Origin of the sequence: Massilia sp. LC238 (assembly GCF_000735635.1) — a bacterium.
GTDB lineage: Bacteria > Pseudomonadota > Gammaproteobacteria > Burkholderiales > Burkholderiaceae_D > Telluria > Telluria varians.
Genome location: NZ_JNNN01000075.1, coordinates 1 through 57072 on the forward strand (window position 1 = coordinate 1; position 57072 = coordinate 57072).

The window sequence follows — 57072 nt, forward strand, 5'->3', positions numbered from 1 at the left end:
GGCGATTGCGGTGGGCGGCATGGTGCGCTGGCTGGCGGACCGCCGCAACAACCGGCTGCCGCAGTACGAAAAGCTGAATGCGGAAGAACGCCAGGCCGCGGGCGACCGCAGTTCGGGCACGCTGCTGGCCTCGGGCTATATCGCGGGCGGCGCGCTGGCCGGCATCATCATCGCCATCACCGCCGGCGTGCTGACCGACTTCGACAGCAGCATGGCGAAGTGGGCGGAAGCCTCGAACCCGTTCTTCGCGGGACCGAACGCCAACCTGCTGACCTTGATCCCATATGGCTTGATCATCGCGCTGCTGTACTGGGTGGCGCGGGAAAAAGCGAAGCGCTAAAGCAAACGGCCCGGAAGATTCCGGGCCGTTGTTTTTGTAGGGTGGGCAATGCGTAATTCAGCCCCCCGGCCTGAATTACCTTGCCCACGCGTTCAAGCAGCTTGAATTCAGACGAACGCCAAGTCATGATGGCGGATGACATCATCCAGCCAGTCCTTCGTATGGCCGAAGCGGTAGCCAAGCGCCTTGGCACGCGAGGTGTCGAGTGCCAGAGGCGTGGCGAAATCGAAGGGCGAGAGCACGCCCGGCGCTGCCGCCGCCACCTGCGCGGCGCGCGGCGTCTCATCTAACACCGCAGCCACGCGCGCATGCAGGTCGAAGCTCGAGAGCGCCCCGTCGCAGGCGGCGTTGACGGGGCCGCGGAAGTCCTGCATGCCGGTCCACAGCAGGAAGTCGGCCGCTTCCTGGGCTTCCATGAATGAGACCTTGGCGGCCGCGTTCGCATAAGGCATGGTGGCGCGCAGGCGCACCAGGTCGACGTAGTGCGCCAGCCGGCCGGTGAAATCCTCGGGGCCGCCGAGCACGTGGGCCAGGCGCACGGTCGCGAGCGGCAGGCTGCCGTCGCGCTCCAGGTAGGCTTCGGCCTGGATCTTGCCCGAGACGTAGCATTCGATCGCGCGCGCCGGGTCGTGCCAGGGATAGGCGGTGTCGATGCGCTGCGCCAGCACGGGCAGGTCGGTCTCGACGAAGGCCGCATCGCGCGGCGCCAGTTCGCGGTAGGCGTCGATGGTCGAGGTCATGACGTAGCGCCCCACCTTGCCCGCGAAGACGCGCACCGAGATGGCGGCGTCCAGCGGTGAATAGCACATCTGGTCGAAGACGATGTCGAAGGACAGGTCGCGGAACGCGTTGCGCATCGCATGTTCGTTGCGCCGGTCGACGCGGATGCGCGTGATGCGGTCGCCGAAGGGGTCCGGCGCATAGCCGCGGGTGGCAATGGTCACGCTGTGCCCCAGGCGCAGCAGGCGCTGCACCAGGAGTTTGCCGAAATAACGGGTACCGCCGATCACCAATATATTCTTTGGCATGACTTTTCCTTGTAGGATCGCGTATATTTTCTGCAAAGCAGCAAAAACCATCAAACGAGAAAAAGTACTGACATTGAATAAGAAAAACTTATGCATGGAGGCGGCATGAAGCCCCTGCGCAGCCTGTCCGGCCTGATCGATTTCGACGCCGCAGCGCGCTGGGGCAGCTTCAAGCTGGCTGCGCGCGAACTGCACAAGACCCCGGCGGCGGTCAGTTTACAGGTCAAGCAGCTCGAGGAGAACATTGGATTTCCCCTGTTCGTGCGGCATCCGCGCCACATCGCGCTGACCGAAAAGGGGCAGGAGCTGGCGATTGCCACGGGACGCATGCTGGCCGACCTGCGCGCCAAGGTGGCGGCGCTGCAGCGCGGCGACGAGGAGGCGGTGCTGCGGATCTCGACCACGCACTCGTTCGCGATCAAGTGGCTGGTGCCGGGCATGCACCGCTTCACCAAGCAGTATCCGGAACTCGACATCCGGATCGACTCGAACGACGCGCCGGTGGACCTGCAGGCCGACAGCACCGACGTGGCGATCCGCTACGGGCCGGTGGTCGAGGGCGATCCGTCGGTGCTGTTCCGCGAGCGCCTGGTGCCGGTCTACAGCCCCGAACTGCTGGCGCCTGGCCAGGACGCCTTGCTGCTGGCCGACCTGCCGCAGCACCACCTCCTGGTGGTGCAATCGCCCGAGGCCTGGCTGCAGCTGCTCAACGAGAACCGGGCGCTCAAGGGCAAGTACGACTTTTCGCGCGTGTACACGCACTGGGGCGTGCTGGTGCAGGCGGCGGTGGCAGGGCAGGGCGTGGCGCTGGTGCCGTACGGGATCGCCTTCGAGGACATCCAGTCCGGCGCGCTGCGCCAGATTCCCTGCAGGAGCGCACGCTTCGAGAGCGGCTACCGCTTCCTGGTCAATCCGCACAAGGAGCACATGCTCAAGGTGCAGCGCTTCAGGGAGTGGATGGTGGCGGAGATGCGCGAGATGGAGGCGACCCTGGACCGGCGCTGAGAAGGGCGCCGCCAACGAAAAACGGCAGCCCGCGGGCTGCCGTTTTCACGTTCTGCGTATCGAGGCTTACTTCACGCCGTGCATCAGTTTCTGGATGAGCGGGGCCAGCAGGAACAGCAGCACGCCGCCGCCCAGCAGGATCCAGAAGCCGAAGGTGTAGCCGTCCAGTGCCGACGCCACCGACATGCCGGTCTCGCCCGAGACGTGCGAGGCGAAGATGCCCGACAGGTTGTTGCCGATACCGGTCGACAGGAACCAGCCGCCCATGCCCAGGCCCACCAGGCGCGTCGGGGCCAGCTTGGTGACCATCGACAGGCCGATCGGCGACAGGCACAGCTCACCGATCGACTGGATCGCGTAGACCATGAACAGGGTCCAGAACGGGATCTTGCCCTGGTCGTCGATCAGCTGGGTCAGTGCGTACATCAGCAGGCCAAAGGCCAGCGCATTGAAGATGATGCCCAGGCCGAATTTGCGCGGGATCGACGGGTTCACGTTGCGCTTGCCCATCGCGACCCAGATCGCGGCGATGATCGGTGCGCACACGATGATGGCGACCGAGTTCACCGACTGGAACCACGCCACCGGGAAGACCCAGTCGCCGAAGTTGCGGTTCACGATCTGGTCGGCCAGGAAGGTGAACGAGCTGCCGGCCTGCTCGAAGAAGCACCAGAACAGGATGTTGAAGAAGAAGATGATCATCATGGCGATGGTCTTGTCGCGCGAGACCTTGCCTTCGCGGACGCCCTCGACGATCAGCATCAGGGCCAGTGCGATGAACAGCACCGACAGCACGATCTGCAGGTTCTCGGCGCCGGCCTGCAGCAGTAGGTACACGCCCGGGATCACCACGATCGAGCCAAGCACCACGGCGATCAGGCGCTTCGGGCTGGCCAGCTCGCCGGTAGGTGCGCCGATGCCCTTGAGCTGCTTGCGGCCCATGTAGAACCAGAACAGCGAGATCAGCATGCCGATGCCGGAAGCGATGAACACGATCTTGTAGGCCGGGGTGTCGCCGGTGTTGAAGACGTTTTGCGCCAGTTGCTGGGTCAGGATCGGCGAGAGGAAGGCGCCGGCGTTGATGCCCATATAGAAGATGGTGAAGCCCGAATCGCGGCGGGTGTCGTTCAGCGTGTACAGCTGGCCGACCATGGCCGAGATGTTCGGCTTGAACATGCCGTTGCCGACGATGATGGTGGCCAGGCCGAGCTTGAAGACGTCCGGGTTCGGCACGGCGATCATGAACAGGCCGGCCGCCATGAAGATCGCGCCGACCAGGATCGAACGCTGGTAGCCGATCACGCGGTCGGCGATGTAGCCGCCGAACACGGCGCCTGCGTACACCAGCGCGAGGTAGGAACCGTAGGTCAGGTTGGCGTCGGCCTGGCCGACGGCGTTGCCGTCGTAGAACTGGGCGACGATATAGAGCACCAGGGCCCAACGAATGCCGTAGAACGCGAAGCGTTCCCAGAATTCGGTCATGAAGAGCATCCACAACGGAGCTGGATGGCCCATGATCTGCTTGAATTCTGGGATCGGTCCCTTGGCTGAAGTAGCTGCACCGCTCATGCGGTTCCTCCCGAAATAGTTATATGTAACGACGATTTTTTTGGTGGAATATCTGGTTGCCGGAAATTCCAGTAGGCACGCATTTTAGTGTAAATCCCTCATCGCAAGCGAACTTTTTCGGCTTGTGGTAAACACGCTCCCCCGCAGTGCGCGCCACGTCATGGAATGCCCTCAATCGGGGCGCAAAGTGTTGCACTTTGGCGTATATTGGCAAACAGGCCAATCCGTATTACCGATGAAAGGGAAAACAAAACCATGACCCAAGATGTTGTCGATGTTCTCATCTCTCCGGAAGGCCGCCTCGAAGTCCTGTCGAAAGCTGAAGTGGCCAAGCTGCTCGACACCAGCAAGAGCGGTTTGTATGACATATTCAGAAATTGCGCACTGGCCGTACTCAATACCGGCAGCTCGATCGACGACGGCAAGGAGCTGCTCGAACGCTACCGCGATTTCGAAATCAGCATTCTCCAGCGCGAGCGCGGCATCAAGCTCGACATCCGCAGTGCGCCCGCGCACGCCTTTGTCGACGGCAAGATGATCCGCGGTATCCACGAGCACCTGTTCTCGGTGCTGCGCGATATCGTCTACGTCCATTTCGATATCACCTCCAACCCCAAATTCGACCTGAACCGCCCGGAAGGCATTACCGACGCGGTATTCCACATCCTGCGCAATGCCAATGTGCTGCAGCCGCAGCGCAGTCCGAACCTGGTGGTGTGCTGGGGCGGACACTCGATCAACCGCGTCGAGTACACCTATACGAAAGAGGTCGGCTATGCGCTCGGCCTGCGCGAGCTGGATATCTGCACCGGCTGCGGTCCGGGGGCCATGAAAGGCCCGATGAAGGGCGCCGCCATCGGCCACTCGAAGCAGCGCATCCGCAGCGGGCGTTACCTCGGCATTTCCGAGCCGGGTATCATCGCGGCCGAATCGCCGAACCCGATCGTCAGCGACCTGGTCATCATGCCGGACATCGAGAAGCGCCTCGAGGCTTTCGTGCGCACCGGCCACGGCATCATCGTGTTCCCGGGCGGCGCCGGTACGGCCGAGGAAATCCTGTATATCCTGGGTATCCTGCTGCATCCGGAAAACGCGGAAGTGCCGTTCCCGCTGATCTTTACCGGCCCGGCGACGGCGGGCGCGTATTTCGAGCAGATCGACCATTTCATCGGGCTGACGCTCGGCGAAGCGGCGCAAAAGCGCTACAAAATCATCATCGACGATCCCGACGCGGTGGCCAAGGAAATGTACGCCGGCATCCAGGCGGTGCGCGAATTCCGCAAGGCGCACAGCGACGCGTATTACTTCAACTGGCGCCTCAAGATCGATCCGGAATTCCAGAAGCCGTTCCGTCCGACCCACGAGAACATGCGCAACCTGAAGCTGCACCGCGCCCAGGAATCGCACCTGCTGGCGGCGAACTTGCGCCGGGCGTTTTCGGGCATCGTTGCCGGCAACGTGAAGGAAGAGGGCATCCGCGCGATCGAACAGCACGGCAAGTACGAGATCCAGGGCGAGAGCGCGATCATGGAGCCGATGGATGCGCTGCTGGCATCGTTCGTGGAGCATAGCCGGATGAAACTGCCGGGCAAGGCGTATACGCCTTGCTATACGATCGTGCAGTAAAAGCCAGACTGGCGTCCTTCTTGCCGCTAGCCTCGAGACCGTCGCTCCGGCGAAGGCCGGAGCCCAATTTCGTGCTGCTGCCACTGACTTTAAACGTAGCAGGTGCGCGAGCAAAATTGGATTCCGGCCTACGCCGGAAGTCATAGGCGCCAGTGGCGCGTATGACGGTTTTAGGGCTAGGTGTACGAGTCAGGTAAGCTAGGTGCGAACCACAAACAAAAGGCGGCCGTGCGAGAGCACGGCCGCCTTTTTCATTCCGTCGAGCCGCAGTGCGGCTCAATCACTCAGTCTTCCTTGCGCAGGTGCGGGAACAGCAGCACGTCGCGGATGTTCGGCGAGTCGGTGATCAGCATCATCAGGCGGTCGATGCCGATGCCGCAGCCGCCGGCCGGTGGCATGCCATATTCCAGCGCGCGGATGTAGTCGGCGTCGTAGAACATCGCCTCGTCGTCGCCCGCATCCTTGGCGGCCACCTGCGACAGGAAGCGCGCGGCCTGGTCTTCCGGATCGTTCAGCTCCGAGAAGCCGTTGGCGATCTCGCGGCCCACCATGAACAGCTCGAAGCGCTCGGTGATGCCTTCACGGCTGTCCGAGGCGCGCGCCAGCGGCGACACTTCGACCGGGTAGTCGATGATGAAGGTCGGCTCCCACAGCAGGGCTTCGGTGGTCTCTTCGAACAGCGCCAGCTGCAGCGCGCCCAGGCCGGAGGTGGCGAAAGGCTTGACGCCGAACTTCAAGAGTTCTTGCTTCAGGAAGTCCATCGAGTTCAGCTGCTCCTGGGTATAGCCCGGTGCGTACTTGTCGATCGCTTCCACGATGGTCAGGCGCTGGAAGGGCTTGGACAGGTCCAGCTCGCGGCCGCCGTAGGTCAGCACCGCGCTGCCGTTCGAATCGATCGCGGCCTGGCGGATCACCTGCTCGGTGAAGTCCATGATCCACTTGTAGTCGGTGTAGGCCGCATAGAATTCCATCATCGTGAATTCCGGGTTGTGACGGACCGACACGCCTTCGTTGCGGAAGTTGCGGTTGATCTCGAACACGCGGTCGAAGCCGCCCACCACCAGGCGCTTCAGGTAGAGCTCCGGCGCGATGCGCAGGTACATTTCCATGTCGAGCGCGTTGTGGTGGGTGATGAAAGGCTTGGCCGCGGCGCCGCCCGGGATCGGGTGCAGCATCGGGGTCTCGACTTCCATGAAGCCGTTCTTTTCCATGAAGCGGCGCATCGAGGACATGGCGGCGGTACGCGCCTTGAAGGTGCGGCGCGTCTCTTCGTTCATGATCAGGTCGACGTAGCGCTGGCGGTACTTGGTCTCCTGGTCGGCCAGGCCGTGGAACTTGTCCGGCAGCGGGCGCAGGGCCTTGGAGATCAGGCGCAGCTTGGTGACCTTGATGGTCAGCTCCTCGACCTTGGTCTTGAACAAGGTGCCTTCCACGCCCAGGATGTCGCCCAGGTCGTAGCTGCGCAGGGCTTCCATGGCTTCCTCACCGGCGGAATCCACCGTGATGTAGATCTGGATGCGGCCGCTGGCCGACGGGCCCGAGCTGTCCTGCAGGGTTGCGAACGCGGCCTTCTTGCCGGCTTCGCGGCGCAGCATCATGCGGCCGGCCAGCACGACGTTCACCGGCTCGGCTTCCAGCTCTTCGCGGGTCTTGCCATTATAGGTCTCGACCAGGTCGGCGGCCTTGTCCTGCGGGACGAAGTCGTTCGGGAAGGGATTGCCCTGCTGGCGCAGCGCGGCCAGCTTGGCGCGGCGCTCGGCGATGATCTTGTTTTCGTCGTGCGCCACGACAGGCGACTGGTCTTGGTTTTCCGTAGTCATGATTGGATAGGTCGTTCTTATTGGGTTGTCAGGCGAACAGCAGTTCGGCCTTCAATTCGGTGAAGTCGCGCACGATGGCGATGACGTTGTCGAAGCCGGCGAAGCTGGAGGCGGGCAGGGTGGTCGTCAGGACGATGCAGCGCATGCCCGCGCGGCGCGCCGCTTCCACGCCCAGCGGCGCGTCTTCGAACACGATGCAGTGTTCGGGCGCCACGCCGCACAGCTCGGCCGCTTTCAGGAACACGTCCGGATGCGGCTTGCCGCGCGCAACGTCAGTCGCGCCGACGATCGCGTCGAAGTGGCGGCGCAAATCCAGGCCGTCGAGGGTGAACTCGACGTTGGCTGGCGGCGCGGCGGTGCCGACGGCCAGCTTGACGCCCTGCGCCTTCGCCTGCGCAATCAGCGCATCGAAGCCGTCGACCGCCTTGCGGTGCGGCGCGTACAGTTCGCGATAGAGCGATTCCTTCTCGTGGTCGAGCAGGGCGAGTTCATCGTCCGTCAGGTGCTCGCCCAGATAGCTGCGCATGATTTCGCGGCCCTGGCGGCCGGCCGTCGCACGGAAGAATTCATCCGCATCGAGGGTCTGGCCGCGCAGCGCGAAGAAGCGCAGCCACGAGTCGGTGTGGAAGGCCATGTTGTCGACGATGGTGCCGTCCATGTCGAACACGAAGGCGCGTTGCGTCATGCTCATCGATTACACGCCTTGCTTGAGCGAAGCGGAGATGAAGTCGTCCAGGTCGCCGTCCAGCACGTTCTTGGTGTTGCCGGTTTCAAAACCGGTACGCAGGTCCTTGATGCGCGACTGGTCCAGCACGTAGGAGCGGATCTGGTGGCCCCAGCCGACGTCGGTCTTGGAGTCTTCCAGCTTCTGCTGCTCGCTCATGCGGTTGCGCAGTTCGAGTTCGTACAGCTTGGCGCGCAGCATGTCCCAGGCTTCGGCCTTGTTGCGGTGCTGCGAACGGTCGTTCTGGCACTGCACCACGATGCCCGACGGGGCGTGCGTCAGGCGCACCGCGGAGTCGGTCTTGTTGATGTGCTGGCCACCCGCGCCGGATGCGCGGTAGGTGTCGATGCGCACGTCGGCCGGGTTGATCTCGATTTCGATCGAGTCGTCGACTTCCGGGTACACGAACAGCGAGGTGAACGAGGTATGACGGCCGTTGGCCGAGTCGAACGGCGACTTGCGCACCAGGCGGTGCACGCCGGTCTCGGTACGCAGGTGGCCATAGGCATATTCGCCGTCGACCTTGATGGTGGCGGTCTTGATGCCCGCGACTTCACCCTCGGACTGTTCCAGGATCTCGGCCTTGAAGCCCTTGCGTTCGCAGTAGCGCAGGTACTGGCGCAGCAGCATCGAAGCCCAGTCCTGGGCTTCAGTGCCGCCGGCGCCGGCCTGGATGTCGATGAAGCAGTTGGCGTGGTCCATCGGATTGCTGAACATGCGGCGGAATTCCATCGCCTCGATGATCTTCTGGATGGCTTCGGCATCGCCGCCGATCGATTCCAGGGTGCCGTGGTCGCCTTCTTCCTTTGCCATCTCGAACAGGTCGGCAGCGTCGGTAAGATCGTTGCGCGCTTTCTCGAGCGTCAGCACGACGCCTTCCAGCGCCTTCTTTTCCTTGCCGAGGTCCTGGGCCCGCTTCTGGTCATTCCAGACGGACGGGTCTTCGAGTTCCTGGTTGACCTGTTCTAGTTTCTCTGACTTGCGATCGAAGTCAAAGATACCTCCGAAGTTCGGCTTCACGGCTGGTCAGGTCGTTCAGCAGGGCGGAGATGGCGTTGATGCGTTCAGCTTCCATGGTCTTGGTAGTCTTCTAAGGGGGTTAAACTGGCGTTGAATCGAACCTTCGATTATACCCCAGGACGGCTCCAGGCCGGCGGGCACGATTGGCCTTGCTTGCTACCGAGCATGGTGCTGGCATATCATCCCCCGGTTCTGTTCACCGCACACCCCATGGCCATCCACTTGCGTTACCAAATTTGCATCGCGCTCGCCCCGGCGCTCCTCAGCCTTCCCGTGCTTGCAGCCGCCGCCGCCAAGGCGCCCGCCGCCGGCACCACCGCCCTGCTGGCCGTGCTGGAGACGACCGACCTGCATTCGAACCTGGTCGGCTACGACTACTACAAGCTGGCGCCCGAGCCCTCGCACGGCCTCGACCGCACCGCCACGCTGATCCACCAGGCGCGCAAGGAATTCCCGAACACCTTCCTGCTCGACAATGGCGACACCATCCAGGGCACGGCGCTGGCCGACTACCAGGCGCAAGTCAAGCCGCTGCGCTGCGACGAAACCCTGGGCATCTACAAGATCATGAACGCGCTGAAGTACGACGGCGCGGGGGTGGGCAACCACGAGTTCAACTATGGCCTGGCTTTTCTGAGCCAGGTGACCGGCAGCCGCTTCCAGGTGGACGGCGTCGACCAGCCCAAGCGCTGCGCCGGCCCGGCCTTCCCGATGGTGCTGGCGAACGTCTACAGCGCCAGGACGGAGCAGCCGCTGTTCAGTCCCTATGCGATCGTCGACAAGGAAGTCAGCGCGCTGGACGCCAGGGGCAAGCCGGTCAAGGCGATCGTGCGTGTCGGCATCATCAGCTTCACCCCGCCGACCATCATGGAGTGGGACCGCCGCTGGCTCGAGGGTCGCGTGCTCACCACCGGCGTGCTCGAGGCCGCGCAGAAGTACGTGCCCGAGATGCGCAGGAAGGGCGCCGACCTGGTCATTGCGATCTCACACGGCGGCCTGGACGCCAGCCCCTACACCCCGACCATGGAGAACGCCAACTGGCACCTGGCCAAGGTGGAAGGCATCGACGCCATGCTGCTGGGCCACTCGCACCAGCTGTTCCCCAGCAGGGACAGCAGCGTACCGCAGTTCAACCTGCCGGGCGTGGACAAGGCCAGGGGCCTGGTGCACGGCGTGCCGACCGTGATGGCCAACCTGTGGGGCAAGCACCTGGGCGTGATTGGCCTGCACCTGAAGCACGACGGCAAGCGCTGGATCGTCGAGAAGGACAAGACGCGGGTCGAGGCGCGCGCCGCGCAGACTGGTAGCAAGAGCTACGTCGACGCCGATCCGGCCGTCATGGCCCTGGTGAAGGAGGAGCACGAAGCGACCATCCGTTACGTGCAGACGCCGGTCGGCGCGACCGCCTTCCGCATGTCGAGCTATTTCGCCGACGTGGGCGACATCTCGGCCCTGCAGGTCGTCAACCAGGCGCAGACCGAGTACGTGCTGAAGTACGTGGCCGCCAGCCTGCCGCAGTACAAGGACCTGCCGGTGCTGTCGGTGACGGCGCCCTTCAAGAGCGGCGTCGCCGGCCCGGCCGACTACACCGACGTCAAGGCCGGCGACCTGGCCCTGAACAATGCCGCCGACCTCTACCTGTACCCGAATTCCCTGTACGCGGTGAAGGTGAACGGCGCGGGGCTCAAGGCCTGGCTGGAAAAGTCGGCGCAGCGCTTCCATACCATCGACCCGGCGAAACTCGAGCCGCAGGCGCTGGTCAACCTGGCTGTGCCGAGCTATAACTTCGATACCCTGACCTCGCCGGAGGTCACCTACGAGATCGACGTGACCCGTGCCCCGGGCCAGCGCATCCGCAACCTGGCCTGGCGTGGCAAGCCGGTGGCGGCGGAACAGGAGTTCCTGGTCGCGACCAACAACTACCGCGCCAGCGGCGGCGGCCACTTCCCGGGCCTGGACGGCAGCAAGACCGTGATCGCCTCGCCCGACAACAACCGCGACATCCTGATCGCCTACGTCCGCGCGGCGAAGAAGCTGACGCGCGACGCCCATGCAGCGGCGCGCAGCTGGCGCTTCACACCCGTGAAGACGGCCGGGCGCGTGGTGTTCTCGTCGGCGCCGGGCATGCTCCAGCTGGCCCGCGAGGCCGGCCTGCACAACGTGACCCAGATCGCGGACGATGACGGCCGCGGCAAGGGCATGGCGCTGTACGCGATCGACCTGTCGAAATGAAGCGTCTCATCCTCGCGGTCCTGGCCGCATTGATGCTTGTCCAGCCGGCTATGGCCCAGCATGGAGACGAGGCCGATATCGCCCTGCGGCGCGGGATGATGTACCGCGACGGCGGCGATGCGGCGCTGGCCGCGCACTGGCTGGGCGTGGCGGCCGCACGCGGGATGCCGGAAGCGATGTTCCTGCTGGCGAACATGCTGCTCGAAGGGGATGGCGTGCCGAAGGACGAGGCCGCCGCCCGGCGCTGGCTGCATGAGGCCACGCAGCTGGATTATCCGGAAGCGTGGCAGCAGCTCGGGATGATGGAGAAGGATCCGGAGAAGGCGGGGCAGTATTTCCGGCGGGCGGCGCATGCGCTCACGCACCGCGCCGAGGGGAAGCGCTAGGAAAGCGCTTCCCGGTTCAATGCAGCTGCTTTTTCTCCGGCTGCACCAGCACGAACGGACTCACTACCGACGCCCACAGCGTCGCATCCGACGCCGTCCAGGTCTGCGCCTGCAGGTCGCTGACCTTGGCCACCGTCCCCGCCGCCATCCATTTGCCCACGCTGCCCTTGTCGTCGTGCGCGATGCGCAGGGCCACGTCGATCAGGTCCAGTTCCTCGCTCACGTAGATCACCGAGCCGCTGGCGAAATGGCGTTCCAGTTCGCTCCATTTGACGCGGCCGGTTTCGCGGTTGATCTTGTCGTGCAGTTCGGTGTCTTTTTCGGGATTGGTCTTCATACGCATTCAAAAACTAGGTGATCTCGACCGCCGGTTGCGGCGAGCCCGCCCATGTTAACCGATAGGTCTGCGCCTTGCGCACATTGCCCACCAGTGCGGGGCGAAAGCAGGCGAGGTTGGTGCCGCCCGGATGACGCACGCTCGGGTAAATGATGCCCATCGAATCCTGCGCCATCAGCTCGGCGGCCAGCGCCTGCGAAGCGATATAGCTGTCCGGATCCAGGCAGGCTTTATATGCATCGATGCCGCGCAGGTCGTGGAAGCCGGCGCTGAAGTCGGCCAGCAGCATCTGGTAGCTGAGGCTGTCGTCGAAACGATCGATCTCTGCATACTCGACCGTCTTGTGGAAGATGACTTCGCTGAGCGCCGTCTCGGCCGCGAAGGCGCAATACCAGGCGCCGCGCTCGCCGTCGTTGAAGCGGCTGCCTTCCGGGCGGGCATAGGTGAAGGCCGCATTGATGATGCGGAAGTTCGGCACGCCGAACACCAGTTCGTCCATCCCGATGCCCGGCAGCAGGCCGGACTCGCCGCGCAGGCGCTCGTTGGTGGCGTTGTCGAGGTCGAACAGGTCGCGCAGGATGTCGTCGTTCTCGGCCAGCGGCGCCAGCACGGAATCCTCGACGTCGGCGAAACGGGACGGAATCAGGCGGCAGGTATCGTACTGGCGCAGCTGGGTGATTTTGTGCAGCGGCAAGGTCAAAGACCTCCGCGGCGTGCGTCCAGCAACTTGCGCACCGTCTGCATGGCGATCAGGCCGCCCGCCAGCATGTAGGCCAGCGGGCTGCGGCCGGCGAACACCGGGTTGGTATTGGGCAGGTGGACCCATTCGTCGGCGAGCTTGTCGCCGTACAGGATGTGCAGGGCCTTGTAGATGCCGAGCAGGTAGGAAATGCGCGTGATGCGATCGACTTCCAGTACCCGGTCCGGATTCTTCTTCCAGTCGTAATAGGAGGACGAGGACAGGCCGCCCAGCAGCTCGCGCGCATCGTCGTCGCGCACCTGCCAGCTCGCTGCCAGCTTGAAGAAGCCCATCAACGCCGAGCGCGACAGGCGCTCGCGTTCGGCCCGTGAATTCAGGTCGATCAGGACTGCCGGTTCGAAACGGCTTTTCGGGTAGGAGTAGGCTAGGCTCATCGTAATTCTCCGTAATTGGACTCTTTATACTCCAATTTCGGACCGATTGCAACTGCTGGTTGTAAGCTTTGCGCGACCGTGACAGAATTATTGATCTTGCTGTATAGAAAAAAGCTTACTAAAAGCCCGTACACAGATCAGGAGACAACCCCAGATGCGCCTGAGTTCGCTTTCTCTTCTTGCTGCATGCCTGATGCTGGCTGCCGCCGCCGGTAATGCCCGCGATTCGAATCATGATCTGAAGCGCCAAGTCATGGAAGCGGAACGCGGATTCGCCGCCACCATGAAAGCGCGTGATTTCGACGCCTTCAAGCGCTTTATCGCGGACGAGGCGATCTTTTTCAGCACCGAGGGGCCGCTGCGCGGCAAGGGGGCGATCGCCAGGGGCTGGCGCCAGTACTACGACAAGCCGCAGGCCCCGTTTTCCTGGGAGCCGGAAGAGGTGGAAGTGGTGGCATCCGGCACGCTGGCCTATAGCGGCGGGCCGATCTACAACGCGGCCGGGCAGCGCATCGGGCGCTTCAATTCGATCTGGCGCCTGAGGGCGCCCGGGCAGTGGGAAGTGGTGTTCGACCGCGGATCGGATTTCGGGCCGCCACCGAAAAAATAACACCCGGGGTCAGGTCTGACATTCGGACACGACCTCGAGCGTAATCCTGTGTTACTGCTCAGTCCGTGTCTAAATGTCAGACCTGACCCCATGGTTGGGCCGGTCATGCCGGCTCTGCGTGCTCCACCAGCAACTGCACCTTGGTCACGCCGTTGTACTCGTTCGCATCAAGCCTGAACGCCACCCGCGCCCGCTCCGGCAGGCTGTCGGCATGCCCGAACCAGATCGCGTCATAGCGCCGGCCGTTCTTCTCCAGCAGCAGCTTGAGGTGGCGCTCCTTCAGGATGCGCTGGCTCACCACCCGGAACTCGTCGCAGAACACCGGCGGGGCGAAGCCCTGGCCCCAGACCTGGCCGTCCATCTCTTCGATGAACTGGGTGCAGTAGAACTCGTCCTCGAGCGGTCCGTCGGTCTCGATGATGCGTTCCAGCTGCGCTTCGGTCAGCCAAGCCTTGCCGACCGCCTCGAAGGCCTGCTGGAAGCTGTCGAAGTGCTCGCCGCGGATGGACAGGCCGGCCGCCATCGCGTGGCCGCCGAACTTGTCGATGAGTCCCGGCACCCGCTTGGACACCAGGTCGAGCGCGTCGCGCAGGTGAAAGCCCGGGATCGAACGGCCCGAGCCCTTGATCCAGCCGTCGCCCGCCGGGGCGAAGGTAATCGTCGGCCGGTAGAATTTTTCCTTCAGGCGCGAGGCGACGATGCCGATGACGCCCTGGTGCCAGCCCTCGTCGAACACGCTGATCGTGCTTGAGCCGGATGGCTCGAAGCTGTCAAGGTGGAGCAGGGCGGTGTCCTGCATCTCGGCCTCGATTTCGCGGCGCTTCAGGTTGATCTCGTTGAGCTGCTGGGCGATGGCCCAGGCGCGGCCGACGTCGTCTGTTGTCAGGCATTCGATCCCGAGCGACATGTCTTCCAGGCGGCCGGCGGCGTTCAGGCGCGGACCCAGGGCGAAGCCGAGGTCGAACGGCGAGGCCGAGCAGGCTTCGCGGCCCGCCACCCGGAACAGGGCGGCGACGCCGGCATGCATGCGGCCCGCGCGCATGCGCTTGATGCCCTGCGCCACCAGGATGCGGTTGTTGGCGTCCAGCCTGACCACGTCGGCCACCGTGCCCAGCGCCACCAGGTCGAGCAGGCTGTCGAGCTTGGGCTGGGTCTGGGCGTCGAACACGCCGCGGCGGCGCAATTCGGCGCGCAGCGCCAGCAGCACGTAGAACACCACGCCGACGCCGGCCAGGTGCTTGCTGGGGAAGCCGCACTCGGGCTGGTTCGGGTTGACGATCACGCGCGCCGGCGGCAGCGCGTCGCCCGGCAGGTGGTGGTCGGTGACCACGACTTCGATCCCGCGCCGGTTCGCCTCCAACACGCCGTCGATGCTGGCAATGCCGTTGTCGACCGTGATGATGATGTCCGGCGACTTCTCGCGCGCGGTCAGTTCGACGATCTCGGGCGTCAGGCCGTAGCCGTACTCGAAGCGGTTCGGGACGATGTAGTCGACCGTGGCGCCCATCATGCGCAGGCCGCGCAGGGCGACCGCGCAGGCGGTGGCGCCGTCGCAGTCGTAGTCGGCGACGATGGTCATGCGCTTGGCCGCAGCAATCGAGTCGGCCAGGAACACGGCGGCGGCGTCGATGTGACGCAAGGCCCCGGGCGGCACCAGGGCCGCCAGCTCGCTGGACAGCTCGCGTGCGTCGAGCAGGCCACGCGCCGCATAGATGCGCGCGAGGACCGGGTGCACCCCGCCCTGGCGCAGCATCTCGGAAGTGCGGAAGAGGCAGGGACGGGTGGTGATGCGTGTCGTGATGCTCAAGGTATGCTCAACTAAGTCGTTCCAGGGTTGGCCGGCGCCAGAATTTGCGCTGGGCCATGGCGGTCGTGGTGCATTCGGCAAGGGTCTCGCGGTTGCTCAAGACAAGCTTGAGCTGTTTCACGCGGCCCTGCACCAGCACCGCGTGCAGTGGCGCGAACAGTTTCTGTTCCAGGTGCTGGACCTGCTGCACCCAAGTGCCCCAGTCGGAGGCGATGGCGGCGTCCGCCAGAATGCCGACGACCAGCAGGCCGTCCTGCGCCAGCGCGCCGTCCAGGCTATCGAGCGATCCGATGGATTCGCTGGACAGGCCGCGGACCCATCCGGGCACGCCGATGCTGGCCACCCGGCCGGCGGCGCGCGTGGCGTCGCTGGCGGCGCCCCACAGCCAGAAGGAATTCACGCCGGGGAGGCGGCGCGCCTCGCGCGCGGCGTTCACCGGGTGGGTGTGCCACAGCATCTGCACCTCGTTCTGCAGCCGGCGCAGGGGCAGGGCCTGCTTGCCGCGCGGGACGAAGTCGCTCAGGTCCATGCCCACCACCGTGTCCGGGGTGGCGGCCTCGATGCCGGTCCAGTCGTCGGCGCGCAGGAACCAGGTCTGGGCATCGCCGTACAGCAGCGCATGGCCGATTTCCTCGCACAGCGGCCTAGCCGCCTCGTACAGGGCGCGGCTTTCATCCTCGCTCAAGCCTAGATGGCGCAGGTCGGCCATCATCGAATGGCTGCGCGCGATCTGGATGTGGGCCGGGTTGACGATATACCAGGTGCCCCCCGCCGGATCGAGGCCGAAGCCGCGCATGGCGGCGGCGGCGAAGGCCGGCTGGCCCTCGGGCGACAGCCCGAGCGTCCGGGCCAGCCACTGTTCGTGCGGCAGGGCGCGTGCGGTATCCAGGGCGGCCTGGCGTTCGAAGGCGCTGGTACGGGACAGCAGGGCGGCCAGCGCCGGGGTCTGCAGGGCACGGACCAGGTCGGGCGCGAATTCGGGGAGCGGCAGCAGGTGGGGCAGGACAAGCGTAATGTGCGACATACCGCTATTTTAGGCCAAATATGCTTCCAGCGAACGGTCGTGCAGCGGCCACGTCCCGCCCTCGCTACACGCGCAATGCTTTCTTTTGCGCCATAAAAGTCCGATGTCTGGCAAACTCTCGGGTTGGCAAACCAATAACGCACATTAAGCGATTTCATGAGCATCACCCACAAGCTGCCCTACGAATGGCAGGTCGGCCTGCGCTACACCCGCGCCGGCAAGCGCAGCGGGCGCAACAGCTTCATTTCCTTCATCTCGATGGCTTCGGTGGCCGGCATCGCGCTCGGCGTGGCCGCGCTGATCGTCGTGCTGTCGGTGATGAACGGCTTCCAGAAGGAGGTGACCGCGCGCATGCTGTCGGTGCTGGCCCACGTGGAAGTGTTCGACGCGCGCGGCGAGATGCCGGGCTGGCGCACGTCGATCCAGGAAGCGCTGCGCAACCCGGAAGTGCGCGCCGCCGCGCCCTTCGCCGAAACCCAGGCCATGCTGCTGAGCGACGGCGTGATGAAACCGGTACTCCTGCGCGGGATCGACCCGGCGCAAGAGTTGAAGGTGTCGGACGTGTCGAAACACATGCGCGAAGGGCGCTTCGACAGCTTGCAGCCGGGCTCGTACAACGTGATCATCGGCCGGGCACTGGCCAAGTCGCTCGACGTCGGCGTGGGCGACCGGGTGACGCTCCTGATGGCCTCCACCCCGGCGCAGGCGCAAGGCGCGGCCCAGGGTGGCGCGCTGCCGCGCACCCGGCCCCTGACCGTGGCCGGCATCTTCGAGGCCGGCCACTTCGAATTCGATTCCTCGCTGGCCTTTGCCCACATCGCGGACGCCGAGGCGCTGGCGGGCGTCTCCGCACCCGCGGGCATCCGCCTGCGCCTGGCCGACATGCACCAGGCGCCGCGCGTGGCGAGCGAACTGCATGGCAGCATGTCGGGCGACCTGTTCATCCGCGACTGGTCCAAGGTCAACGCGATCTGGTTCGCCGCCGTGGAGTCGCAGAAGCGCATGATGTTCATCATCCTGACCATGATCGTGGCGGTGGCGGCGTTCAACCTGGTGTCCACCCTGGTGATGACGGTGCGCGACAAGCAGTCCGATATCGCCATCCTCCGTACGCTGGGCGCCTCGCCGCGCTCGGTCATGACCATCTTCATGGTGCAGGGCACCCTGGTCGGCGTGCTCGGCGCCGTGCTGGGCGTGAGCCTGGGCGTGGCGGTGGCGCTCAACATCGACGTCATCGTGCCCTTCATCGAGCGGCTCTTCAAGGTGCAGTTCCTGTCGCAGGAGGTCTACCTGATCAGCGAGATCCCCTCGCAGCTGCGCTGGGGCGACGTCGGCTGGATCGGCGGCGTGGCCGTGCTGCTGGCCTTCGTGGCCACCCTGTACCCGAGCTGGTCGGCGGCGCGCGTGAAGCCGGCCGAGGCGCTCCGCTACGAATGAGGATGCCTCACTTGACGATGACAATCTGGCCATGCCTGTGCCCCCTGTGGCACACTGCGGCCTCGCAACAACGACGGAGACCATGAGACTCACCCAGAACCTGCCGTACGAATGGCTGGTCGGCCTGCGCTACACGCGCGCCGGCAAGCGCAGCGGCCGCAACAGCTTCATTTCCTTCATCTCCCTGATCTCCGTGTCCGGCATCGCGCTGGGCGTGGCCGCCTTGATCATCGTCCTGTCGGTGATGAACGGCTTCCAGAAGGAAGTCACCGACCGCATGCTGTCGGTGCTGGCCCATATCGAAGTATTCGACCGCAGCGGCAGCATGCCGGACTGGCGCGCGGCCGGGCTGGACGCGCTGAAGAACCCGGCGGTGCGCGGGGTCGCGCCGTTCGTGGAGACCCAGGGCCTGCTGGAAGGCCAGGGCGTGATGCGCCCCTCGATCATCCGCGGCGTCCTGCCCTCGGAAGAACCCAAGGTGTCCGACGTGGCGAAACAGGTCAACCAGGGCAGCCTCGATTCGCTCAAGCCAGGCTCCTTCAATATCGTGCTGGGCTACGCGCTGGCACGCGCGCTGAACGTCGGCATCGGCGACAAGGTCACCATGCTGCTGGCGCAGGGCCAGATCACGCCGGCCGGCCTGCTGCCGCGCAGCCGCAGCTTCACCGTCTCCGGCATTTTCGAAGCCGGCCACATGGACTTCGACGCGGCGCTGTCCTTCATCCATGTCGAGGATGCGCAGCGCATGGAGCGCCTGCCGGCCCCGATGGGCCTGCGCCTGCGCATCGCCGACATGCACCAGGCACCAAGCGTGGCCCAGGAACTCAAGAAGTCCATGCCGGGCGACCTGGAAATGCGCGACTGGTCCAAGCTCAACGCCAACTGGTTCGCCGCCGTACAGACCGAGAAGAAGATGATGTTCATCATCCTTACCCTGATCATCGCGGTGGCCGCCTTCAACCTGGTGTCCACCCTGGTGATGACGGTGACCGACAAGCAGGCCGACATCGCGATCCTGCGCACCCTGGGCGCTTCGCCGCGCTCGATTCAAAAGATCTTCATGGTGCAGGGCGCGCTGGTCGGCATCATCGGCACCGTCCTGGGAGTCGGCGGGGGCGTGCTGGTGGCCCTGAACATCGACGTCATCGTCCCGTTTATCGAAGGTTTGCTGGGAGTGCAGTTCTTGTCGAAAGATATCTACCTGATCAGCGCGGTGCCGTCCGACCTGCGCTGGCCGGACGTTTTCAAGATCGGCGGCGTATCCGTGCTGCTGGCGTTTGCTGCGACCCTGTACCCGAGCTGGTCGGCGTCGCGCGTAAAACCTGCGGAGGCGCTGCGTTATGAATGATTACCCGAATACCTCAACTACCCCTGTCCTGTCCTGCCGCGGCCTGGGCAAGACCTTCAAGCAGGGCGACTATACCGTCAAGGTCCTGGACGGGATCGATTTCGCCATCTACCGCGGCGAGCGCGTGGCCATCGTCGGCGCTTCCGGCTCCGGCAAGTCGACGCTGCTGCACCTGCTGGGCGGCCTGGATACCCCGTCGCTAGGTGCCGTCACCCTGCTGGGAGAGGATTTCGCGACCCTGTCCGAGACCCGCCGCGGCGAGCTGCGCAACTCATCGCTCGGTTTCGTCTACCAGTTTCACCACCTGCTGCCGGAATTCTCGGCCCTCGACAACGTCCTGATGCCCTTGATGATCCGGCGCGAAGCGCGCGAGCCGGCATTGAGGAAGGCCGAGGCGATCCTCGGGCGCGTGGGCCTGGGCAAGCGCGTGGTGCACCGCCCCGGCGAGCTGTCCGGCGGCGAGCGCCAGCGCGTGGCCCTGGCGCGCGCGTTGGTCACCGAGCCGGCCTGCGTGCTGGCGGACGAGCCGACCGGGAACCTCGACCACAGCACGGCCCAGTCGATTTTTGATTTGATGCTGGAACTCTCGCGTACCCTCGGCACGGCGTTCGTGATCGTCACCCACGACATGGAGCTGGCGCGCCGCTGCGATCGCGTGTTCCGCCTCACCGAGCACGGCCTGCAGGCGGTAGAGGCTTAAGCATGTGGATCGATACGCACTGCCACCTGGATGCGCACGAATTCGGCCGGCAGTCGCTGGACGTGGCTGCAGCGGCGAAGGCGGCGGGCGTGTCGATGATCGTGGCGATGGCGATCGAGCGCGGCAATTTCGGCGCCGTGGCCGAGCTGGCCGCGCAGGCCCCGAACGTCAGCTATGCGCTGGGCATCCACCCGATCTACGTGCCGCAGGCCCGGGATGAAGACCTGCTGGTGCTGCGCAGCGCGGTGGAAGCGGCGATGAAAGACCCGAACTTCGTCGGCGTCGGTGAGATCGGGCTGGATTTCTTCATCCCGATGCTGTGCGAGCCGGACATGCGCGAGAAGCAGGAGCGCTTCCTGCGCGAGCAGCTGCGCATCGCACGCGATTTCGGCCTGCCCGTGATGCTGCACGTGCGGCGCTCGCAGGACCAGGTGCTGAAACACCTGCGCCAGATCCGTCCTCCGGCCGGGATCGCCCACGCCTTCAACGGCAGCTTCCAGCAGGCGCAGAACTTCATCGACCTGGGCTTTCACCTCGGCTTCGGCGGCGCCATGACCTTCACCCGCGCGCTGCAGATCCGGCGCCTGGCGGCCGAGCTGCCCCTCACGTCCATCGTGCTGGAGACCGATTCTCCGGACATCGCGCCGTCCTGGATCCACCCGGGACGCAACACGCCCGACCAGCTGCCCGCCATCGGGGCGACCCTGGCCGAGCTGCGCGGGATCGGCGTGGACGAGGTACGCGAAGCGGTCCACCGGAACACGCTGGCGGCGATTCCGCGGCTGGCCGGCTATCCGCTCGCGCATGGTGATGCAGCGGGCTAGCCAATCCGACACTGGACAAATAGCTAATTAGCGAAGTAGCAGCACTTGCGCCGGTGGGTAGCACCGGATGCTTGGCGGCGTCCCGCGACAGTGGCTATAAGGTTTAGTTCGTTTGCAGCGTTGAAGCACGACAAGGCTGCGCATGTTCCGTTCTGCCAAGATGCACTCTTCGCTGCCATTGCAGCACAGCCACGATGGAGAGTGATTTGGACAGCGCGAGCGAATTCCTGCGGATGCTACGGCACGAGAAGTCGCTGACCACCGCCCACCGGCCGATCCGGTTGCGCCTGGGCCATGCCGACCACCTGGCCGACGAACTGCTGCTGCCGCAGCGGGTGCAGGGTCATGAATCGGTGTGCGGCGGTTTCGAATACGTCGTCACCTGCGTCGCCGACACGCCGCGCCTCCCGCTCAAGGAACTCATCGCGCTTCCCGCCGAACTGCAGATGGTCACCGACCGCGGCCAGCTGCGCAGCATCTGCGGCATCGTCGCCGAGGCGCGCGCCGGCGACCACGACGGCGGGCTGGCCGTCTACCAGCTGGTGCTGCGCGACGCCCTGGCCGTCATGGAAAAGCGCGTCAACAGCCGCGTCTTCCGCTACCAGAAAGAGCTCGAGATCGTGCAGGTCCTGTTCGATGAATGGCGCCAGTCCAACAGCGTCATGGCCAGCGCCTTCGACTACGAACTCGACCCGCTGTTCGACATGCGCCTGTACCCGCCGCGCGAACAGACCATGCAGTACAACGAGTCCGACGCCGCCTTCGTGCGCCGCCTGCTCAAGCGCCGCGGCATCGCCTGGACCTTCCGCCCGGGCCGCGCCCGCGCCGGCAGCACCGACCAGGACGCGGACGACACGCCCGTCCACACGCTGGTGCTGTTTTCCGATCCCGCCTCGCTGCCGCGCAGCGCCGCCGGCAGCGTGCGCTACCACCGCATCGATGCCACCGAGGAGCGCGATACCGTCGTTTCCTGGTGCGCCGCGCGGCGCCTGCAGCCGGGGAGCATCACGCGCCACAGCTGGGATTACCGCAACCCCACCGGCACCCAGTTCATGAGCACCACCGCGCGCAGCATGGCCGACCAGGGCCGCAGCGGCAATGCGCTGGCGGCGAGCCTGGACGACTACCTGGTCGAGATCCCGCATGCCGGCAACGACGTCGAGGACCACTGGCGGCTCGGCCAGGTGCGCATGAACCGGCACGAATTCGACACCAAGTGCTTCCACGGCGAAGGCAGCGTGCGCGACCTGTGCGCGGGCGAATACTTCACCCTGGCCGGGCACCCGGAGATCGACACCCATCCGGAAGGCGAGCGCGATTTTGTCGTGACCGCCGTCTGGATGGAAGCCGAGAACAACCTGCCGGCCGACCTGTCGGCGCGCGTGCGCCGCCTGATGGGACCGTATACCCCGATCGATGCGATGCTGGCGCCGAACGAACATCCGGTGGCCGGCGACGGCGTGCGGGTGCGGATGCGCTTCGATTGCGTACGGCGCGGGATCGCGCTGGTGCCGGCTTTCGATCCGCGCATCGACCTGCCGCATCCGCAGCTGCAAAGCGCCATCGTCACCGGTCCGCCGGGCGAAGAAGTGCATTGCGACGCGCTGGGGCGGGTGAAGATCCGCTTCCCGGGCATGCGCACCACGGACCACAAGCATGCGCACGGGGCGGGCGCATCGGATACCCCGGCCGATTCGGCCTGGGTGCGGGTGGCGTCGAACTGGGCCGGCAACGGCCCCGGCGCCAACCAGCAGTGCGGCACGCTGTCGCTGCCGCGCGTCGGCAGCGAAGTCTTGGTGGCCTTCCTCGGCGGCGACCCGGACCGGCCGGTGGTCCTGTCGCAGGTCTTCAACCAGCGCGGCGAGCCGCCGGCGTTCAGCAAGGCGGGCGGCTTGCCCGGAAACCGCTACCTGTCGGGCACCCGGACCCGCGAGATCGGCGGCGCGCGCGGCAACCAGCTGCGCTTCGACGACACCCGCGGCGAGATCAGCGCCCAGCTGGCGAGCGACCACGGCGCCTCGCAACTGAACCTCGGCTGGTTGACGCAACCCAAGGCCAACGGCATGGCCGCGCCGCGCGGCGAAGGCGCCGAGCTGCGCAGCGACCATAGCGTGGCGATCCGCGGCAAGGAAGGTGTGCTCCTGAGCGCAGAGGCGGCCCCGGCGGCCGAGGGCGAGCAACTGGCGCGCGCCGGCCTGCTCGGTCTCGCTGAGTTAATGCAAAGCATCGCGGACGAGGTGGCCAAGCTGGCGGAACAGCACACCGAGGACGAGCCGAGCGCCCAGCGCCTGGCCGACTTGTCCGACAAGCTGCGGCGCTGGGACCAGGGCTCCAACGTCGCACCGGGCGACAAGGGCGCCGAGCCGATCGTGGCCGTGACTGCCCCGGCGGGCATCATGCTGGCCAGCCAGGACAACGTCGCGCTCGGGTCCGAGACCCAGCTCGATATGGTCAGTGGAGGAGATGCGCGCACGTCTGCAGGAAAGAACATCTTCCTGCGCGCTGCGCGCGGGATCAGCGCTTTTGCCCAGGCACTGGGCGTCAAGCTGGTGGCGGGGCGCGGGAATGTTCTGCTGGAAGCCCATCAGGGCGCGGTCGAAGTCAAGTCATCCGGAAAAATAAGCCTGATTTCAGCAGAAGCGATCCATATCGAGGCACCGATTGTCCGGATCATTTCACAAGGTGCCCAAACGGATTGGGCCGATGGAACGATCACGCTGCAAAGCGCGGCGCAGCACGTCATCAACGCAAGCGGAATTACCCGAGGGCCGGCTGGCAGCGGAAATCCGACCAAACCCGATTTTGCGAAAACTTCATTAAAGACAACTGAGCGAGTTGTTCTGCGCCATCTCCAAACGCGTGAACCGATTCCACACCAAAATTATATTGCCCACCTTAGCGACGGCAGGACCGTACAGGGCATCAGCGACGAAGAAGGCCGCACCGCGCTGGTGCAAAGCGATGAGCTTGGGCCGGTGCGCTTCGAGCTTCTTCCGTCATCCAATTAAGCTGTCGGGAACCGTCATGCGTGAACCGACCAGGCCATTGCCTCCGCTCGTCCCTCTGTCGCATGGCGGATGGGAAGTGAACTCATTCATGTCCTCGGCGGACTATACGATCCGCGGCCTTGGACTTGTCCCGCCCAATAAGATTGTTCCGGTCATTGTTGTACCCGGCATTATGGGTACGAACCTTCGTGCCAAACAAAAGCCGCGTTTGGGACGGGTCGAAGATGAACGAAACAAGATGGTGAAGCCTGGTCAGCCTACTTGGCGGCCGCCAAATGGTGAACTCGAGGGATTCAATGCCTCGCGCGTCTGGGACAGGTACACGCCGCAGCAGCGCCAGCTGCTGCTGGATCCTGCGACCCTCGAGGTCGATCCAACCGGCCCCGTCATCATCCCGGATGCTGAGGATGGCTATGTCCTGACCGAGCGCGAGCTGCGAGAAAGAGGCTGGGGGGAAGTGTATGCCGATTCGTATGGTGGCCTTCTTTACGGTCTGCAGACTCGGCTGAATCAGACTTTCGGTTTTGACGAGCAGGGGAAGAAGCGCTTCGTCAAACAGCATTGGAAAGACGTGATGGCCTGCGATCCACAACGATGGGGCCTGCGCCAGTTCGCGTCGCTAACGGAAGACCACCTTGTAAAGCACGCTCAGCACTATTTTCCAGTGTACGCGTTCGGCTACTGCTGGCTACACGATTGTAAAAGCTCGGCGGAATTGCTGGAAAAGCGGATTCTTGAAATTATCGATTCGTGGAAGAAAGCGAAACGGCAATGCTCTAAGGTCATTTTGGTAACGCACTCCATGGGGGGCTTGGTAGCAAGAGCGTGCGCAAAGCGCATTCCGGACAAAATCGCCGGCGTGATCCATGGCGTGATGCCGGCACTGGGCGCACCAGTCGCCTACCGCAGGATTGCCAGCGGAACCGAGTCATCTACTCCGAATAATCTTCCCCTCAAGAAGTTTGAGGGTTCCAGGACTGCAATGATTCTGGGGAGCAGCACCAGTAAAACCACGCCAGTCTTGGCGACATCGCCTGGTGCGCTCGAACTTCTGCCGAATCACCTGTACCCCCAACCTTGGCTGCACGTCCGTGTAATCAGGTTTGTCGGTGGTGTCCAAGGCACAAATCATACAGGGAAGACCGGCGTTTCCGGATACCAGACCAAGCCTTATGATGCGCTCTCGTTTCCTAATGCAAATCTGCAGAATCCCTATGATCTGTACCGTGACATGAAGTCGTGGTTTCGGTTGATTAATCCGGACCTGGCCGATCCCGCTGGCAAATATTCGCAAACCGAGAAAGGGGTGAGGCAAGTAATCAGGGCGGCGATCGGTGCAGCAGAGAGTTTTCACAAGATTCTCGATGATTACTATCACCCCAATACCTATGCGTTCTATGGCGACGATCGGAGTCAACTTTCGTACGGGCAGGTTCGATGGGTCGCTATTCAGCAGGCAGGATCGACGACAGCACTTACGCCAGCGAATCTTACAGCCGGACAGTATATCGGCGAAACTGATACCGGACAGCGCCGCGTACTCGTCGACGGGAAGAACGAACTGCGTTTTGCGCCTGATCAGCAGGACGCGCGGGGCGATGGAACCGTACCGCATCAATCCGGTGCAGGACCGGCCGGCAAGGTAAAACAAGTGTTTGCGACGGAGGGCTACGACCATCAGGAATCGTATAACAATGAGCACATGCTCATGTTAACGCTCCGATTGCTTACCAAGATTGTTCAGGAGATCTCGTGAAGAGTTGGCTTCGGAGCAGGCTGGCAAGAATGCTGGCCGGGGCTCTGTGCGCGGGATTGGTTGCCACTTGGGCGGCGGGAAAGGTTTTGGATAAGCGCGATGAAGACCGGCGGGACCAATACGAGGTAGCGCAAATGACCGACAAAATGAAAACCGTGTGTGTCGGCAGGTTTTTGATCGACATGCCGGAGGAAGCAGAAATTGAGCTGAGAGGGGCGAAAGTCGATGGTTTCGATATTTCGGCTTTCGATGAAACCGAAGAGGCGTTCCAGGAGCGTGTCACCGACCGCGAGGCCCAAATCAGGGCCCTGCCGGACTGGCTCGGTGGAAACAAGAATCTTGAGTCTGCGAGGGAGGTGAACACCAACAGTGGGCTCGTGGGAAAGATCCTTATTCACAGCCGGACCGTGGAAGAGGGAACGCAGGGCAATGGCCTAGGCGGCGTGGAGCGCTACCGCGACGAGGGGATCACGACGGAAGCCCTCGTCCATGGTCATGGGATCAGTATCGATCTGTCCTACAAGGATCGGGCACTAAAGTGGGTCGAGGATCTGCCCAGGCTGGTCAATCAGCTCGTGGCCAACCCCGATAACAGCATCCCTGCGGAACCAGGATTCTGCATGGACCGCGCCTATGTCCGCGACCCGCTCCGCGCCGATCAGCGCGAACAGATCATCATGTCCGCGCGTCTGCCGAATCACCCTGATGTCGAGTTCATGCTCATGCTGTCCGCTGGACTCAAGCCCGAGCCGCAAGGCGTACTGGAACGGACCAACACGGCAGATGGTGTGCTGTCGATAGCGGAGCGGATGCGTATAACGCGATTGAGGGCGGGTGAGCGCAAGATTGGGGGGCTGGCCGGCGAAGAACTGGCTGAATTGGTGGTCGAGGAAAACGAGGCACGCGTGCATACCTTCTGGTGGGAGGTGAACGGGACTGAAGACAATGTTTTCGTTCCACATCTTATGTTCAAGATGACGACCGGAAATGGCAATCGCCAGCCCGTGCCATCCTCTCTATCGGACGGTGCCGCACTCGGCTTGTGGGACAAGATAACGTCTAGTATTCGCCTACGTTCGGCTGAACCTCAAGAAACTAGACGAGTCGAAGCGCCGACAACACCGCTTGGCACATACGCTTCGGCTGGCGAACGCTGTCCGGAAAGTGGTTGGTGGCTTTGTGGTGACGGTGGCGGGGAAATTGGCGTACTGGGCGGCCAACGGCAATACATTAAAAAGGGTGATGTGATGCCTCAGGCGTTGCTGCTTCCTCCACGTACCTTGTGGGACAAGGTACGTGGACTGCAGCCGAGCTACGAATCGAAGAACCCAACGAATTGGAAACTTGTCGATCACCGGGCGCGTAAAAGAGTGCCGCCACCGTTGCAATTAGCGAAGGCTTCTACGTCCAGTACCACGACGGTTGCTGTCGGCGTACCTGGACCTGCGGGCGGCGCCAGCGTCGCGATTGGCAGCTATTCCTCGACCGGCGTTGCTTGCCCGGCGAGTGGCTGGTGGCGTTGTGAAGAGTCGCACGCGCTTGACGGAACCCGCTGGTTTGCACAGGGAAGCTTGCTGCCACCGGCGACCTTTACTGTTGCGCCAGGCATATTTGGTCACTCGCCCAGCGCACCGCAAGCAATCCAACGTCGTAGTGCATGGCGCTTGATGCGTCTTGCAGATGTCGCCGACCAGTCAGCCAGCGAGACCGACGGACGCAATCAATTTGGGATGTCACCCTTGGCCCAGCAGGTATAGCGCCTTTACCGTGTTCGGCGCTTACTTAGTTCCCAGAATGCCCGTTGACCAAATTAGCTAGGAGTCTACATGATACGTTCGTTGAAGACCTGGCTGATGGTCGTGCTCGCCGGGGTTGTAGTCGCTGCTTTGGGGCGAACGTTCGAAACGCATCGTGATGAGGAGAAGCTCGAGGGCTCGCAAATAACCGAAAAGATAAAGACGGTCTGCATAGGGCGATTCTTAATTGACATGCCGGCAGAGGCGCAATACGAACTTCACGGAGCTCGTATCGACGGCTTTAGTATCGTCGCCTTTGAGGAATCGGATGCTGGGTTCCAGGAGCGTGTTCTTGCGCGAAAGGCGCAAATTGAAGCAGTTACCGATCGTCCCGGGAGACGCAATAACCTGGAAGTGGCTAGTAAGGTGAGGAACAACCATGGTGTCGCGGGTCACATCTTTGTTCACGGTCGGAATGTCACTGAAGGCCAGTCGTCCGACGGACTTACCGTCGCACGCTACCGCTACGAGAGCGTTGCGGTCGAAGCACTTGTCCATGTCGATGGAATCAGCATTGATGTTTCTGCATCCGATCATGATCCCGAATCGATAGGAAATCTCTCAACATTGATCGCGCAAATCGTTCCCAATCCAGAAAACCGAACTCCGACAGCGCCTGGGTATTGCATCGACCGTGCTTTCATACGTGACCCACTTAGCGCCGACCAAGGCGAACAAATCGTGATGAATGCGAGACTGCCAAATTGGCCCGATATCACATTCAACATGATTCTGGCTGCAGGCACTGAACCCGATCGGGAAGGCTTGCTCGAACGAGCGGCTAACTCGAACACCAGGCCGATTGACGACGAGAGAAAGCGCGTGAAAAGGCTGCGTTCTGATAGACGGGTTATTGGAGGTATTAGTGGTGACGATTTAGCCGAACGTTTCCTCGAGAACGAGGATACAGTAGTCCATAGCTTTTGGTGGGAAGTGAACGGTACACAAGACAATGTCTTCGTTCCGCATTTAGTATTTAGAATGGACACTGGTCACAGCGTCAACGGGCCGGTCCCTTCTTCACTGTCGGATATTGCGGCGCTCCAACTATGGGACAAGATCGTATCCAGCATCCGTTTACGGCCGATAAATGCTCAGAATGCGACGCAGCCCGTACCGCCGCCAAGCCTGACCAAGAAATAACTGTTGTCGTCTAAGACTAGCTGAGTTTCCGCAAAGTCATCCCCCCCAGCTCAGCTACATTCCAGCTTTCCCCCCGAAGGAGAGCGGAGTGACCCACAAGCGTTTCTACATCCGCGCCGGCGCCACTACCACGGCGGGCGGCACCATCAGGGCTTCCAGCACCTTCACTACCCTGGACGGCATGCCGATCGCCCGCGAAGGCGATCCGGTCGACTGCCCCGAGTGCGGCGAGCAGGGCGTGATCCAGTGCGTCATGCCGCGCCTGCCCGACCAGTCCGAAGGCAAGGAGTGCGCGCTGAGCGACGACCTGTGCATCTGCGCCTGCTCGCCGCCGCCGAAGCTGGTCGCCGACCAGTTCCACGACTTCCAGCTCGTCGCCGAGAGTCCAGTGGCCTAGCAGCCTCACCCACGCAAGCCTGCGGGCCGGCCCATGCGCTGCGCGATCCTCGCCTTCCTCGCCGGGGTATGCTGGCTCCAGACCCGCGCCGAACTGCCGCCACCGGCCTACCTGGCCGGCGCCCTTGCGGCAGCGCTGGTCCTGTTCTTGCTGCGCAAACGTGCCGCGACCCTGCTCGCCGCCGCCATCCTCGGCGCCGCGTGGTCGGCATGGCTGGCCCACGTCGCCCTGGCGGACGCGCTGCCGCGCGAGCAGGAAGGCCGGGACGTCACCATCGTCGGCACCGTCGACAGCCTGCCGCATGAATTCGACGGCGGCGCGCGCTTTCACCTGCGTGTCGAACGTGTCCTGACGCCGGACGCCGCGGTCCCACCGCGGATCGCCATTTCCTGGTACGGGCAGCCGGGGGCCACGGAGGGCCTGACGCCGGTGGAACCCGGCGAGCGCTGGCAGCTGGTCGTGCGCCTGCAGCGTCCGCACGGCAATGCCAACCCCTACGGCTTCGACTACGAAGCCTGGCTGCTCGAGCAGGGCGTGCGCGCCACCGGCTACGTGCGTCCCGCCGGGCCGCGCAATGTCCGTCTCGACGCCTTCGTGCCGCGCCCAGGACATGTGGTGGAGCGCGCCCGCGCCGCACTGCGCCGCCACATCCTGCGCGAACTGGACGGCAAGCGCTATGCCGGCGTGATCGTGGCACTGGTGATCGGCGACCAGCGCGGCATTCCGCAGTCGAGCTGGGACGTCTTCAACCGCACCGGCATCAGCCACCTGGTGTCGATCTCGGGCCTGCACATCACCATGGTCGCGGCCCTGGCGGCATGGGTCATGTCCGCCTTGTGGCGCCGTTCCTTCTTTGTGGAGGGCGCGGCCTTGCCGCTGCGGCTGCCGGCCCAGAAGGCCGCGGCGCTGGCCGGCGCGCTGGTGGCGCTGCTGTACGTGCTGCTTGCCGGTTCCGGCGTGCCCGCGCAGCGCACCTTCTACATGCTGGCGGCGGTGGCGGCCGCGCTGTGGTTCGGCCGGGTGGTGGCGCTGTCGCATGTGCTGTGCCTGGCGCTGCTTGTCGTGGTGCTGATCGATCCCTGGGCCGTGCTGGGGGCCGGCTTCTGGCTGTCGTTCGGGGCGGTGGCCGTGATCCTGTACGCCAACCTGGGGCGGGTGCAGCCCGACGCCGGATGGCGCCGCACGCTCGGCATGGCGGTCCGGACCCAGTACGCCGTCACCGTCGGCCTGGTGCCGCTGACCATGCTGCTGTTCGCGCAGGTGTCGCTGGCCAGCCCAATCGCAAATGCGGTCGCGATCCCGGTCGTCAGCCTGTTCGTCACGCCGCTGGCGCTGATTGGGGCACTGCTGCCGGCGGCGTTGGCAGGCTGGGTCCTCGGGCTGGCGCACTTGGCGATCGAGGTGCTGGCGGACGGCTTGGCCTGGCTGGCCGCCAGCCCGCTCGCGGTCATGAACGCGCCGGCGCCGCAGCCGTGGATCTTCGTGCTGGCGCTTGCCGGCACCGCGTGGATGCTGGCGCCGCGCGGCTGGCCGCATCGGTGGGCCGGGCTGGCCGCCTGGGCCCCGATGCTGACCCAGTTGCCAAGCGCGCCGCCGGCCGGCACGTTCTCGGTGACCGCCTTCGATGTGGGGCAGGGCATGGCCCTGCTGGTCGAGACCGAGCGGCACCGGTTGCTGTACGACGCCGGTCCGCAGTATGGGCCGGTCGCGGATGCGGCCGGCCGGATCCTCCTGCCTTACCTGCGCGGGCGCGGCATCGGCGCCCTCGATGCGCTGGTGGTCTCGCACAGCGATGTCGACCACGCCGGCGGCGCGCGCACGCTGCTCGAGGGCGTGAGCGTCGCCCAGGTCCATTCCTCGCTGTCCGCGGGCCATCCGGTGGTGCAAGCCGCGCGCCGCCACAGCCGCTGCGGCGCGGGCCAGGCGTGGAGCTGGGACGGGGTGCGCTTCGAGCTGCTGGGGCCGACCCCGCAGTCGTACGAACAGGTCGGCCTGAAAGCCAACGCCCGCAGCTGCGTGCTGCGCGTGAGCGCGCATGGCAAGGCGATGCTGCTGGCGGCCGACATCGAAGCGGCGCAGGAGATGCAGCTCATCGAGACCGCGGCGGGCCAGCTGCGCGCCGACGTGTTGCTGGCGCCGCATCACGGCAGCGGGACCTCGTCGACCGCCGCCTTCCTGGCCGCGGTGGAACCCAGGCTCGGCATCTTCCAGGTGGGTTACCGCAACCGCTACCGCCACCCGAAGAAGGAGGTTTATGAGCGCTACGCCAGCCTGGGCATCCGCAGGCTGCGCACCGACGAATCGGGCGCGGTCCTGCTGCGTTTCGGGCGCACGCTGGATGTAAGTGAATTCCGTGCCGAGCGGCGCCGCTACTGGCACGGACGCTAGCGATCAATCCGTCAAGGGCAGGCTGAGCCGCACCTGCAGACCGCCCCCCTCGCGGTTGGACGCGCCGATGCTGCCGCCGTGCGCCGCAAGCACCTGCTGGGCGATCGCCAGTCCCAATCCATGGCCGTCCACCTTGTTCGGGTTGGAACGGAAGAAGGGCCGGAAGATCGATGCCAGGTCGGCGGCGGCGATTCCGGGGCCGCAATCGAGCACGTCCAGGTGCGCCCATTGCGCGTCAAGCTGCAGCACGATCCTGACACTCCCGTTACCACCATGGCGGATCGCGTTGCGCACCACGTTTTCCAGCGCGCTCCACAGCAGGTCCGGGTCGCCCTGCACCACGATCGGGCCCGGCGCCTCCACGCGGATGCGGGGCGCTTCCGGCCCCGCCTCGTACCGTGCATCCGCCGCGATCTGGTCCGCCAGTTCGGTCAGGTCGAGCTGTTCGCGCCGGGCCAGGGTGGCCGAGGCTTCGAGCCGCGAGAGCGTCAGCAGCTCGCCGACGAGTTTGTCCATGCGCATGCTCTCGCGCTCGATGCGGTCGAGCGAGGAGCCGATCCGCTCCGGCTGCTGGTGCGCCAGCCCCACCGCGGCCTGCAGCCGCGCCAGCGGCGAGCGCAGTTCGTGCGAGACGTCGTGCAGCAGGCGGCGCTGGCCGTCCATCAGGGCGGCCAGGCGTGCGCTCATGCGGTCGAAGTCGCGTCCCAGGTCGCTCAGCTCGTCGCCGGCGCGGCCCGGGCTGGCGAAGCGCGGGGCCAGGTCGCCGCGCGAAGCCGCTTCGAAGGCGCTGCGCAAGGCCCGGATTGGGCGCGAGAAATACCAGGCCAGCAGGGCGGCGAACAGCAGGCTGGCCAGCGTCGCGGCGACGATGCCGGCGACCTGGCCCACGCGCCGTCCCGGTCCCGGTCCAGGTGGTGCTTCGCCGGAGCGGTGCTGATGCGCAGCCGCGCCGCCGGCACCCGCCAGCGGGGCTCCACGGAACTGGCGACGCACGAAGGCCGTGTAGCGTTCGCCGTCGGGCCCGGCCAACTGCCGGATGCCGCGGCGCGGCTCGCCCGAGGTCAGCTGGCGCGTGAGCTCGGCTTGCAGTTCGGGCGGCACCGGGCGGCCCAGCAGCTCGCGCCCCTGGCTGTCCTGCACGAACACCTGGGGACGCTGCATGTCGCCCAGCAGCCCGCGCAAGGCCAGTACGCCGCCGTGCTTGAGCGTAGCGGCGGCCGCGTCGAGCGCGATCCAGGCCGGCGGGCCGTGGTCGAGTTCGATCGCTTGGCTGCGGGCACGGTCGCGCAGCCAGAAGGCGCCGCCGATGCCGATGGTGGCGGCGACCTGGGCAAGCAGGATGCAGAGGAAGAACTTCCAGAACAGGCGGCCCATGTCAGTCCCGGATCAGCTGGTAACCCTGGCGGTAGATCGTCTGCACGGGAGAGCGGCCATCCGCGAGCAGGCCCAGTTTCTGGCGCAGGCTGCTCAGGTGCACGTCGATGTTGCGGTCGAAGCGCGCCAGTGGCCGGCCCAGGCCCTGTTCCGACAGCTCGTTCTTGCTGACGGGGCGGCCGGCGTGGCGCGCCAGCACGTCGAGCAGGTTGAATTCGGTGCTGGTCAGCTCGAGCGGCGCGCCGTTCCAGGAGGCGCGGCGCTGTTCCGGATACATGCTCAGCTTGCCGACCGTGAGCACCGTGCCGGGGCCGGCGCCGCTGGCCTGGGTGCGGCGCAGGATGGCGCGCACCCGCGCGGTCAGTTCGCGCGGCGTGCAGGGCTTGGCGACATAGTCGTCGGCGCCCAGTTCCAGGCCGAGGATGCGGTCGGCGTCGTCGCCGCGAGCGGTCAGCATCAGGATCGGAATCCGGCTCGCTGCGCAGCCGGCCGCGCGGACCTGGCGCAAGGCCTCGATGCCGTTGGTACCCGGCATCATCACGTCGAGGACCGCGATGGCGTAGTCGCCGCGCAGCGCCTCGCGCACGCCGTCGTGGCCGTTGTGGACGCAGGTGGTGCGAAAGCCTTCCTGTTCCAGGTATTCGGAAAACATCCCGACGAGTTCGACGTCGTCGTCAATCAGCAGTACGTGGTTCATGGGCAGCAGGATAGCAAAGGCGCCGCCGGGAACATTTTGTGCAGTGCGAAATTTTACCTGGATTTACATCTCGACAAGTTACTGGTGTAGGCATTCCCCTCTAAACCCGGTTCGTGCGACGGGCTCTTTCATTACAATGGACCGTTGACATTCACGCCATACCCTCATGAGCAAACCGCTGCTGCACTTCTCCCACGGGAACAGCTACCCGGCCGGCACCTATAGCCGGCTGTTCCAGGCCCTCGGCCCGCACTACGAGCTGCGCGCCCACGACATGTACGGCCACGATCCGCGCTTTCCGGTCGGCGACGGCTGGCACGGCCTGGTGGAGGAGCTGATCCACCAGCTGGAAGGCTACGAGCGCCCGCCGATCCTGGTCGGCCATTCGCTCGGCGGCATGCTGAGCATGATGGCGGCCAAGCAGCGGCCCGAGCTGGCGCGCTGCGTCGTCATGCTCGATTCGCCGGTGGTGGCCGGCTGGCGCGCCTTCCTGTGGAAGCTGGTCAAGAAACGCGGCATGGGTTCGCGCTTTTCGCCGGCGAAGTTTTCCGAACGCCGGCGCAATGTCTGGCCGGACCGGGCGGCGGCCTACCAGCATTTCATCGCCAAGCCGATGTTCCAGGCCTGGGCGCCCGGTGCGCTCGACGACTATCTCGACCACGGCCTCCAGCCCCATCCGGAAGGCGTGCAGCTGCGCTTCGACCGGGCCGTGGAAACCATGATCTACAACACGCTGCCGCACCACATGGGCGCGATCCTGCGCGAGCCTTTTCCAGTACCGATCGGCTTCATCGCCGGCACCACCTCGGAAGAGCTGCGCCAGGCCGGGCTCGACGCCACCCGCCGCCTGGTGGGGCGCAACCTGGTGATGATCGAGGGCGGCCACCTGTACCCGCTCGAGAAACCGGAGGAAACGGCGCGCCTGACCCACGAGATGATCGAACGCCTGTTGTCGCCATCGATGCCGGCCACCCAAAGCGTGTCGGCGGCGGCGGTTTAGCGTAAAATCGCGGGATTGATTATTTGGAATGTCACCGATGGCTATCAAGAGCGATAAATGGATCCGCCGCATGGCGGAAGAGACCGGGATGATCGAACCCTTCGAGCCGCGCCAGGTGCGCGAGTCCGACGGCCGCCGGGTCATTTCGTGGGGCACCTCGTCGTACGGCTACGATATCCGCTGCGCCGACGAGTTCAAGGTGTTCACAAACATCAACAGCACCATCGTCGACCCCAAGAATTTCGATTCGAATTCCTTCGTGGACGTGAAAAGCGATGTCTGCATCATTCCGCCGAATTCCTTTGCGCTGGCCCGCACCATCGAGTACTTCCGCATCCCGCGCAACGTGCTGACCGTGTGCCTCGGCAAATCGACCTATGCGCGCTGCGGCATCATCGTCAACGTCACGCCTTTCGAGCCGGAGTGGGAAGGCTATGTGACCCTGGAATTCTCGAACACCACGCCGCTGCCGGCCAAGATCTATGCCGGCGAAGGCTGCGCCCAGGTGCTGTTCTTCGAGTCCGATGAAATCTGCGAGACCTCGTACAAGGACCGCGGCGGCAAGTACCAGGGCCAGCACGGCGTGACGCTGCCAAAAACCTGATTCAAATTTTGCGGTATCCTGTCAGGATTGAATCATATTGATGGGCTGAACCCGTATGGCTGATTGCTGCAGTGGCGGTTGTTCTTCCGACAAGCCGCCGGTCGATCCGCGCTACCGGCGCGTGCTCTGGATCGCGCTCTGGGTCAACGCGCTGATGTTCGGCGTCGAGCTCTATGCCGGCTGGGCCGCGGGCTCGGTCGCGCTGCTGGCCGACGCGGTCGACTTCCTCGGCGACGCCGCCAACTACGGCATCTCCCTGTTCGTCCTCGCCCTGGCGCCAATCTGGCGCTCGCGCACCGCGCTGGTCAAGGGCGCGACCATGGGCGGCTACGGCGTCTTCGTACTCGGCACCGCGCTGTGGCACCTCCAGCTCGGCGTCCTGCCGAAAGCGGAGACGATGGGCGTGGTGGGCTTCCTGGCCCTGCTCGCCAACTGCTCGGTGGGTGCGCTGCTGTGGGCCTACCGCAACGGCGACGCCAACATGCGTTCGGTGTGGCTGTGCACCCGCAACGATGCGATCTCGAATGTGGCCGTGATGCTCGCCGCCCTCGGCGTGTTCGGCACCAAGAGCGGCCTGCCGGACCTGCTGGTGGCCACCATCATGGGCCTGCTCGGCCTGTCCGCCGCGTATTCCGTCATGACCCACGCCCGCCGCGAGATGCGCGAGGGGCAGGCGCCTGCGCCTGCCGCGCCCGCGCCCGCGTCCGTGCCCGCCGCGACGATCGAACTCAAACGCCGCTAGCATGATCGTACCGGCGTAAAAAAAGGGGCTTGCGCCCCTTTTTTCATGGCCCTGCGGCTCGCTTACGCGTCCTGCATCACGCAATCGACGAAGTAGCCGCGCTTGCCGTCGACTTCACGCTTGACCAGCCCGTGCACGTCGGTCTCGAAGCCCGGGAAGCGCTCGTTGAAGTCGCGCGCGAAGCGCAGGTAGTCGACGATGGTCCGGTTGAAGCGTTCGCCCGGGATCAGGAGCGGAATGCCCGGCGGGTAAGGCGTCAGCAGGATCGCGGTGATGCGGCCTTCCAGCTCGTCGATCGCCACGCGCTCGATCTGGCGGTGCGCCATCTTGGCAAAAGCGTCCGACGGCTTCATGGCCGGCACCATGTCCGACAGGTACATCTCGGTGGTCAGGCGCGCCACGTCGTACTGCTTGTAGAACAGGTGGATCTCGGTGCACAGGTCGCGCAGGCCGCGGGTCTCGTAGCGCGGGTTGGCCGCGGCGAACTGCGGCATCACGCGCCACATCGGCTGGTTGCGGTCGTAGTCGTCCTTGAACTGCTGCAGCGCGGTCACCAGGGTGTTCCAGCGGCCCTTGGTGATGCCGATCGTGAACATGATGAAGAAGGAGTACAGGCCGCACTTCTCGATGATCACGCCGTGCTCGGCCAGGTACTTGGTCACGATCGAGGCCGGGATGCCGGTGTCGCCGAACTTGCCGTCCAGGGACAGGCCCGGGGTCACGATGGTCGACTTGATCGGGTCGAGCATGTTGAAGCCCTCGGCCAGCTTGCCGAAGCCGTGCCAGTCGTCCTCGGCGCGGATCATCCAGTCCTTCTGCTCACCGATGCCTTCTTCCGACTCGACGTCCGGGCCCCAGACCTTGAACCACCAGTCATCGCCGAATTCCTGGTCGACCTTCTTCATGGCACGGCGGAAGTCCAGCGCTTCCAAGATCGATTCCTCGACCAGGGCGGTGCCGCCCGGCGCTTCCATCATGGCGGCGGCGACGTCGCAGGAGGCGATGATCGAGTACTGGGGCGAGGTCGAGGTGTGCATCAGGTAGGCCTCGTTGAAGGCGTCCTGGTCCAGCTTGACGGTTTCCGATTCGCGCACCAGGACCTGCGAGGCCTGCGACAGGCCGGCCAGCAACTTATGCGTCGACTGGGTGGAGAAGATCATGGACTGCTTGGCGCGCGGGCGGTTCTCGCCGATCGCGTGCATGTTCTGGTAGAAGCTGTGGAAGGCGGCGTGCGGCAGCCAGGCTTCGTCGAAGTGCAGGGTGTCGATCTTCCCGTCCAGCATTTCGCGCAGGGTCTCGACGTTGTACACCACGCCGTCGTAGGTCGACTGCGTGATGGTGAGGATGCGCGGCTTCTTGTTCACGGCGTCGCGCGCGAACGGATTGGCCTCGATCTTGCGGGCGATCGATTCGGGGGTGAACTCTTCCAGCGGGATCGGACCGATGATGCCGAGGTTGTTCCGGGTCGGCATCAGGAACACGGGGATCGCGCCGCACATGATGATCGAGTGCAGGATCGACTTGTGGCAGTTACGGTCGACCACCACGATGTCGCCCGGGGCGACTGTAGAGTGCCAGACCATCTTGTTCGAGGTCGAGGTGCCGTTGGTCACGAAGTAGCAGTGGTCGGCGTTGTAGATGCGCGCCGCGTTGCGCTCCGATTTAGCCACCGGGCCGGTGTGATCGAGCAGCTGGCCGAGTTCCTCGACCGCGTTGCAGACGTCGGCGCGCAGCATGTTCTCCCCAAAAAACTGGTGGAACATCTGGCCGATCGGCGACTTCAGGAAGGCGACGCCGCCCGAGTGGCCCGGGCAGTGCCACGAGTAGGAGCCGTCATAGGCGTAGTTGACCAGCGCGCGGAAGAAGGGCGGCGCCAGCGAATCGAGGTAGGCCTTGGCTTCGCGGATGATGTGCCGCGCCACGAACTCCGGGGTGTCCTCGAACATGTGGATGAAGCCGTGCAGCTCCTTCAGAATGTCGTTCGGGATGTGGCGGCTGGTGCGGGTCTCGCCGTAGATGTAGATCGGGATGTTCGCGTTCTTGTGGCGGATCTCCTGCACGAAGGCGCGCAGGCCGGTCAGGGCGAAATCGGTTTCCTCGACCGAGCCGCCGCCGAATTCCTCGTCGTCGATGGACAGGACGAAGGCGGAGGCGCGCGACTGCTGCTGGGCGAACTGGGACAGGTCACCGTAGCTGGTCAGGCCGAGCACCTCCATGCCTTCCTGCTCCATCGCGGCCGCGAGTGCGCGAATGCCGAGACCGGAGGTGTTCTCGGAACGGAAGTCCTCGTCGATGATGACGATGGGGAAACGAAATTTCATGGACAGCTCCAAAGCGAAGCGCCGTGGAAGCGGCCGGCCCTGGTGGGTCGCTCCGCCGGCCACGGCACCGGGAAAAAAGAGGAAACGGATTTTCGCAGAAATCGCGTACGTCGGTGCAATTTTTTTGCAGCTTTTCTATGCAATACCTGCAAGAGTAGCCAGTAGGCGCGCTGCCTGTCGCACACTAGCTGGAAAACTCAGTTGACAAGCCTCCTGCCGACCCGCCGGAAGACCTCGGTCAGGGCCGCCGCGCCGAAGGCCGCCAGCAGCGGGCCGGCCGAGAAGGGCATCGGTTCGGCCTGGATTGCGGCGAACAGGCCCAGCGTGATGCCGAACGCGGCCACGGCGCTGGTGAACGTGAGCAGCCAGGTGCGGCGCGACAGCAGGCTGATGGCGGCCAGCGAGATCGCGATCTGCTGCGCGACCGCGGCGGCCGCCCACTGGCGGTGGCGGTGCAGTTCTTTCTCGGACAGGGTGTTCCATTCGTTCGAGCTGGCCTCGAAGCCTTCCGCTTCCTGGCGAATGCTTTCCTTCTCGACGCCGTAGCGGCGGATCTCTTCGCGATAGTGCTCCCTGTCGGTGCCGGGCAGGGCCGCGGCGACCTCGGACAGGTTCTGGCGGTTGGTCTTGGCCTGGTAGTGGTTCCAGGCATTGGCCGCGCTGGTCTTGTCGATCGCCGCATTGCTCTTGTACAAGGCGGCGTTGTTGTGCGAGGCGCTGCCGATGAAGCCGAACATGGTCCCGAGGGTGGCCAGGATGGCGATCAGGACCGCCACCTTGCCGGCGAAGCCGTCGCCGCCGCGCGTGCCGGGAGTGCGAACTGCCTGGTCCGTCATGGTGTCAATCCTTCTTTCGAAGATAGGTCACGTAGGCGAAGTCATAGCCGTTCGCTTCTGACCGGTGGGTCTCGCGCGCCGTTTCCTGCCACACGGCCGGGTCGATCGGCGGGAAGAAGGTATCGCAGCGGAACACGTGGTCGATCTCGGTGACGATCATGCGGTCGGCAAGTTCGATCGCCTCGTTGAAGATCTGGGCGCCGCCGATGATGCTGGCCGCTTCCCCATTCACCAGCGCGATCGCGGCCGGCAGCGAGCTTGCCGTCTCGACGCCCTCGTGCGACCAGCCGGGATTGCGGGTGATGACGATGTTGCGGCGCTTCGGTAAGGGACGGCCGATCGAATCGAAGGTCTTGCGGCCCATGACGATCGGCTTGCCCAGGGTGACGCGCTTGAAGTGGGCCAGGTCTTCGGGCAGATGCCAGGGCAGCTGGTTGTCGATGCCGATGCCGCGCTGGGCATCGATGGCCACTACCAAAGTCAAAGCCGCTTCGCCCATCGTCGTGTCCGTCGTCATGTGTAGAGGTAGGAAATGTTGTCGTTTTGAAAGCAGAATGTCAAGGAATATGGTCGCGTTCAGACCGCCACCGGCGCCCGGATCGCCGGGTCCGGATCGTAGCCCGCGACCTCGAAGTCCTCGAAGCGGTAGTCGAACAAGGATTCCGGCGTGCGCTTGATAACCAGGCGCGGCAGTTCCTTGGGCGTGCGCGACAGCTGGAGGTCGACCTGCTCCATGTGGTTGCTGTACAGGTGGCAGTCCCCGCCGGTCCAGATGAACTCGCCCACTTCCAGGCCGGCCTGCTGGGCCATCATATGGGTCAGGATCGCATAGGACGCGATATTGAAGGGCACGCCCAGGAAGATGTCGGCGCTGCGCTGGTACAGCTGGCAGGACAGCTTGCCGTCGGCCACGTAGAACTGGAAGAAGGCATGGCAGGGCGGCAGCTTCATGTTCGGCACGTCGGCCACGTTCCAGGCCGAGACGATCATCCGGCGCGAGTCCGGGGTGTTGCGGATCTGGTCCAGCACCTGCGAGATCTGGTCGATGTGGCCGCCGTCGGGCGTCGGCCAGCTGCGCCACTGGTAGCCGTAGATCGGGCCCAGGTTGCCGTCCGCATCGGCCCATTCGTCCCAGATGCTCACGCCGTTTTCCTTCAGGTAGGCGATGTTGGTCGAGCCCTGCAGGAACCAGATCAGTTCATGGATGATCGACTTGAGGTGGACCTTCTTGGTGGTGAGCAGGGGGAAGCCCTGCTGCAGGTCGAAACGCATCTGGTAGCCGAACACGGACAGGGTGCCGGTGCCGGTGCGGTCGGTCTTGACCGCGCCATGCGCTTTCACATGGCGCATGAAGTCGAGGTATTGGCGCATTGGGTATGACGATAGGTGACAGTCCGTCATTGTAACCGAGAGCGCCCGGCTTGAGCTGGTGCCCCGGCGCACTCTGCGGTACAGTGCGGCCATGCCGACTTCCCCGAACCATCCCAGCACCCCGGACGGCCGCTACTTCGTGGTCGCGGGCCGGCTCTGGCGATCGAGCAACCCGGCGCTCGCGCCCGAACTGCGGCAGCAACTGGTCGACAAACTCATGGACGCGCGCCGGCAGGTCGGCAGCGCGAAACGGGCAGGCGATCTCGACGCCGAGCGCCAGGCCCGCGCAGAGGTCGATGCGGCCAAGCGCGCGCTCGGCGAGCGCGGGCCGGTCTGGTGGACCGACGGCGCCCCCGACTACAACCGGCGCATGGCGGCCAACACCCCTTACGCGGACTGGTACGCGGCCTTGTCGTTCTGAGCGCCGAGCGCCCGTGCGAACAGCGCAAGCGCCTCGCGCACTTCTGCGTCCGGCGCATTCAGCAGGTTGTCCCCCACGTACAGCTCGAAGGAACTGGTGCCCGGCAGGGCGGCCGCGGCGATGCGGTTGAACATCCAGATGCCATGCCGCTCGGCGAGCGCGCGGCGGATCGCCAGCGCATGCTCGGGCGTGACCGGCAGGTGCAGGTGCAGCATGTTGGTGTGCGGCGCCGCCGGGTTGACGCGGATGATCGGGTGCGCCGCCAGTTCGCGGTACAGGAAGTGCGTGCGCTCCAGGCAGGCCGGCATCGCGGCCAGGCGTTCCTCGAAGCCCATCGCCGCCGCCACCACATAGGGCGAACGGTGGATGACATTGCCGCCCTGGCGTCGGAACCATTCGGCGGCCCGGTCCACGAACTCGCGGCTGCCGGCCAGCATGGCGCCGCCCAGGCCGCCGATCCCCTTGTACAGCGAGACGTAGACCGAATCGAAGCCGGCCGCGACCTCACTCAAGGGCTTGCCGTAGCCGGCGGCGGCCTCCCACAGGCGCGCGCCGTCCATGTGCAGGTGGGCGCCGCGCGCCCGGCAGTGCGCCTTGATCGCTTCCAGTTCGTCCCAGGGCGAGAGCTGGCCGCCGATCTCGCGCAGGGGCAGTTCCATGCCGACCGCGCCCAGGCGGTCGGGGATCGCGGCCAGGTCGGCGACGCGCCAGGGACGGTAGCGCTCGCCGGCCTGCAGGGCATTGAAGTGCCCCAGCAACTGGTAGTTCGAGCGTTCGTGCACGAAGATGTGCGAGGTCGGGTGCAGGGCGGCGAGATCGCGCCCGCGGTCCTGGCAGGCCAGGCGCAGCGCCGTGACCTGGGCCATGGTGCCGCTGACGCAGAACACCGCCGCCTCCTTGCCCAGCAGGCGCGCGATCCTGTCCTCGAATTCCTGCAGCAGCGGACCGCTGCCGTAGACGTCGTGCTCGACGCCGTTCGCTGCGCACCATGCCGCCATGGCGGTGAACAGTTCGGCGGGCGTGCGGGCGCGGTGACCGGGGAAGACGAGGTGGCAGCGGCGTTGCAATTCGGTGTCGTTCAAGGCGGGCTCCTGGCGAAGCCTGCCACTCTACACCGAAGCGGGCGCTTCGGAAAAGCGCCTTAGCGGGCGCCGAGAGCGAGGCGGCGCGGCGTGGATGCGCTCACGTGCGCGTCGCCGTCGTCGGCCAGGCGGAACAGGCGCACGGCGCGCGCCAGCTCGTCGGCCTGGTCCTGCATGGCCTGGGCGGCGGCGCTGGCCTCCTCGACCAGGGCCGCGTTCTGCTGGGTCGCCTCGTCCATGGCGCCGACCGCGCCGTTGATGTGCTCGATGCCGCCGGTCTGCTCCTGGCTGGCGGCGGTGATCTCGGCCATGATGTCGGTCACGCGCGCCACGCTCGCCAGTACGTCCTGCATCGTGACGCCGGCGTCGGCCACCAGCTTGCCGCCCGCTTCGACCTCGCCGTTCGATGCGTCGATGAGCAGCTTGATCTCCTTGGCCGCCGCCGCGCAGCGCTGGGCCAGGCTGCGCACCTCGTTCGCGACCACGGCGAAGCCGCGGCCCTGTTCGCCCGCACGGGCGGCTTCCACGGCCGCGTTCAGGGCCAGGATATTGGTCTGGAAGGCGATGCCGTCGATCACGCCGGTGATGTCGGAAATCTTGCGCGACGACTGGCTGATGGCGTCCATGCGCTCGATCACCTGGGCCACGGTGGCGCCGCCGCGCTGCGCCACGTTCGATGCGCTGACGGCGAGCTGGTTGGCCTGGCGCGCGTTGTCGGCGTTCTGGCGCACGGTGGCGGTGAGCTGGTCCATCGAAGTGGCGGTGCCGGCCAGGCTGGCCGCTTGCTCCTCGGTGCGCTGGCACAAGTCCAGGTTGCCGGCCGAGATCTGCTGCGAGGCGCTGGCGATCTGTTCGGCGCCGAGGCGCACCTTGCCCACCACGCTGGAGAGGCTGGCGCCGACGCTGTTGATGGCGTCGGTCAGCAGGCCGATCTCGTCGCGCCCGCGGCTTTCCATGCGCGCCGTGAGGTCGCCCGCGGCGATGCGCCGGGCGACGTCGCGCACCTGCGCCAGCGGACGCGCCACGCTGGCGCGCACCACGGCGTACAGGAGCGCGGCCAGCACCGCGAGAGCCAGCAGGCCGGCCAGGATGAAGCGCTCGCGCAGTTCGGTGGCGGCCGCGGTGATCTCGTCGCGGTAGGTGCCGCCGGCGATGATCCAGTCCCACGCCTTGATGTGGGTGTAGGCGACGAATTTTTCGCGCGCCGCGCTTTCGCCAGGATTCTGCCAGTCGTAGACGATGCTGCCGTTCTTCTTGTCCAGCATCTCGCGGATGAAGGCGCGCCCGTCGGCGGCGCGGCTGTCGAGCAGGTTGGCGCCTTCGCTGCCCGGGTGCACCAGCAGCTCGCCGTAGTGCTTGCCCGGGGCGGCGTTCAGCACGTAGAAGTAACCGGTCTGGCCCACCTTGAGCGCGCGGATGCGGTCCTTCAGCAGCTTCATGTCTTCCGTAATGTCGACGCCCACGTAGAGCACCCCGACCACCTTGCCGGCGGCGTCGCGCGCCGGCTCGTACTGGGTGATGTACTGCTTGCCGAACAGGGTGACCAGGCCGATGTAGCTGCGGCCCTCGCGCAGCACGGCATAGGCCGGGCTGTTGCGATCCAGGACGGTGCCGACGGCGCGTTCGCCGTTTTCCTTCTTGACCGAGGTCGTCACGCGCACGAAGTCCTCGCCATCAAGGGCGAAGATGGTGGCGTTGCCGCCGGTCTGCGCGGTGAAGCTGTCCGGCGCGCCGAAGTCGAGGTTCAGCACCTTGCCGTCGAGCTTGAGCGTGGGCGTGGCCTTGCCGCCGATGTCCACGCTGGTCGCCGGGTCGAGCTCGAAGCTGCCGGGCAGGCCATGGCGGAAGATGCGGCCGAAGCTCGCGGCCGAGCTGCTGACGCTCTTGTTGAACATCTCGACCGTGTTGGCCACGCTGCGCAGTTCGCTCGTGACGCTCTGGGTCGCGCGCTCCTCGAGCATGCGGGAGGTGGCGTAGGTGATCGTCGCGACCAGCGCGGCGATGATCGCGGCCGTCAGGACGAAGGTGATGGCGCTGATGCGGGTGCCAACATTCCAGTTGGCGGGATGATATCGGGAGGAGGGCATGAGGCACACTGGATCTGGAATCAGAGGCATCATACCGTTGTAACTTTCCGTACCGCAACAAAACCGGGTCGAAAACCGCCGTGTGCGCGGCTGCGCCACAACACAGATGCCGCATTGGCAAGCAATCCCGATGCGCTTCTGTCATCAAAGCTTGGCAATGCGCCGGCGGCCGCGCGCCCGGCCGCAAGCTCAGGAGGCCTGCTGTTCGAGCGGCGCGTGGGCCTGGAACTGCAGCGCCGCCAGGTTGGCATACACGCCGCCGTGGGCGACCAACGAGGCGTGGGTGCCGGCTTCGACCACGCGGCCTTCGTCGAGCACGATGATGCGGTCGGCGCGCTGCACGGTGGCCAGGCGGTGGGCGATGATGATGGTGGTGCGGCCGACCATGGCCGCTTCCAGCGCGCGCTGCACCAGGCGTTCCGACTCGGCGTCGAGGGCGCTGGTGGCTTCGTCGAGCAGCAGCAGGGGCGGATTCTTGAGCAGGGCGCGCGCGATCGCGATGCGCTGGCGCTGGCCGCCCGACAGGCGCACGCCGCGCTCGCCCAGGTAGGAGCCGTAGCCCTGCGGCAGGCGCTCGATGAACTCGTGGGCCGCGGCCATCTTCGCCGCCGCCACCACTTCCTCGTCGCTCGCATCCGGCCGGCCGTAGCGGATGTTCTCCAGCGCGCTGCTCGAGAAGATCACGGTGTCCTGCGGGACGATGCCGATCGCGTCGCGCAGCGTGTGCAGGGCCAGGTCGCGGATGTCGATGCCGTCCAGGAAAATGCTGCCGGCCTGCGGGTCGTAGAAGCGCAGCAGCAGCTGGAACAGGGTGGTCTTGCCGGCGCCCGAGGGGCCGACCACGGCCACGGTCTCGCCGGCGGCGATGTCGAGCTTCAGGTGCGACAGCGCCGCGGTATCCAGGCGCGAAGGATAGCTGAAGCTGACGTCGTCGAGCGTCACGCGCGCGCCGTTGGCAAGCCGCGGGGGCAGCGGCCGCGGATGGGCCGGGTCCTGGATGTCGGACCGGGCCGCGAGCAGTTCCAGCAGGCGCTCGGTGGCGCCGGCGGCGCGCTGGGCTTCGCCCATCACTTCGGACAATGCGCCGACCGAGCCGGCCACGATCGAGGCGTACAGGATGAACTGCCCGAGGTCGCCCCCGGTCATCGTGCCCTCGAGCACCGCATGGGCGCCGAGCCAGAGCACGAACACGATGCTGCCGAACACCAACACGATGGCCAGCATGGTGAGCGTGGCGCGGGCGCGAATGCGCCGGATCGCGGTCTGGAAGGCGCCTTCGACGGAGGTGCCGAAGCGGCCGGCCTCGATGCCCTCGTGGGTGAAGGCCTGCACGGTGGGCATCGCGTTCAGGATCTCGCCGGCCAGCGCCGAGGCGTCGGCGATGCGGTCCTGCGAGTCGCGCGACAGCTTGCGCACGCGCCGTCCGAACAGCACGATCGGCAGCACCACCAGCACCAGGAGGCCCAGGATGATCGCGGTGAGCTTGGGGCTGGTCACGAACAGCATGATCAGGCCGCCGATGAACAGCAGGGTATTGCGCAAGGCGAGGGAGATGCTGGTGCCGACCACGGTCTGGATCAGGGTGGTGTCGGTGGTCAGCCGCGACAGCACTTCGCCGGTGCGCGTGGATTCGAAAAATTCGGGGCTCTGGTGCACCACGTGGCGGTAGACGGCGGCGCGCACGTCGGCCACCACGCGCTCGCCCAGCCAGGACACCATGTAGAAGCGCGCGGCGGTGGCCACGGCCAGCACGGCGGCCACGCCGAACAGGGCCAGGAACACGGCATTCACGTGTTCGATGTTCTGGCGGCCGGCCTCGGCGCCGAAACCGTGGTCGATCATCTGCTTGAAGGCGGCGGGAATCGCCAGCGTGGCGCCGGCCGCGAACAGCAGCGCGATGCCGGCCAGGACGAACTGGCGGCGATAGGGCGCGAGGAAGGGCAGCAGGCCCTTGAGCGCGGCCAGGCTGCCTTTGCGGGAGGTGTCGGAATCGGTAGTGCCGGTGGAGCGGGAAGTCATTGTCTCGGGCGGATTGTTCTTCAATGTTCTGTTCTGTTCAAAGCTTCATCGGGCGCACGTAGCCCGTCATTTCCAGGTAGCCGCGCCCCAAAGGCTTGCCGTCGCGGCTGACCGTCACCGCGCCTTCCCAGTACACCGCCCCGGTCGAGCGGCGCGAATCGAGTTCCTGGTCCTGCTGCAGGGGAGTGAGCTGCCAGCGCAGCGCGCCGGTGACGACATCCTGGGCCACCGGGTACTCGGCGCCGGTGCGCGGCGACCGCCAGCGCGCGGTGGGCGTGAAACTGACCTGCTCGGGCGCGTAGCGGGTCACGCGGCCCGCGGCATCGCGCACGGTGGCGTGCGCCCATAGTTTACCACCTTGCCTGCTGCGAATCTGGAAAGCCATCAGGGCGCCGCCATCGATGAGGTTCACGCCGATCCAGTCCCAGCCGGTAGCCTCCGGCTGCAGCGCTTCGCTCGACCATTCGTGATCGAGCCAGGCGCTGCCCGTGACGGCCACGGGCAGGCTGCCGGCGCGGCCGACCTTGCCGCTCACCTTCAGCTGCGGCTCGCTATAGTAATGGCTGGCGTGCTGGGGGCTGGCGCCCTTGCGCGAATAGCCGCCTTCGCCCTGCACCAGCACCGGCTGGGTCGGCTGCAGGCGCAGTTCCAGCGTCAACTCGCTGGAGCGGATGGTGACGCGGTAATGCCCCGAGCTTTCGCGCACCATGCGCCAGTCGTCGAGCTTGAGGTCGGTGTTGCCGGTGCGGGCCCAGGCCAGGCCGAAGCCTTCGCGGGCGCTCTTCTGGTCGTGCACCAGGCGGCCCAGCGCCGGGTCGGACAGGGCGGCGTGGCCGATCACCAGCTGGCGCGGGGCAAACGCGCTCGGGTTTCTCGGGTCGTGTTCGGTGCGGCTGCGAAAGAAGGTGACCTGGAAACCGAGCGGCTTGCGGTCGGGCGTTTCGACCCAGCCGGTGACGTACCACCATTCGGTGCGGAATTCCGGATGGGCGCCGAAGTCGCGCGGGAAGGACAGCGTGGTGCCGGGAACCACGGGTGCGAACTGCGGCGGCTCGGCCCGGCCCCACTGCGCAAGGAACAACAGCACAACAAACACCACTAACCGCATTACCAATCCTCCCTGACCGCGCGTACCGGACCACCCGACAGCGCATAACGTCCCGATACCAGTGCCGTCAGGATCGAGGCCCCGACCAGCACCGCGGCCACGCTCCCCAGCAAGGTCCACGGCAGGTGCAGCCCCATTGTCCAGTGAAACGACTGCGGGTTGACAACATAAACCAGGATCAGGCTGATGACCAGCCCCAGCGCGAAGCCGCAGGCCACCCCGAGCAGGGTGAGCAAGCCGCCTTCGAAGGCGAGGATGCCCAGCACCTGGCCGCGGGTGACGCCGACGTGGCGCAGCATGCCGAACTCCTTGGAGCGCGCCAGGGTCTGGGCCGAGAAGCTGGCCGCCACCCCGGATAGTCCGATGGCAATGGCGATCGCCTCCAGCAGATAGGTCACGGCAAAGCTGCGGTCGAAGATCCTGAGGCTGGCGGCGCGAATCTCGCCCGCCGACATGGTCTGCAGCGCCGCCCCGAAAGGCAGGGCGCGCACCGCGCCTTCGAGCTGTTCGGCGCTGCTGCCGCGCGCCGCGAACAGGGCGGCGTCCGTGACTTCGCCTTCGCCCGTCAGGGCGCGGTAGTCGGCCAGGCGGATCACCACCGAGCCGGCCTGGTTGGCATAGTCGCGCCACACGCCGGCCACGAAGAATCTCGCCTGGGCGCCCCCGAGCGGCAGCGTCAATGTCTGGCCGACGCGCACGCCATACAGGTCGAGCATGGCTTCGGATACCCAGGCCGGCCGCGCACCGCTGGGCACCGGCGCGCTCGTGCCCACCAGGTACAGCAGCTGTCCCGGATCGCGCGCATCGATGTCGCGCGCGATCACGACCACGTTGGGCCGTTCGGGGGACAAGGAAACGGGACGGGTGCGCAGGAAGTGGGCCTGGGCGACGCCGGGCGTGGCGCGCAGCGCCGCCTGCTGCTCGGGCGTGAGGAAGCCGGTATTGCCGCTGCTTGCCGCCCGGACGTACAGGTCGGCCGGCAGGATGTGCCCCATCCAGTCGTCCACCGAGACCCGGAAGCTGGCCACCATGATGCCCATCGCGACCATCAGGCTGAAGCTGGCGAGCACCCCGCCCAGCGCGATCGCCGCCTGGCCCGGAGCATTCGCCAGGCGCGACAGGGACAGCAGCAGGGTCGGCGGCGCATGGCGCGCGCGCAGCAACAGGCCTTCCATGCGGCGGAAAGCTTCCGCGGCCAGGCGCGGCATCAGGCCGATGCCGCCGATGAGCAGCAGGGCGATCGATAAGTAGCCGAACAGGGGCAGCTCGAACACCGGCGGCGCGAAGGCCAGCACCGCGCCCAAGGACAGGCACAGCAGCGATGGCCAGACCCGCGCCAGGCGCGACAGCGCGGCTTCGTCGGCGCCCGACTTGATCGCGACCGCCGGACGGGCGTTGGCCGCCTCGAGCGCCGGCGCCAGGCACCCAAGCAGGGCCACGCCCAGGCCGAGCAGGAAGAACACGGTGGCCGCCACAGGTGTGAACTGGACCTGCGGGCGGATGCCGGGGAAGTAACCGGCGCCCAGGTCGCCGCCGAAATAGGTGAGGGCCAGGGCCGCCAGCGCGTAACCGCCCAGGATGCCCAGCGCCGCGCCGAGCACGCCCAGGCTGGCGCCCTCGAGCAGCACCTGGCCCAGCAGCCCATTGCGCTCCAGGCCGAGCACGCGCAGCAGCGCGAACTGGCTGCGCCGGCGCATCACCGACAGCGCCTGGGTCGAGAACACCAGGAAGGCGCCGGTGAACAGGGCCACCAGCGCCAGCACGGTCAGGTTGACGCGGTAGGCGCGGCTCAGGTTGGCGTTGCGCTCTTCCTGGTCGCTGTCGTTCGGCTGGCGCACCACGAAGCGCCCCGGGAAGCTGCGCTCGAGCTCCCGGGCCAGGCTGCGCTGGAAGGCGGCGCGGTCGACCCCGTCGCGCAGCTTGAGGTCGACCCGCGACAGGCGCCCCAGCTGATTGAAGCGCCACTGCATGGCGCCGATGTCCATCACGGCGATGCGCTGGCCCGCGCGCGCGCGCTGGACCGGCCCGGCCACGCGCAGCTTGACGTCGCCGGTCCCGGCGCGCAGCACGAGGGTGTCACCTGGCCGTTTTTGCAGCCAGGCCTGGGCGGCGGGCGACAGGAACAGGGCGTCGTCGGCCAGCACGTCGGTCATGCGGCCATCCTGCGGCACGCCGGTCAGGTCGGGCGAAATGAAGCCGGCGCGGAAGGCGTCGATGCCGACGATGCGCAGCGAGCCCTGCATGCCGGGAAAGCCGGCCGACAGCTCGAGCACCGGCGCCGCCACCGCCACCTGCGGATGGGCGGCCAGCTTGGCGTAGACGGATTCGTCGAACAGGGGTTCGCGCCCGGCCACCTGGACGTCGGCCTGGCCGGCCAAAGTCTTGACGGCGGCGGAAAACTCGTTGAAGGCGGCGGCGTTGATGAGGTGGATGGCGAAGCCCATGGCGACGCCGACCGCGATCGCGGCGATGGCGAGCAGCGCCCGCACGGGATGGGCGCGCCATTCGCCGAACAGGAGCCAGCGAGACAGAATTCCGGTTGGCAGGCTCAGGCCGGGCATTCCACCGCCAGTGCCTCGGCCTGCCGCCGCGCCTTGGTGCCGGCGCGTTCGGCGTCGTCGCGGCCGGCGCGCCGCGCGTCTTCGATCGCCCACTTGTGCTGCAGGCGCAGCTTGTCGCAGCGGCGCCGGACGGCGGCCGCGGCCCGCTGGGCCCGGACACCCTCGCGCGCGGCCTGTTCCTCGCGCGCCGCGCGCGCCTCTTCGATTTCCTGCAGCAGGGCGCGCTCGCGCGCGAGCCGGGCCAGGGCGTCCGGCGCCGGCTCTTGCGCGGCCTGCACCTTCAGGGCCACCGCGCCGCTTCCGCAGGGCTGGTCGTGGTAACTGATCCTGCCGCCTTCGGTGCATTTGTAGATCGTGCCCGCGCTTGCTGCGCTGGAGGCCAGGCAGAAGATCGCCATCGATACGTGCTTGCGCATGTGAATGTCCCCGGTCATAGAATTTTGCCAGGGTTCATAATGCCGAGCGGGTCCAGCGCGGCTTTGACGGCACGCATCATGTCCAGTTCGACCGGGTCCTTGTAGCGCGCCAGTTCCTCGCGCTTGAGGGCGCCGATCCCGTGCTCGGCCGAGATCGAGCCGTGGAAGCGGGCGACGCTGTCGTGGACGATGCGGTTGACCGAGTCCTGGTGCGCCAGGAAACTGTCGTGGCCGGTGCCGGCCGGCGGTGCGATGTTGTAGTGCAGGTTGCCGTCACCCAAGTGCCCGAAGCAGACGACCTGGCAGCCGGGGAAGGCGGCCTGCAAGGCGCGATCGGTCTGGTCGATAAAGTCGGGGATGCTTGACACCGGCAGCGAGATGTCGTGCTTGATGTTCTTGCCTGCGGCCGCTTGCGCCATCGAAATGTGCTCGCGCAGCTTCCACAGGCCGATCGACTGGCTTACCGAACTTGCCAGGGCCGCGTCCAGCGCGATGCCGGCCTCCAGCGCCGCCCCGACCGCGGATTCGACCAGGCCGGCGGCGTGGTGTTCGGATTCGTTGCTTGACAGTTCGACCAGCGCATACTGCGGATAGTGGTCGGCGAAGGGCCGCGGCAGCTCGGGGAAATGGGTATGGACCAGGCGCAGGCAGAGATCGGACATCAGCTCGTAGCCGGTCAGCGCCGCGCCGCAGCGTTCCTGCATCAGGGACAGCAGCGCGAGTGCATCCTGCGGCGAGTCGAGCGCGACCAGTGCCGTCAGGGCCGCCTTCGGCTGCGGATACAGCTTGAGCACGGCGGCGGTGATGACCCCGAGCGTGCCTTCGGCGCCGATGAACAGCTCGCGCAGCGCATAGCCGGTATTGTCCTTGCGCAGGCCGCGCAAGCCGTCCCACACCTGACCCTGGGCGGTGACCACTTCCAGTCCCAGGCACAGCTCGCGGGTATTCCCGTAACGCAGCACCGCGGTGCCGCCGGCATTGGTGGCCAGGTTGCCGCCGATGGTGCAGCTGCCTTCGCTGGCCAGCGACAGCGGAAACAGCATGCCGGCCTCGAGCGCGGCCTGCTGGACGTCGTACAGGATGCAGCCGGCTTCGACCGTCATGGTGCGGTTGGCCGCGTCGATGGCGCGGATGCGGTTCAGGCGCCGCAGCGACAGCACGACGGCGCTGCCGCTGGCATCCGGCACGCTGCCGAGCACCAGGCCGGTGCGGCCGCCCTGGGGCACCACGGGCACGCGCGCCGCGGCGCAGGCGGCGACCACCTGGGCCACCTCGCGGGTATCGAAGGGCAGAACCACGGCCAGCGCGCGCCCGGTGAAGCGGCCGCGCCAGTCTTCCAGGTAAGGGGTCATCGCGGCGGGATCGAGGACCAGGTGCGCCTCGCCGACGATGGCGCCGAGGCCGGCGACGAAGGTGGCCAGCGCGGCGCTGGCCGGCTGTGCCTCAGTCATGCGGGACTTTGACCTTGTCGAGCAGTTCCTTGGCCAGGCGCTTGGCTTCCTTCTTGTACGGATGCAGGAACAGCAGCGCGCAGGCGTAGTAGACGACCACCAGCACGATCTCGCCGACCGCCATGCCGCGCGAGGCTTCGGAAGTGTCGGCCCAGGCGCGCACCACGCCTTCGGCGAAATAGATGAGGATCACCATCGACGACCATTGCAGGGTGTAGAGGTCGCGCTTGATCACGCCGCGCAAGGGCAGCAGCAGGGGCAGCGCCTTGAGCGCAAGCAGCGAGCCGCCCGGGTGCAGCGGTGCGACGAACACTTCCCAGGCCACGAGCCAGCCGATCAGCCAGATCAGGCTTGCGATTGCGCCGGCATGAAAGACTTTTGCGGTATCCATCATTGCATTCCGTGGAGTTTGACCGCGGCGAGCGCCAAGCGTTTGCCGAGCGCGATGGCGAGCACGCGCTCGTCCTCGCTCAGGGCGCGCTTGCCGTCGGCGCCGGCCCAGTGCGAGGCGCCGTAGGGGCTGCCGCCGCTGGCGGTATTCATGAGTTCAGGATGCGAGTAGGGCAGTCCCATCACGAGCATGCCGTGGTGTAACAATGGGAGCATCATCGACAGCAGGGTCGATTCCTGGCCGCCGTGCAGGCTGCCGGTGGACGTGAAGACGACCGCCGGCTTGCCGGACAGCGTGCCGTTGATCCAGTCGGCGGCGGTGCCGTCGAGGAAATACTTGAGCGCGGATGCCATGTTGCCGAAGCGGGTCGGCGAGCCGAGCGCCAGGCCGGCGCATTCGCGCAGGTCGTCCAGCTCGACATACGGGGCGCCTTCGCCCGGAACCTCGGGCGCGGTTGCCTCGGCCACGGTGGATACCGCCGGCACGGTGCGCAGGCGCGCATCAAGCCCGGGCACGCTCTCGATGCCCTGGGCGACCAGTTCGGCCAGCTTGCGGGTGGCGCCATGGCGCGAGTAGTACAACACGAGAATGGTCAGGTTCGGGGTCAGGGTCGGCTTCATCGTTGGTATTATAGGGCGCTTTGCTCAATTGACATGCCCTATGCGGGGCGAATCGAACCACCGAATGCTTTCCAAGACCGTCCACTCCCTGTCGCGCAGCACGGGCGACCTGCTGGCCATCGGCAGCGACCGCGCGCGCGGCCTGACGCTGGGCGAAACCGGCGACCTGTTGCGCTTCGCCCGGCGCCGCCTGCGCGAAGAGAAATTGCCGCAAGTGGCGGGAAGCCTGACCTTCACGACCACCCTGGCGCTGGTGCCCCTGCTCACCATCGTGCTGGCGATCCTGACCACCTTCCCGGTGTTCGGCCAGGTGCGCGCGGCGCTCGATACCTGGTTCGTGCAGACCCTCATGCCCAGGGCCATCGCCAACACCATCAGCGCCAACCTGACCCAGTTCGCCGACAAGGCCAAGGGCCTGTCCCTGCTGGGCGCCGTGCTGCTGCTCCTGACCACGACCACGATGATGGGAATGATCGAGCGCGCCTTCAACCAGATCTGGGGCGTGCGCCGCCCACGGCCGTGGTCGCAGCGGGTGCCGGTCTACTGGTCCATCATCACGCTCGGACCGATCCTGTTCGGCCTGTCGCTCACCGCTACCTCGCAGCTGTTCAGCGCCACGGGCGGCCTGGTGAAGTCCTTTCCGTTCCTGGGCGCGCTGTTCTACACTGCGGTGTCGGTGGCCCTGAGCGCCGGGGCCTACATGCTGCTCTACATGGCGGTGCCGAACCGCCGCGTGCACTGGCGCGACGCCCTGTGGGGCGGGCTGGCCGCGGCGATCGCCTTCGAGCTCGCCAAGCGCGGCTTCGCCCTGTTCATCCGCCAGTTCCCGACCTACGCCATCATCTATGGCGCCCTGGCGGCGCTGCCGCTGTTCCTGGTCTGGATGTACCTGTCCTGGCTGATCACCCTGGTGGGCGCCGTGCTGGCCGCCGCGCTGCCGGTGGTCAAGTACGAGCGCTGGAAGCACCAGCCGACGCCGGGCAGCGCGTTCGTGGACGCGATGGCCGTGCTCAAGGTGCTCTGCGGCAGCGCGCGGCTGACCGGCACCACCCTGGTCTCGAACGCGGCGATCCGGGCGCACACGCGCATCGGCTACGACGAGATGTCGATGCTGCTCGAGAAGATGGTGGCGGCCGGCTGGGTCGGGCGGGTGCAGGACGAGCTTCCTGCGGGTGTGCGCTGGGGACGCGGCGCGCGCGAAAACGTCGAGAACTGGGTGCTGCTGGCCGATCCCGGCAAGATCCGGCTGGCCGACGTCTACCGCCTGTTCGTCTTCGATGCCGGCACTGCCGATGGAGCGCCGCCTGCCACGTCGCTGGCGCTCGACACCGCGGCGCTGGCGCGCCAGGTCGAGGCGGCCGTGGAGGAGGGGCTGGAACAAAGCCTGGCCGAGCACTTCGGGCTTGCTGCCTGAGGTCAAAAAACCCGCTTGCCATAGTCCAGGGCGTGTATCATTTGCAAATTGCGCAATTTGACGATGAACGCCTTTTCCTCCCTCGATGACCATCAGCGAGCCCAGCCCCGCAGCGCCTCCCCGTTCCACCACCGCTCCGTTCGCGCCGGACGGCGCCGCGCTCGCGCCGCTCCTGCAGTCGCGCGACTGGTCGCGCAGCCCGCTCGGCGAGCCGCGCGCCTGGCCTGAAGCGCTGCGCCTGGCCGCCGCCCTGGTGCTCGATTCGGCGGCGCCCGCCTGGCTGGCCTGGGGCGGGAGCCTCGCCCTGGTCTACAACGAAGCATGCGCACGGACCCTCGGCGACCGGCACCCCGCCGCGCTCGGCGCGCCGCTGGCCCGGGCGTGGAGCGGCCGCCGCGAGCAGCTGGACGCCATCGTCGACGAGGTCCTAGCCGGGCGCGCGGTCCACCGGCGCGAGGACGCCGACGGCATCGTCGGCGCCTTCGCGCCCTTGCGCGATGGGCAAGGCCGGGTCCAGGGCCTGATCTGCACCGGATGGAGCCTGGACGGCGAGCTGCATGAGGCGGCCGAGCGCTACCGCCTTGCCCGGCTGGCGACCAACGACGCCATCTGGGACTGGCGCATCGCCGACGGCCACGTCATCTGGAACCAGGCCCTGCACAGCCTGTTCGGGCACGCGCTCGACAAGACCAGCGCCGCGTGGTGGATCGAGCACATCCACCCGGACGACCGCGCCCGCATCGACGGGGACATCCACGCGGTGATCGAAGGCGGCGGCACCAGCTGGGTCGGCGAATACCGCTTCCGGCGCGCCGACGGCAGCTATGCCGAGATCTTCGACCGCGGCACCGTGCTGCGCGACGCCGGCGGGCGCGCGCTGCGCATGATTGGGGCCATGCTCGACCTCTCCGAACGGATCGCGATCGGCGAGGCGCTGCGCGAGAGCGAGCGCCTGTTCCGCACGCTGTTCGAGTCGATCGACGAGGGCTTTTGCGTGATCGAGTTCCTGGACGGCCCGCACGGCCCGATGAGCGACTACGTGCACGTGATGGCCAATCCCGCCTATGCGGCCAACGCGGGCATCGAGAACGTGGTCGGCCAGCGCGTGCGCGACATGGTGCCGCTGGAAGCGGATGGCTGGGTCGAGATCTACCGCCGCGTGCTGCTCACCGGCGAGCCGGTGCGCTTCGAACGCACCCTGGAGCGCACCGGGCGCTACCTGGAACTGGCCGCGCTGCGCATCGAGCCGCCCGAGCGGCGCCAGGTCGCGGTGCTGTTCCAGGACGGTACCAAGCGCCACCGGGCCGAGCTGGCGCTGCGCGAGCTCAACGACACGCTCGAGCGGCGCGTCGCGGAAGGCGTCGAGGAACGGGTCCGGATCGAGGGCGCCCTGCGCCAGGCCCAGAAGATGGAGGCGGTGGGCCAGCTCACCGGCGGCATCGCACACGACTTCAACAACATGCTGGCGGTGGTGACGAGCGCACTCGAGCTGCTCGGCCGGCGCATGCAGGACGGCCTCGCGCCGATGGATGCGCGCGCCCTGCAGTACGTCGAGATGGCCAAGGGTGGGGTGCGCCGGTCCGCCCTGCTGACCCAGCGCCTGCTGGCCTTCTCGCGCCAGCAGGCCCTGCGGCCGGAAACCCTGTCGCTGAACCAACTGGTCGCCAACATGTCGGAACTGCTGCAGCACGCGCTGGGCGGGAACGTGCGCCTGGATACGGTGCTGGCCGGCGGCCTGTGGCGCGCCCACGTCGACGCCAACCAGCTCGAAAGCGCCATCCTCAACCTGGCGGTGAACGCGCGCGACGCGATGCCGGACGGCGGACGATTGAGCATCGAGACCGCCAATTCCCGCCTCGACGAGCGCTATGCCGCTGCGCACCCCGGGCTGGCGCCGGGCCAGTACGTGATGGTGGCGGTCAGCGACACCGGCTCGGGCATGTCGCAGGACGTGGTCGCCCGAGCCTTCGATCCCTTCTTCACGACCAAGGAAGTGGGGCGCGGGACCGGCCTGGGCCTGAGCCAGGTGTATGGCTTCGTGCAGCAGTCCGGCGGCCACGTGAAGATCGATTCGGAACCGGGCCAGGGCACGACCGTGAAGCTCTACCTGCCGCGCCACCACGAGGCCGCCCGGCTACCGGCGGGCGCCGAGGCCGGGGCCGGGGTGGTGTACGGCGACGCCAGCGACGTGATCCTGGTGGTGGAAGACGAAGCCGCGGTGCGCACGCTCTCGGTCGCCATGCTGGCCGAACTGGGTTACCGGGTGTTCGAGGCCGACGGTGCGGCCACGGCCCTGCGCCTGCTCGACAGCCATCCGGAGATCGCGCTGCTGTTCACCGACGTGGTCATGCCCGACTTGAACGGCAGGGAGCTGGCCGACCAGGCGCTGCGCAGGCGCCCGGACCTGCAGGTGCTGTTCGCCACCGGCTACAGCCGCAATGCGGTGGTGCACAAGGGCGTGCTGGAACCTGGGGTGCAACTGATCGGCAAGCCGTTTACGCTCGAGGATCTGGCGGCGCGGGTGCGGGCGCTGCTCGACCGGCGCACTACCAGCTGAGCTTGCCTGTCAGCATCTGCCAGTACATGACCCAGTCGGCGCGAAACGAGAACCAGGGCTGGGAGAACGAGGCCGGCCTGTTCTTCTCGTAGAAGAAGTGGCCGATCCAGGCCCCGCCATAGCCGCTGACAACCGCGAACAGCAGCCACCAGGCGTTCAGGCTGTCGATGTACTGGGCGATCGCGGCGATGGCCGACGAGGTGCCGATGAAGTGGGCGCGGCGGCAGCGCCGGTCGGCGTGCTGGGTCAGGTAGTAGGGATAGAACTCCGCGAAGCTGGCGAAACGGGCCGTCATGGGGTCTCCTGGATCCGTTGGAACGGGATCGATGCGGCGAAGCCTGCCAACGCATCGAGCACCGCGTCGGGCGCCTCGGCCATCATCTGGTGGCCGGCGTCCACGTTGACGATTTTGCCATGCTCGATCGCGCCGGTCAGCAATTTCGTCGAACGGGGCGGCGTCATCACATCCTTTTTGCCGAATACGAACAGGGTAGGGCAGCGAAGCGCATCGGCCGCGGCCTCGCCGTTCGCGTAGCTGTTG

The 57072-nt window shown here is 66.1% G+C and carries 48 protein-coding genes and 1 pseudogene (1 of these 49 only partly in view); 22 read left to right on the forward strand and 27 right to left on the reverse strand.

Annotated features, from left to right (window positions below; all coding sequences use genetic code 11):
* A pseudogene (locus FG94_RS20415) lies at positions 1-340 on the forward strand (peptide transporter); the annotation flags it as partial.
* Between the two features lie 107 nt (positions 341-447).
* Here the strand turns inward: FG94_RS20415 and FG94_RS20420 are convergent.
* On the reverse strand, positions 448-1368 hold the full coding sequence (locus FG94_RS20420) for an NAD-dependent epimerase/dehydratase family protein (protein ID WP_036215529.1): 921 nt from the start codon (positions 1366-1368) through the stop codon (positions 448-450).
* Positions 1369-1473: 105 nt separating this feature from the next.
* On the opposite strand from FG94_RS20420, the gene FG94_RS20425 reads away from it, so the two are divergent.
* A complete protein-coding gene (locus tag FG94_RS20425) occupies positions 1474-2373 on the forward strand; it encodes a LysR substrate-binding domain-containing protein (protein ID WP_036215532.1) in 900 nt (299 codons plus the stop codon).
* Positions 2374-2439: 66 nt separating this feature from the next.
* Here FG94_RS20425 and FG94_RS20430 read toward each other — a convergent pair whose 3' ends face one another.
* Positions 2440-3942, reverse strand: a complete 1503-nt coding sequence (locus tag FG94_RS20430) for a peptide MFS transporter (RefSeq protein ID WP_036215535.1) — start codon at positions 3940-3942, stop codon at positions 2440-2442.
* 255 nt (positions 3943-4197) lie between these two features.
* On the opposite strand from FG94_RS20430, the gene ppnN reads away from it, so the two are divergent.
* Positions 4198-5568 (forward strand): nucleotide 5'-monophosphate nucleosidase PpnN, encoded by a 1371-nt coding sequence (gene ppnN, locus FG94_RS20435; RefSeq protein ID WP_036215538.1) that lies wholly within the window; start codon positions 4198-4200, stop codon positions 5566-5568.
* 284 nt (positions 5569-5852) lie between these two features.
* Here the strand turns inward: ppnN and lysS are convergent, their stop codons facing one another.
* The 3 genes from lysS to prfB form a co-directional block, all read right to left on the reverse strand.
* A complete protein-coding gene (gene lysS / locus FG94_RS20440) occupies positions 5853-7388 on the reverse strand; it encodes a lysine--tRNA ligase (RefSeq protein ID WP_036215541.1) in 1536 nt (511 codons plus the stop codon).
* A gap of 28 nt (positions 7389-7416) precedes the next feature.
* Positions 7417-8079: an HAD family phosphatase gene (locus FG94_RS20445; RefSeq protein WP_036215543.1), complete on the reverse strand. Its 663-nt coding sequence runs from the start codon at positions 8077-8079 to the stop codon at positions 7417-7419.
* A gap of 3 nt (positions 8080-8082) precedes the next feature.
* A protein-coding gene (prfB, locus tag FG94_RS20450; protein ID WP_152571067.1) for a peptide chain release factor 2 occupies positions 8083-9187 on the reverse strand; the annotation gives its coding sequence in 2 pieces (ribosomal slippage) (positions 8083-9105 and positions 9107-9187; 1104 coding nt in all).
* A 155-nt stretch (positions 9188-9342) separates the two neighbouring features.
* Here prfB and FG94_RS20455 point away from each other — a divergent pair.
* On the forward strand, positions 9343-11364 hold the full coding sequence (locus FG94_RS20455; RefSeq protein WP_036215546.1) for a bifunctional 2',3'-cyclic-nucleotide 2'-phosphodiesterase/3'-nucleotidase: 2022 nt from the start codon (positions 9343-9345) through the stop codon (positions 11362-11364).
* Positions 11361-11750 carry a tetratricopeptide repeat protein gene (locus FG94_RS20460; protein ID WP_051996950.1) on the forward strand — a complete coding sequence of 130 codons (390 nt, stop codon included), beginning with the start codon at positions 11361-11363 and terminating at the stop codon, positions 11748-11750. Before FG94_RS20455 ends, FG94_RS20460 begins: the two co-directional genes overlap by 4 nt.
* Before the next feature lie 16 nt (positions 11751-11766).
* Here the strand turns inward: FG94_RS20460 and FG94_RS20465 are convergent, their stop codons facing one another.
* Genes FG94_RS20465 through FG94_RS20475 form a run of 3 tightly spaced genes read right to left on the reverse strand, consistent with a single transcriptional unit; the run spans position 11767 to position 13221 of the window.
* Positions 11767-12087, reverse strand: a complete 321-nt coding sequence (locus FG94_RS20465; protein WP_036215549.1) for a DUF2288 domain-containing protein — start codon at positions 12085-12087, stop codon at positions 11767-11769.
* A 13-nt stretch (positions 12088-12100) separates the two neighbouring features.
* Complete coding sequence (locus tag FG94_RS20470; RefSeq protein ID WP_036215552.1) at positions 12101-12781, reverse strand: RES family NAD+ phosphorylase; 681 nt, start codon at positions 12779-12781, stop codon at positions 12101-12103.
* Between the two features lie 2 nt (positions 12782-12783).
* Positions 12784-13221, reverse strand: coding sequence for an antitoxin Xre/MbcA/ParS toxin-binding domain-containing protein (locus tag FG94_RS20475; RefSeq protein WP_036215555.1), 438 nt, complete (start codon positions 13219-13221; stop codon positions 12784-12786).
* A gap of 154 nt (positions 13222-13375) precedes the next feature.
* Here FG94_RS20475 and FG94_RS20480 point away from each other — a divergent pair, with 154 nt between their 5' ends.
* Complete coding sequence (locus FG94_RS20480; RefSeq protein ID WP_036215558.1) at positions 13376-13831, forward strand: DUF4440 domain-containing protein; 456 nt, start codon at positions 13376-13378, stop codon at positions 13829-13831.
* A gap of 103 nt (positions 13832-13934) precedes the next feature.
* Here FG94_RS20480 and recJ read toward each other — a convergent pair whose 3' ends face one another.
* Positions 13935-15584 carry a single-stranded-DNA-specific exonuclease RecJ gene (recJ, locus tag FG94_RS20485; RefSeq protein ID WP_051996956.1) on the reverse strand — a complete coding sequence of 550 codons (1650 nt, stop codon included), beginning with the start codon at positions 15582-15584 and terminating at the stop codon, positions 13935-13937.
* 61 nt (positions 15585-15645) lie between these two features.
* Complete coding sequence (locus FG94_RS20490) at positions 15646-16662, reverse strand: hypothetical protein (RefSeq protein ID WP_036215561.1); 1017 nt, start codon at positions 16660-16662, stop codon at positions 15646-15648.
* 156 nt (positions 16663-16818) lie between these two features.
* On the opposite strand from FG94_RS20490, the gene FG94_RS20495 reads away from it, so the two are divergent.
* The 10 genes from FG94_RS20495 to FG94_RS20540 all read left to right on the forward strand — a co-directional run bounded on the left by FG94_RS20495 (position 16819) and on the right by FG94_RS20540 (position 31459).
* Positions 16819-18099, forward strand: a complete 1281-nt coding sequence (locus FG94_RS20495) for a lipoprotein-releasing ABC transporter permease subunit (protein WP_036215562.1) — start codon at positions 16819-16821, stop codon at positions 18097-18099.
* A gap of 82 nt (positions 18100-18181) precedes the next feature.
* Positions 18182-19447, forward strand: coding sequence for a lipoprotein-releasing ABC transporter permease subunit (locus FG94_RS20500; protein WP_036215563.1), 1266 nt, complete (start codon positions 18182-18184; stop codon positions 19445-19447).
* Complete coding sequence (lolD, locus tag FG94_RS20505; RefSeq protein WP_036215565.1) at positions 19440-20147, forward strand: lipoprotein-releasing ABC transporter ATP-binding protein LolD; 708 nt, start codon at positions 19440-19442, stop codon at positions 20145-20147. The genes FG94_RS20500 and lolD overlap by 8 nt, the downstream gene beginning before the upstream one ends.
* Positions 20148-20149: 2 nt before the next feature.
* Complete coding sequence (locus tag FG94_RS20510; RefSeq protein WP_036215566.1) at positions 20150-20971, forward strand: TatD family hydrolase; 822 nt, start codon at positions 20150-20152, stop codon at positions 20969-20971.
* 206 nt (positions 20972-21177) lie between these two features.
* Complete coding sequence (locus FG94_RS20515) at positions 21178-23979, forward strand: type VI secretion system Vgr family protein (protein ID WP_051996951.1); 2802 nt, start codon at positions 21178-21180, stop codon at positions 23977-23979.
* Between the two features lie 16 nt (positions 23980-23995).
* Positions 23996-25735: a triacylglycerol lipase gene (locus FG94_RS20520; RefSeq protein WP_036215567.1), complete on the forward strand. Its 1740-nt coding sequence runs from the start codon at positions 23996-23998 to the stop codon at positions 25733-25735.
* A 134-nt stretch (positions 25736-25869) separates the two neighbouring features.
* On the forward strand, positions 25870-27492 hold the full coding sequence (locus tag FG94_RS20525) for a T6SS immunity protein Tli4 family protein (RefSeq protein WP_152571069.1): 1623 nt from the start codon (positions 25870-25872) through the stop codon (positions 27490-27492).
* A 69-nt stretch (positions 27493-27561) separates the two neighbouring features.
* Positions 27562-28674, forward strand: coding sequence for a T6SS immunity protein Tli4 family protein (locus FG94_RS27435; RefSeq protein WP_152571070.1), 1113 nt, complete (start codon positions 27562-27564; stop codon positions 28672-28674).
* An 88-nt stretch (positions 28675-28762) separates the two neighbouring features.
* Entirely contained in the window at positions 28763-29071 is a 309-nt protein-coding gene (locus FG94_RS20535; protein WP_036215576.1) for a PAAR domain-containing protein, read from the forward strand.
* A gap of 33 nt (positions 29072-29104) precedes the next feature.
* Positions 29105-31459 (forward strand): DNA internalization-related competence protein ComEC/Rec2, encoded by a 2355-nt coding sequence (locus FG94_RS20540; protein ID WP_036215578.1) that lies wholly within the window; start codon positions 29105-29107, stop codon positions 31457-31459.
* A 3-nt stretch (positions 31460-31462) separates the two neighbouring features.
* Here FG94_RS20540 and FG94_RS20545 read toward each other — a convergent pair whose 3' ends face one another.
* Complete coding sequence (locus FG94_RS20545) at positions 31463-32833, reverse strand: ATP-binding protein (RefSeq protein WP_036215581.1); 1371 nt, start codon at positions 32831-32833, stop codon at positions 31463-31465.
* Between the two features lies 1 nt (position 32834).
* A complete protein-coding gene (locus tag FG94_RS20550) occupies positions 32835-33530 on the reverse strand; it encodes a response regulator transcription factor (protein ID WP_036215584.1) in 696 nt (231 codons plus the stop codon).
* A 166-nt stretch (positions 33531-33696) separates the two neighbouring features.
* Between FG94_RS20550 and FG94_RS20555 the strand changes: the two genes are divergently transcribed.
* From FG94_RS20555 to FG94_RS20565, 3 genes are read left to right on the forward strand one after another with little or no spacing between them, the layout of a single operon-like run.
* Positions 33697-34530, forward strand: coding sequence for an alpha/beta fold hydrolase (locus FG94_RS20555; protein WP_051996952.1), 834 nt, complete (start codon positions 33697-33699; stop codon positions 34528-34530).
* Positions 34531-34567: 37 nt separating this feature from the next.
* Positions 34568-35134, forward strand: a complete 567-nt coding sequence (gene dcd, locus FG94_RS20560; RefSeq protein ID WP_027867561.1) for a dCTP deaminase — start codon at positions 34568-34570, stop codon at positions 35132-35134.
* Between the two features lie 55 nt (positions 35135-35189).
* Positions 35190-35876: a cation transporter gene (locus FG94_RS20565; RefSeq protein ID WP_036215587.1), complete on the forward strand. Its 687-nt coding sequence runs from the start codon at positions 35190-35192 to the stop codon at positions 35874-35876.
* A 62-nt stretch (positions 35877-35938) separates the two neighbouring features.
* On the opposite strand, the gene FG94_RS20570 is transcribed toward FG94_RS20565, so the two are convergent.
* The 4 genes from FG94_RS20570 to FG94_RS20585 form a co-directional block, all read right to left on the reverse strand.
* Positions 35939-38197 (reverse strand): arginine/lysine/ornithine decarboxylase, encoded by a 2259-nt coding sequence (locus FG94_RS20570; RefSeq protein ID WP_036215589.1) that lies wholly within the window; start codon positions 38195-38197, stop codon positions 35939-35941.
* 197 nt (positions 38198-38394) lie between these two features.
* On the reverse strand, positions 38395-39033 hold the full coding sequence (locus tag FG94_RS20575; protein ID WP_036215590.1) for a DUF4337 domain-containing protein: 639 nt from the start codon (positions 39031-39033) through the stop codon (positions 38395-38397).
* A 4-nt stretch (positions 39034-39037) separates the two neighbouring features.
* The gene (locus FG94_RS20580; RefSeq protein ID WP_036215663.1) at positions 39038-39532 is read right to left on the reverse strand and encodes a dihydrofolate reductase; all 495 of its coding nucleotides are present in this window, start codon (positions 39530-39532) and stop codon (positions 39038-39040) included.
* Positions 39533-39609: 77 nt separating this feature from the next.
* Entirely contained in the window at positions 39610-40404 is a 795-nt protein-coding gene (locus FG94_RS20585) for a thymidylate synthase (protein ID WP_036215593.1), read from the reverse strand.
* Between the two features lie 91 nt (positions 40405-40495).
* On the opposite strand from FG94_RS20585, the gene FG94_RS20590 reads away from it, so the two are divergent.
* Positions 40496-40825 carry a hypothetical protein gene (locus tag FG94_RS20590; RefSeq protein WP_036215596.1) on the forward strand — a complete coding sequence of 110 codons (330 nt, stop codon included), beginning with the start codon at positions 40496-40498 and terminating at the stop codon, positions 40823-40825.
* Here the strand turns inward: FG94_RS20590 and FG94_RS20595 are convergent.
* From FG94_RS20595 to wrbA, 9 genes are all read right to left on the reverse strand, one after another.
* The gene (locus FG94_RS20595; RefSeq protein ID WP_036215599.1) at positions 40792-41907 is read right to left on the reverse strand and encodes a low specificity L-threonine aldolase; all 1116 of its coding nucleotides are present in this window, start codon (positions 41905-41907) and stop codon (positions 40792-40794) included. The two genes, FG94_RS20590 and FG94_RS20595, sit on opposite strands and share 34 nt — an antisense overlap.
* A gap of 59 nt (positions 41908-41966) precedes the next feature.
* Positions 41967-43994, reverse strand: a complete 2028-nt coding sequence (locus FG94_RS20600) for a Cache 3/Cache 2 fusion domain-containing protein (protein ID WP_036215602.1) — start codon at positions 43992-43994, stop codon at positions 41967-41969.
* A gap of 189 nt (positions 43995-44183) precedes the next feature.
* A complete protein-coding gene (locus FG94_RS20605) occupies positions 44184-46013 on the reverse strand; it encodes an ABC transporter transmembrane domain-containing protein (RefSeq protein ID WP_036215605.1) in 1830 nt (609 codons plus the stop codon).
* 37 nt (positions 46014-46050) lie between these two features.
* The gene (locus FG94_RS20610; RefSeq protein ID WP_036215608.1) at positions 46051-47121 is read right to left on the reverse strand and encodes a lipocalin-like domain-containing protein; all 1071 of its coding nucleotides are present in this window, start codon (positions 47119-47121) and stop codon (positions 46051-46053) included.
* Positions 47121-49682 (reverse strand): FtsX-like permease family protein, encoded by a 2562-nt coding sequence (locus FG94_RS20615; RefSeq protein ID WP_036215610.1) that lies wholly within the window; start codon positions 49680-49682, stop codon positions 47121-47123. The genes FG94_RS20610 and FG94_RS20615 overlap by 1 nt, the downstream gene beginning before the upstream one ends.
* Positions 49670-50098, reverse strand: a complete 429-nt coding sequence (locus tag FG94_RS20620) for a DUF4124 domain-containing protein (RefSeq protein ID WP_036215666.1) — start codon at positions 50096-50098, stop codon at positions 49670-49672. Before FG94_RS20620 ends, FG94_RS20615 begins: the two co-directional genes overlap by 13 nt.
* A 14-nt stretch (positions 50099-50112) precedes the next feature.
* Positions 50113-51549 (reverse strand): FAD-binding oxidoreductase, encoded by a 1437-nt coding sequence (locus FG94_RS20625; protein ID WP_051996953.1) that lies wholly within the window; start codon positions 51547-51549, stop codon positions 50113-50115.
* Entirely contained in the window at positions 51542-51940 is a 399-nt protein-coding gene (locus tag FG94_RS20630; protein ID WP_373965504.1) for a DUF2069 domain-containing protein, read from the reverse strand. The genes FG94_RS20625 and FG94_RS20630 overlap by 8 nt, the downstream gene beginning before the upstream one ends.
* Complete coding sequence (gene wrbA / locus FG94_RS20635) at positions 51940-52560, reverse strand: NAD(P)H:quinone oxidoreductase (RefSeq protein WP_036215615.1); 621 nt, start codon at positions 52558-52560, stop codon at positions 51940-51942. Before wrbA ends, FG94_RS20630 begins: the two co-directional genes overlap by 1 nt.
* A 64-nt stretch (positions 52561-52624) precedes the next feature.
* Here wrbA and FG94_RS20640 point away from each other — a divergent pair, with 64 nt between their 5' ends.
* Positions 52625-53974, forward strand: coding sequence for a YihY family inner membrane protein (locus FG94_RS20640; RefSeq protein WP_081926107.1), 1350 nt, complete (start codon positions 52625-52627; stop codon positions 53972-53974).
* Between the two features lie 85 nt (positions 53975-54059).
* On the forward strand, positions 54060-56531 hold the full coding sequence (locus FG94_RS20645; protein ID WP_081926108.1) for an ATP-binding protein: 2472 nt from the start codon (positions 54060-54062) through the stop codon (positions 56529-56531).
* On the opposite strand, the gene FG94_RS20650 is transcribed toward FG94_RS20645, so the two are convergent.
* Together FG94_RS20650 and FG94_RS20655 are read right to left on the reverse strand one after the other, a co-directional pair.
* On the reverse strand, positions 56521-56826 hold the full coding sequence (locus tag FG94_RS20650) for a DUF962 domain-containing protein (RefSeq protein ID WP_027867544.1): 306 nt from the start codon (positions 56824-56826) through the stop codon (positions 56521-56523). The two genes, FG94_RS20645 and FG94_RS20650, sit on opposite strands and share 11 nt — an antisense overlap.
* On the reverse strand, positions 56823-57072 hold the end of the coding sequence (locus FG94_RS20655) for an alpha/beta fold hydrolase (protein WP_036215618.1). It continues 584 nt past the right edge of the window; 250 of the gene's 834 nt are visible here — the last part of the coding sequence; its start codon lies beyond the right edge, outside the window — the gene reads right to left on this strand; its stop codon occupies positions 56823-56825. The genes FG94_RS20650 and FG94_RS20655 overlap by 4 nt, the downstream gene beginning before the upstream one ends.

Excerpts from the sequence above, each read along its gene's own strand:
- FG94_RS20445 (WP_036215543.1), bottom strand. The coding sequence starts at position 8,079 with ATGAGCATGACGCAACGCGCCTTCGTGTTCGACATGGACGGCACCATC.
- FG94_RS20570 (WP_036215589.1), bottom strand. The coding sequence starts at position 38,197 with ATGAAATTTCGTTTCCCCATCGTCATCATCGACGAGGACTTCCGTTCC.
- FG94_RS20480 (WP_036215558.1), top strand. The coding sequence starts at position 13,376 with ATGCGCCTGAGTTCGCTTTCTCTTCTTGCTGCATGCCTGATGCTGGCT.
- FG94_RS20425 (WP_036215532.1), top strand. The coding sequence starts at position 1,474 with ATGAAGCCCCTGCGCAGCCTGTCCGGCCTGATCGATTTCGACGCCGCA.
- FG94_RS20640 (WP_081926107.1), top strand. The coding sequence starts at position 52,625 with ATGCTTTCCAAGACCGTCCACTCCCTGTCGCGCAGCACGGGCGACCTG.
- FG94_RS20460 (WP_051996950.1), top strand. The coding sequence starts at position 11,361 with ATGAAGCGTCTCATCCTCGCGGTCCTGGCCGCATTGATGCTTGTCCAG.
- lolD (WP_036215565.1), top strand. The coding sequence starts at position 19,440 with ATGAATGATTACCCGAATACCTCAACTACCCCTGTCCTGTCCTGCCGC.
- lysS (WP_036215541.1), bottom strand. The coding sequence starts at position 7,388 with ATGACTACGGAAAACCAAGACCAGTCGCCTGTCGTGGCGCACGACGAA.
- FG94_RS20475 (WP_036215555.1), bottom strand. The coding sequence starts at position 13,221 with ATGAGCCTAGCCTACTCCTACCCGAAAAGCCGTTTCGAACCGGCAGTC.
- FG94_RS20645 (WP_081926108.1), top strand. The coding sequence starts at position 54,060 with ATGACCATCAGCGAGCCCAGCCCCGCAGCGCCTCCCCGTTCCACCACC.
- FG94_RS20455 (WP_036215546.1), top strand. The coding sequence starts at position 9,343 with ATGGCCATCCACTTGCGTTACCAAATTTGCATCGCGCTCGCCCCGGCG.
- wrbA (WP_036215615.1), bottom strand. The coding sequence starts at position 52,560 with ATGAAGCCGACCCTGACCCCGAACCTGACCATTCTCGTGTTGTACTAC.
- FG94_RS20550 (WP_036215584.1), bottom strand. The coding sequence starts at position 33,530 with ATGAACCACGTACTGCTGATTGACGACGACGTCGAACTCGTCGGGATG.
- FG94_RS20495 (WP_036215562.1), top strand. The coding sequence starts at position 16,819 with ATGAGCATCACCCACAAGCTGCCCTACGAATGGCAGGTCGGCCTGCGC.
- FG94_RS27435 (WP_152571070.1), top strand. The coding sequence starts at position 27,562 with ATGATACGTTCGTTGAAGACCTGGCTGATGGTCGTGCTCGCCGGGGTT.
- FG94_RS20575 (WP_036215590.1), bottom strand. The coding sequence starts at position 39,033 with ATGACGGACCAGGCAGTTCGCACTCCCGGCACGCGCGGCGGCGACGGC.
- FG94_RS20600 (WP_036215602.1), bottom strand. The coding sequence starts at position 43,994 with ATGCCCTCCTCCCGATATCATCCCGCCAACTGGAATGTTGGCACCCGC.
- FG94_RS20615 (WP_036215610.1), bottom strand. The coding sequence starts at position 49,682 with ATGCCCGGCCTGAGCCTGCCAACCGGAATTCTGTCTCGCTGGCTCCTG.
- FG94_RS20565 (WP_036215587.1), top strand. The coding sequence starts at position 35,190 with ATGGCTGATTGCTGCAGTGGCGGTTGTTCTTCCGACAAGCCGCCGGTC.
- FG94_RS20585 (WP_036215593.1), bottom strand. The coding sequence starts at position 40,404 with ATGCGCCAATACCTCGACTTCATGCGCCATGTGAAAGCGCATGGCGCG.
- FG94_RS20555 (WP_051996952.1), top strand. The coding sequence starts at position 33,697 with ATGAGCAAACCGCTGCTGCACTTCTCCCACGGGAACAGCTACCCGGCC.
- ppnN (WP_036215538.1), top strand. The coding sequence starts at position 4,198 with ATGACCCAAGATGTTGTCGATGTTCTCATCTCTCCGGAAGGCCGCCTC.
- recJ (WP_051996956.1), bottom strand. The coding sequence starts at position 15,584 with ATGCTGCGCCAGGGCGGGGTGCACCCGGTCCTCGCGCGCATCTATGCG.
- FG94_RS20540 (WP_036215578.1), top strand. The coding sequence starts at position 29,105 with ATGCGCTGCGCGATCCTCGCCTTCCTCGCCGGGGTATGCTGGCTCCAG.
- FG94_RS20465 (WP_036215549.1), bottom strand. The coding sequence starts at position 12,087 with ATGAAGACCAATCCCGAAAAAGACACCGAACTGCACGACAAGATCAAC.
- FG94_RS20625 (WP_051996953.1), bottom strand. The coding sequence starts at position 51,549 with ATGACTGAGGCACAGCCGGCCAGCGCCGCGCTGGCCACCTTCGTCGCC.
- FG94_RS20630 (WP_373965504.1), bottom strand. The coding sequence starts at position 51,940 with ATGGATACCGCAAAAGTCTTTCATGCCGGCGCAATCGCAAGCCTGATC.
- FG94_RS20620 (WP_036215666.1), bottom strand. The coding sequence starts at position 50,098 with ATGCGCAAGCACGTATCGATGGCGATCTTCTGCCTGGCCTCCAGCGCA.
- FG94_RS20580 (WP_036215663.1), bottom strand. The coding sequence starts at position 39,532 with ATGGGCGAAGCGGCTTTGACTTTGGTAGTGGCCATCGATGCCCAGCGC.
- FG94_RS20590 (WP_036215596.1), top strand. The coding sequence starts at position 40,496 with ATGCCGACTTCCCCGAACCATCCCAGCACCCCGGACGGCCGCTACTTC.
- FG94_RS20605 (WP_036215605.1), bottom strand. The coding sequence starts at position 46,013 with ATGACTTCCCGCTCCACCGGCACTACCGATTCCGACACCTCCCGCAAA.
- FG94_RS20650 (WP_027867544.1), bottom strand. The coding sequence starts at position 56,826 with ATGACGGCCCGTTTCGCCAGCTTCGCGGAGTTCTATCCCTACTACCTG.
- FG94_RS20430 (WP_036215535.1), bottom strand. The coding sequence starts at position 3,942 with ATGAGCGGTGCAGCTACTTCAGCCAAGGGACCGATCCCAGAATTCAAG.
- FG94_RS20420 (WP_036215529.1), bottom strand. The coding sequence starts at position 1,368 with ATGCCAAAGAATATATTGGTGATCGGCGGTACCCGTTATTTCGGCAAA.
- FG94_RS20545 (WP_036215581.1), bottom strand. The coding sequence starts at position 32,833 with ATGGGCCGCCTGTTCTGGAAGTTCTTCCTCTGCATCCTGCTTGCCCAG.
- FG94_RS20510 (WP_036215566.1), top strand. The coding sequence starts at position 20,150 with ATGTGGATCGATACGCACTGCCACCTGGATGCGCACGAATTCGGCCGG.
- FG94_RS20525 (WP_152571069.1), top strand. The coding sequence starts at position 25,870 with ATGACCGACAAAATGAAAACCGTGTGTGTCGGCAGGTTTTTGATCGAC.
- FG94_RS20490 (WP_036215561.1), bottom strand. The coding sequence starts at position 16,662 with ATGTCGCACATTACGCTTGTCCTGCCCCACCTGCTGCCGCTCCCCGAA.
- FG94_RS20610 (WP_036215608.1), bottom strand. The coding sequence starts at position 47,121 with ATGCGGTTAGTGGTGTTTGTTGTGCTGTTGTTCCTTGCGCAGTGGGGC.
- FG94_RS20500 (WP_036215563.1), top strand. The coding sequence starts at position 18,182 with ATGAGACTCACCCAGAACCTGCCGTACGAATGGCTGGTCGGCCTGCGC.
- FG94_RS20520 (WP_036215567.1), top strand. The coding sequence starts at position 23,996 with ATGCGTGAACCGACCAGGCCATTGCCTCCGCTCGTCCCTCTGTCGCAT.
- dcd (WP_027867561.1), top strand. The coding sequence starts at position 34,568 with ATGGCTATCAAGAGCGATAAATGGATCCGCCGCATGGCGGAAGAGACC.